The organism is Trinickia symbiotica, assembly GCF_003028655.1.
Lineage (GTDB): Bacteria > Pseudomonadota > Gammaproteobacteria > Burkholderiales > Burkholderiaceae > Trinickia > Trinickia symbiotica_A.
Genome location: NZ_PYUC01000015.1, coordinates 1 through 56877, shown reverse-complemented (window position 1 = coordinate 56877; position 56877 = coordinate 1). Strand labels below are relative to the sequence as shown.

The following is a 56877-nucleotide window of genomic DNA, read 5'->3' as shown; positions in this document are numbered from 1 at the left end:
ACTCGGCGGTCAGACGATGTGCCCGAGCTTTCAGGGCACGCGCGAGGAAAAGTATTCGACGCGCGGCAGGGCACGGCTGCTGTTCGAAATGATGCGCGGCGAGGCCATCACGGACGGATGGCGCAGTGACGCGGTGCGCGACGCGCTCGATCTATGTCTGCAATGCAAGGGCTGCAAGCATGACTGCCCGGTCTCGGTCGATATGGCGACCTACAAGGCGGAGTTTCTCTCGCATCATTACGCGGGCCGGTTGCGCCCACGCGCTGCCTACTCGATGGGACTCATCGACGTTTGGTCGCGCGTCGCGATGCTCGCGCCCGGCTGGGTGAACGCGTTGTTGCGAACCCCGGGGATCGGCGCGCTGTTGAAGGCCGCCACCGGCTTCACGAGTCAACGTGAGACGCCCGCCTACGCAGCCGAATCGTTCCAGCAGTGGTGGCAGCAGCGCGAACGCGAACACGTGCGCAGCGGCGATCCGACGCTGCCCGAAGTGATCCTTTGGCCGGACACCTTCAATAACTTCTTCTTGCCTGGTACGGCAAAAGCAGCCGTGCGCGTGCTCGAAGCGGCCGGCTACCGGGTAGCGGTGCCGGCCGCGCCGCTTTGCTGCGGCCGGCCGCTCTACGACTACGGCTTCCTCGATCTCGCAAAGCGCCGGCTGCGTCGGATACTCGACGAACTGCGGCCCGCGATCCGCGCCGGCATTCCGATGGTCGTGCTCGAGCCAAGCTGCGCGTCCGTGTTCCGCGACGAAATGCCGAACCTGCTCGCGACCGACCGCGACGCCGAGCGGCTCGCGCGACAGACGAAGACACTGTCGGAGCTGCTCGCGCAGACGAACGGCTGGTCGCCGCCGCGGCTCGAGGCGCGTGCGCTACTGCAGTCGCATTGCCATCAGCGCGCGGTACTGAACGCGGATGCGCAGCGGGAGCTACTGGTCGCGATGGGCATCGAGCTGCAGCCGCTGCGCAGCGGCTGCTGCGGACACGCCGGATCGTTCGGCTACGAACGCGAGCACTACGACGTTTCGCAAACAATCGCGGAGCAAGTGTTGCTGCCGGCCGTCCGCAAGGCGGCGCCCGATACGCTCGTCATCGCAGACGGCTTCAGTTGCCGGCAGCAGATCCGCGACGGCACCGGGCGCTGGCCGATGCATCCTGCCGAAGCGGTCGCGCTTGCGCTCGAGCGGCAGGCCGATCGATCGATCGAGCTCGCCGAGCGGCGCTATCTCGAGCCGGCCGCGCGTGTGAAGCCGGAGCAGGCCGCGATCGCCGCCGCCGCGCTGCTCGCCGTCGGCGTGATCGGCACAGTTGCGCTGCGCCGGCAGCGTACCTCTTGATGCGGAAAATGCAGCAATGAAATCGGGCGCCGTCACGCTTGTCAACGTGACGGCGCCCGCATGATGTCGAACACCGGGCGATACCGAAGCGTTGCTGCTACTACGCCCCGAAGTATCGATCAGTGGCCGAAATACAGTCCCTGGTTGCCCGACTGCGTCGGCACGCTGTCCGACCGCGAATGCGCACCGCCCGATTGCGACTGCGATGAATCGACGGTACCGCCCACGCCACTCGTCGTGTCGTCACGAGCAACGGTCGCCGCATTGTATTGTTCGGCTGCGAGCGTTTGCGCGCTGATCCCACGCTGCGACGACGGCGCACCGACGTCAGGGCGATAGAACGGCGCCGGACCGTAGCCGCTCGCAAAAGCGGGAGCAGCGATCGAGGCAGACGTTGCAAGCAACAACGCGGCGATGAATTTGGTCTTCATGGTGTCCTCCGGTAACTTCAATCGATGTATGCAGGATCGCGCCTGGGAGCAGATTGATTCGCTTGCGGCGCACTCAATTCAACGTTGACAGTTCCAAGCTTAAAGCTGCGGCGCGATCGGACAAAGAGGGTTGATCGAACAACTCATTTCCCGAAATTCGAACAATGCGTGTCTCGGTTTTGCGTGTGATGCGCAGAATCAATCAGCGCGATAGGCTCGCCTTATCCGATGCCCAGACGAATCGGGCGCCATCGCGTTCATCACGCGACGGCGCCCGAGCGGCGCTAAAGCTAAGTGCTGTCGCTTCAGGGCATCACTGCAGTACGCCCTTCGCCTCGCAATCAACGACCGAAGTACGTGTCGTTGATAGGGCTATCCGCCTGAACGCGGGCGTGGCCCGACTGCGCTACCGAGATCGAGCCGCCAACGTCGCTTTGCGCAGCAGCGGTATTGCCTTGCTCCGCCGCGAGCGTTTGCGCGCTGATGCCGCGTTGCGACGACGACGCACCGACGTCAGGGCGATAGGACGGTGCGGGACCATAACCGCTAGCGAAAGCGGGCGCGGCGATCGACCCGGATGCAGCGAGAACAAGAGCAGCGATAAACTTCGTCTTCATGATGACCTCCGGTACGTTTTAACTGACTGGGAACCGCGTGGACCGAGTCCGTTGCGGTGCGCTGTGTTGATGTCTTGCAGTGTAGGGATGTCGAGCACTCAGACAAAGAGGGCTTGCCGAACATCACATTTCCTGAAACTCGAACAATTGGAATTCCATGGAAGCAGGACGGATTTCACTCCGCGAAGCCGATGCGGAGGACCGCTTCCTCTGCCGCAGCCAATAAAGAAGCGCCATCGCGTTCATCACGCGATGGCGCTTCTCGAGCGGCGCGTAAAGCTAGTACTGTCGCTTCAGGGCGTTACTGCAGCACGCCCTTCGCCTGCAATCAATGACCGAAGAACGTGTCGTTGATATGACCGCCCGCCTGAACGCGGGTGCCGCCCGACTGCGCTACCGAGACCGAGCCGCCAACGTCGCTTTGCGCAGCAGCGGTATTGCCTTGCTCCGCCGCGAGCGTTTGCGCGCTGATGCCACGTTGCGACGACGGCGCACCGACGTCAGGGCGATAGGACGGTGCGGGACCATAACCGCTAGCGAAAGCGGGCGCGGCGATCGACGCGGATGCAGCGAGAACAAGAGCAGCGATAAACTTCGTCTTCATGATGACCTCCGGTACGTTTTAACTGACTGGGAACCGCGTGGACTGAGTCCGTTGCGGCGCGCTGTGTTGATGGCTTGCAGTGTAGGGATGTGAAGCGCTCAGACAAAGAGGGCTTGCCCAACATCACATTTCCTGAAACTCGAACAATTGAGATTCCATGGAAGCAGTACGGATTTCACTTCGCGAGGCATCCGATGGAACAACGATGGCAATACCAAGTGCGAATCGACGTCGCGCCCGGGCTAGCCGAGGCCTTGCGGGCGGGGGCGCCGCATCCATGCCGTGATCCGATCGAATCGATCCTGCGTCGGAGCAACGCAACGCTAGTGTGTCAATTCGACGCGTTCGCGGATTACGTCGCAGAGGCGGAACGCGCGGGCCCCGAGCGGTACCCGCTGTATCGATGGACGAAGGAGACGATCGGGAATCCGGAAAAGAAGGAGAAATACCTGAGGTCATTCACCGTCTATGTAGGCGGCGAGCAGGTCTATGAGAGGGACGTTGCGGACCAGCTTCATGCGGGGTTGTCGGCTCTTGTCGCTAAAGAGGGCATCGAACGCGTGCTGAAATTTGATACGAACCCGGCGAACAATCCGCAACCACCCGCGCAGCAGTGAGCGGCGGATCGACAACAAGGCCACTCACCCACTATTCGCAGTTTTCCGCGGAGCGGCGCGGTCAAACCGTTTCGTTGAGGGCCCGCGGGTTTCCGCTTTTCGCGTTGCGCGCGTCAGCACGAGCTGCGGCGGCACCCCATCGTTGCGCGAGCGCGGCGCAGACCATCAGCTGTATTTGATGGAAGAGCATGAGCGGAAGCACCGCCGCGCCGACAGCGTTGGAGGCGAAGATGACCTTCGCCATCGGAATGCCCGACGCGAGGCTCTTTTTGGAGCCGCAGAAAATGATCGTGACGCGGTCCTCGCGTTCGAAGCCGAGCCACTTGCTCGCCGTCGCGGTAACGATGAGGGCGGCGGCCAGTAAGACGGCGCTCACGACGAGCAATCCGGCCAGCGCCGAGACCGGCACGCGATGCCAGAGCCCCTCGTTGATAGCCTCGCTGAACGCAGAGTAGACGACCAGCAGAATCGATCCTTGATCGACGAAGCGAACGAGGCCGCGATGGCGGTCGATCCATCCGCCGAGCACCGGCCGCAGCAATTGTCCGCACACGAACGGCACGAGCAACTGCAGCACGATGTTGCCGACCGTATGCCAGCCGGAGCCCGATGTCGCGTGACTCGAAATGAGCACGCCCGCCAGCGCGGGCGTGATGAAGATGCCGAGCAGGCTCGAGGCCGACGCACTGCAAACCGCAGCGGACACATTTCCTTTCGCCATCGACGTGAACGCGATCGACGATTGCACGGTCGACGGCAGCGTGCAGAGGAACAGGATGCCGCCATACATCGCCGGGGTGACGAGCGGTGAGAGGACCGGCTTAAAGGCAAGGCCGAGCAGCGGAAACAGCACGAAGGTACTCAGCAGCACGAGGGCGTGCAGGCGCCAATTCGTGGCGCCCGACACGATCGCTTCACGCGGCAGCTTCGCGCCGTGCAAAAAGAAGAGCAGGGCGATGGCGAAGTCGGTCGACCAATCGACCGCCACCGCCGTTTCACCGCGGCACGGCAGCAGACTTGCGAAGACGACGGTTCCGACAAGGGCCAGCGTGAAATTGTCGGGAAGGTACTTGGGGCGGGACACGATGCAGGATTTCCGTAACTTACTTCCGCGCTGCGTTGCAGCACAGTAAGTAAGAGGATACTGCAAAACCGGTTTCACTGCTGGAGAGCGCTCGCTCCTTCGGCAGTCCGACGTTCGGTTCGCGGCCAGCGCCGCCGCCAGCGGCGCATTGGGGCTGGATCAGTCCTTGGTCCGGGCGGCGGCCGCGCGCGCGACGCGACACGCCGCGAGATCCCACGCGCCACTGCCGACGGTCTTGAAGACAATCGGCTGATCTTTCCGAACTTCGCCGCCGACGATCGAACCGAGCGAACGGACAACAGTCCAGTCGACTCCCGCTTGCAGCAGATCGCCCGCTTCCTCTTTTGCGGCGGCGAAATCATCGACGAAGACGCGGCTCGCGCGGACAGTTTCGGCGGCGATCTCGGCCGCGTCGGGCGTGAACGCGCCGACACCGATCACGAGGCGGCTCGCTTTCGCGCCATCGGTGTAGACGGGAACCTTGCTCGTCGTAGCCGCAACGACCGTGTCGATGTCGTCGGGAATCGGTCCGCCCGCGGACACCTGCGCAAGAGCGGCAACGGCGATGCCTTCGCGCGCCATCTGCTCGCAGAACGCTTGCTCGGATGAGGGCGTGCGGCCCTTGACGAAGATCTTCGCGCCCTGATGGAGCGCGCCGATCGCGGCCGCATGGAAGCGCGCTTGTTGTCCCGTGCCGATCAGAAGGAAGGTGCGCGGCGCTGAAGGGTGCAGCAGCTTGACGCCGAGCATCGAGAGCGCCGCCGTCCGGCGTCCCGTGACCGTTGGGCCGTCTAGAATGAACTCCGGCTTGCCCGTCGTGGCGTCGCAGACGGTTACCGCCCCGAAGATCGTCGGCATGTCGCGCGCCGCGTTGCGCGGGCAGACACTGACGAGTTTGTGAATGGCGATATCGTGCGCGCTTGCCGGCATCGACAGGAGCACGCCGCCTTCGTTGAGCGGCAATGCGGTGCGCACGGGCGAGCGGATCTGCCCGGCGTCATGCTCCTGGGCGGCGACGGAGAGGGCATCGACAAGTGCTTCGAAGTCGAGAAGGGCCGCCGTTGCGGTGGCATCGAATGTGGGAAGTGTCGGCATGTTTCAGTCGCGCGGCGTAGGTGGATCGAATCAGGCAGGGCGCTTGAGCAGCGAAGGGGTCGCGGCGCCGGCATCGAAGGCGGCGATATGGCCCTCGTCGATGATCCATAGCACCTCGGCGTCGTCCTTGCTCGTCGAGACCGCCGCGTGCCCGGTGCGGCTGTCGAAATAGATGCTGTCGCCCGCTTCCAGATGCGTCGGCGCATAGAGTTCGGAGTACAGACAAACGCTGCCGCTCAACACATAGAGAAATTCTTCGCCCTCATGACGTCCCCATTCGGTGAAATCGTCGAGAGAATGCGCGGTGATCCGTATCCGAAACGGATGCATCGCCTTTTGCGAGAGATCGGTGGCGAGCAGCTCCATGAGATAGCAGCCCGCCGCGTGCATTTGCCCGCCGCCCTTGCGCGTCAACGCACGCCGCCCGCTCGCGGCGGGTTTCGGACTCGAGCCGAACAATTCGCCTAGGTCGATGTTCAGGCCATGGACGATCTTCTGAAGCACGTCGAAAGTCGGCGACATGATGCCGTTTTCGATCTTCGAGAGGGTCGAGCGCGATACGCCGCATACGCGGCTCGCGACCTCGAGGGTGTAATCGTGCCGCAACCGGGCGGCCTTCACTCGCTTGCCAAGCTCAGATGAGCCCTGCTCAACTGGCTTCAGTAAAGTTTTTTCCATATGCGGGGAAAGATCGCAGTCCTAACGATCGGCATTGCAAGTTTCCTATCATAACAAAGACGACCGCCGGGAAACCAATGGTCCGGCGGGGTGGAGCGCCGCTCCTTGCTTCGAGGTTTCTTTTGTGAAACGTATGGCGATGCGCGTAATAGCCATGCGGCTCACAGGGGGGCTGCTAGCGGCCGGGAGAGGCCCGCAGACGCGATGTTGCCGATGTGAAACAGCGTTGAATCGAGACGGATCTTGCTTACTGAGTGGCCATGTTAAGCGTCCACTTGCTCGCGCCGGCGCGCAGGCCAGAGCGTCGTAGGCAGACGTTGTAGCCGTGACGGCACGAGTGTATAGTTCCCCGATGTACTCAAGTTTCGTATCGGAAATTTTACGAGGGATCAAATGAAAGCATCGACCATCCTCTCCGAACTCGGCATCTCCCATCTGGCGGAAGCTGGCGACATCGCCGTGCATTCGCCCATCGACGGCGAGCTTATCGGCCGCGTCGCAAGCAAGACCGTCGCGGAAGTCGATGCAGCGCTCGCAAAAGCGCAGGATGCCTTCAAGGTCTGGCGCAACGTTCCGGCGCCGCGTCGAGGAGAGTTGGTGCGCCTCCTCGGCAACAAGCTGCGCGAGCGCAAGCGTGCGCTCGGCAGCATCATCACGCTCGAGACGGGCAAGATTCTGCAGGAAGGCCTCGGCGAAGTGCAGGAAATGATCGACATCTGCGATTTCGCGGTCGGCCTCTCTCGCCAGCTCTACGGCCTGACGATCGCGTCGGAGCGCCCGGGCCATCGCATGGCGGAAACGTGGCATCCGTTGGGCGTATGCACGGTGATTTCGGCGTTCAATTTTCCGGCGGCCGTATGGTCGTGGAACGCCGCGCTGGCTTTGGTATGCGGCAATGCGGTCATCTGGAAGCCTTCGGAAAAGGCTCCGCTGACCGCACTGGCCGTCGACAGGATTCTGCAGGATGCGCTGAAGGAGTTCGGCGATGCCCCCGAAGGACTGACGTGCGTCGTCAATGGGGGCCGCGACGTCGGCGCGAAGCTGGTGTCGGACCGTCGTTCGAGCATCGTGAGCGCAACGGGCAGCACGGAGATGGGGCGTGCGGTCGGTGTCGAAGTCGCGCGCCGCTTTGGCCGCTCGATTCTCGAACTCGGCGGCAACAACGCCGGCATCGTCTCGCAAACGGCAGACATGGAACTGGCGCTGCGCGGCATCCTGTTCTCGGCGGTCGGCACGGCCGGTCAACGCTGTACGAGCTTGCGGCGCCTGTTCGTTCATGAAAGCGTCTACGACAAAACGGTCGAGCGTCTGAAAACCCTGTACGGCAAGGTCGCGATCGGCAATCCGCTCGAGCAGGGCACGCTGATGGGCCCGCTCATCGACGAATCCGCGTTCAACCGCATGCAGGCGGCTTTGGAGCAGGCAAAGCGCGAAGGCGGCAAGGTGTTCGGCGGTGAGCGCCATGTCGTAGCCGGCAATGAAAACGGCTTCTACGTGCGCCCGGCCATCGTCGAAATGCCGTCGCAGACGGAAATCGTGCTGAAGGAGACGTTCGCGCCGATTCTGTACGTTCTCAAGTACAGCGACTTCAACGAAGCGATCGAAGCGAACAACGCCGCGGCGCATGGGCTCTCGTCCTGCGTGTTCACGACGGACCTGCGCGAGAGCGAGCGCTTCCTGTCGGCGTCGGGCAGCGATTGCGGCATCGCGAACGTCAACATTGGCCCGAGCGGCGCGGAAATCGGCGGCGCGTTCGGCGGCGAGAAAGAGACGGGCGGTGGACGCGAGTCGGGCTCGGATGCTTGGAAGGCTTATATGCGCCGCGCCACGAACACGGTCAACTTCTCATCGGCGTTGCCGCTGGCTCAAGGTATCGACTTCAACGTCGAATAAGCGGGAGCAACTCGTGAGTTCTCAAGTCGTTATCGTGGGCGGCGGCGTAATCGGCAGTTCTATCGCTTACTTTCTGCGTGCGTCGGATCCGACGGTGTCGGTGACGGTCATCGAGCGTGATCCGAGCTATGCGAGGTCGTCGTCCGCGCTATCGGCCGCATCGATCCGGCAGCAGTTTTCGACGCCGCTGTCGATTCAGATGTCACTCTTTGGCATCGACTTCCTCCGTAAGATCGGCGAGCTGCTTGAGGTGGACGGAAGCCAGCCCTCCATCGATTTGCACGAAGGCGGCTACTTGTTTCTGGCTACGCCGACGGGAGAAACGACGCTGCGCGAGAACCACGCGCTGCAACGGCGCCTTGGGGCCGATATCGATCTGCTGTCGCAAGACGCGCTAAAGGCAAAGTTCCCCTGGCTCAACGTAGAAGACATCGCTGCGGGGGCATACGGCGTCAGCGGGGAGGGCTGGTTCGACGGCTATGGCCTGGTTCAGGCGCTGCGTAAAAAAGCGCAATCGCTCGGCGCGCGCTATGTCGCAGCGGAGGTGACGGGTGTGGTCCTTGACGGTCGAAAGGTCACGCACGTCGTTGCCGGCAATGGCGAACGGTACCCGTGCGACACGCTCGTCAACGCGGCGGGCGCATGGGCGCGCAAGATCTCGGAGATGATGGGCATCGATATCCCCGTCTATGCGCGACGTCGCAGCATTTTCAATGTCTCGTCACCGGCGCGTCTGACGAACAGCCCGTTGTTGATAGACCCGACGGGCGTCTACTTCCGTCCTGAAGGCAAGACTTATATCACCGGTACGTCGCCGAGCGCGGAAAACGATCCGAACGATTTGCCGCTGGACGAAGTCGATCACGATCTCTTCGACGAGGTCATCTGGCCGACGCTCGCGCATCGCGTCCCGGAGTTCGAAGCCCTTCGCGTCGAGAACTGCTGGTCCGGGTACTACGAGTACAACGTGTTCGACCATAACGCCATCATCGGTTACCACCCCGACATCGCGAACTGCGTGTTTGCGAACGGATACAGCGGCCACGGCTTGCAGCAAGGCCCCGCGACGGGTCGGGGCGTGAGCGAGTTGATTCTCAACGGAAAGTACACGACGCTCGATCTATCCTCCCTGAGCTGGGACCGCATTCTGGAAAATCGTCCCATCGTGGAGAAGAACGTCGTCTAGTTTTGGACGCTACTCAATTCGACGAGCTGCGGCGCTCAGCATCGGCGAACATCTCCTGAAGCGTGCGCCGCTCTTCGTCCGTCAGTTGCGACGCGGCCCGCGGCATCGTGAGGACGACGCGCAGCTTCAGTTCGCCACGGTTGCCGGTGCTGTCCGAGAGCCCTTGAGTCGGCAGCCGGATCACGCTGCCATGCTGTGCGTTCGGCGTAACCGTGATCGATAAGTCGCGCCCGAGCACATTCGCGTTGAAAGGACCTCCCACTGTTGCCGTGACGAAGTCGATTTCGATGTCCACCGTCAGGTCGAGGCCGTCGCGCTGAACGCCGGCGCCGCAGAGAATCGCGATCGTGAAGATCGCGTCGCCGGGCGGGCCGCCGTGCAAGCCGGGGGCGCCGCCGCCCGTCACGACGAGCCGCTGACCATCCCATGCGCGGGGGGGCACCGCGATCGCATCGGATTTCGGCAGCAACTCGATGCCTTTGTTCTGGCAGGCCGCGCACCATAGGCTGGTTCGGACACGGCCCCGCCCGGAGCAGGCCTCGCACACCGTGCCGTCGTGCAGCCGGGCTCGCCCGTCGCATATGGGACATGGTTTGGCCATATGCGGCGCGCTTGCGCCGTTGCATTGCCGGCACGTTGCCGTCACTTGATAGCTCGCGGGCACGTCGCCGCCGTTCATGGCGACGTCCAGCGGCACGTAGAGCTGTGTGTGGCGATTCGCCCCGCGTACGGGAAGTGGACCGCCGGGCGAGGCGAAGCCGCGCCAGGGATCTGAGGCAGGGCGGTCGCGATCGGTGCGCGCGGCGTCTCCGTGTGCGCGGCTTTTCGGCCGCGAGGCGTCTTCGCGAGCGTGGCCTTTCTGCCGTGTCGTCTCTGGGGCGCGGCTGCCGGCGCTATGCGATGCGGACTGCGGCCGCGACGGTGCCTCGCGTTTGCCCGTCAGAATCTCGAACGCTTCCTGGACACGCTTGAAAGCCGGTTCGACAGACGACTCGTCGCCCTTGTTGCGGTCCGGATGGTACTTCGCCCTGAGACGGCGGTAGGCTCGCTTGACCTCGGCAGGCGACGCTGCGCTCGGCAAGCCTAATCGTTCGTAGTACTCATCAAGGCTCATTAGAATGAATCGTTCTTGCCAAGCCAAAAAATAAAAATTTCAGGTAGCTACGTTGGGTTTTGGCCCGTCTCCGCATGCGCCGTTAGGCCGCTTCTCCTCCACCGCCATCACCATGACCCGGGTAGTCCCAGGCTCAGATCGTCAACTCGGAACAGCATGCGGCAAACGTTTTCGGGCGAGGATTCGCGCGCGATTCTAACACGCGAGCCACGCGCCAGAGACGGGGCGGGGCCATGCACCCGAAGTGGAAACCGAACACCAAGGAATCCGGCCCGCGGTAGAGGTTCCGCCGCCGCCCCGGCGTGTGCGAGCGTAACACGTGGCTCGTGCAATGAATTGCACAGCCGGAGACGCGTAGAATGCTTCCGAACAAAACGGCGGGGGAAACGGGGCATGGACTTACCAGAGGCAAGAGCCAAGGCCGAAGAGTGGCTTTTAAGGACGCCGCTGTACGAGGAGATCGCGGGTAGCGATCCAAAGCATTGTTATCACGCTATCAGGGCGCTCGTTCTACGGGCGACACCGTTCGATGCCTATTGCGTTGAATGTAAGCGTGCCGCTACGTTCATACCCGAACATGATGAGACTAAGCGCAATCTGGTGCTGCGCGGGACGGAGGATGCGATCCAAACCTATTGCATGGGAAGCCCCGTGTTGGTCGTAAGCGCAGCGTGCGCTAGGAATGGAAGTCACCGCATGCAGTTCGTCTATTTGCATCGTTTCAAGAAGGGCGTATGGAAGATAGGCCAATATCCGTCGCTCGCCGACCTGTCGATTCCCGAGAGCAAGCAATTTATCAAGGTGCTAGGACAAGACCGCGTGCGCGAGTTGAACACCGCAATAGGGCTGGCCGCGCATGGAGTAGGCGTCGGTTCGTACATCTATCTACGCCGGATCTTCGAGTCACTAGTAGAAGAAGCGCACGACAAAGCGCGCAACGATGGTGCTTGGGATGACGACGCATATCAGCGGTCACGAATGAACGAACGCGTTACGATGCTTAAAGGATATCTCCCGGCTTTCTTGGTGGAGCACCCGCAGCTATACGGCATCTTGAGCAAACACGTTCATGAACTGTCGGAGGACGAGTGCTTGCGGAATTTTGAAGCCGTGAGAGAGGCAATTTTGATCATCGCGCGCGACAAACTAAAGGCTCACGAGGAGCAGGAACACCGAGAGCGCACGGCTAAATTGCTGGTAAAAATCAATTCCACCGTGAACGGGAAGACCGGTAGTTAGTGGGACGTGACAACAAGCATCGATTGATGCGTCACGCCTGTTATGATGACTTCGTCCGAGCTAACCGGGGGCAGTATGGCATGGTTTGATCAGAACGCTTCTGCGCGAAGATTCGAAGCATCACCAACCGCAGACGAGAGCCTAGGACGGTTCATCAACGTCATCGATGGTCTTACCACCAGCAAGCGGGAACGACTGCATCACATATATCTGTTCGCCACAGAAAGACCCGATGTGCGTCTTGTGATAGTGATGTACTACGATGCGGGGCGTGCTACTTACGACGTAATCGATGGTCCCGTGTTCACTGCAGCGAACATCAATCAGATTTGTAGTGTCCTGCACGTGGCCGACAACTTCGCAGATGGGAGGCCGCTAGCAGCGGGCGACAATCCGAAGGTTTTTTATTGTGGCAAACCCGCTCCACGCACGGATGACATTCATCCTTTCGACGCCGCGAAAGAGTTAGTAGATCATTTCTTGAAATCGTCTAATTGCAAAATTAACAGTCACGGGTTTTTGCGGTTGTTTGACGCTGAGTAAACTTTATGAGGCTACCAAATGGCGTCATCAATAACCGTCGCTGATGAGATAGAGGCTTTAAAAACTACCGCAAAGGCTGCGCAAACCGAGGCGGTAATGGCAATCGCTTTCCATGAGACGTGGAAGCCAACGGCCTACGATAAAGAACTCCACCGGCGAATGGGGTTTTCCTATGCTACCCAGGCGTTTCAGATAGTGCGGCTCGCGCTTCGCCGCGAGATGTTGCTGGCGCTGATAAGAATCTGGGACAAAAATAAGCAAGGCCAGTCGCTGCAAATCACCGCCGTAAGAGAAAAATTGAGGGATAAAGCGGTCTTCAATGCCATCGTCGATCATTGGGCCGGGTCAGCTAGTGACCTCTGGACAAAAGACGGTATGCGAAAGGATTTGGAACCGAAACGAGCCAGGATCATCGAGCTTATCCAGAAATACCTAGAGGGCGGCTCCGGTTTTTCCGTGGTAGAGGGGTTGCGGACTCTGCGACATGAGCGGTTAGCTCACTATCAGTTAGAGGAAACCAAGGCCGAGGCCGCAACGGCTGATACTACCGACGACGAAATAGAAGCGTTCTACGAAGACACCTTAGAGATCGTGCGTTTGCTTCTCAGCTTGGTTTGGGGAGACACGTTTTCACTTTCCGGCGACGTTGCGGGCGTGTACCGCCACTACGCAAAATTCTTTTGGGAGAACGTCAGCGGCGAGCAAGCCGAGGGGCCGCCCGCCAACTACAGACGAATGTCATAACGGAATAACAAGAGATGGCTGTTATGAAAAACCGTTGGCCAATACCATTAGTCGCGCTCGCTCTATTAGTCTTGTTCGCGGCGTTCAACGCCAAACCAATGGCTACCGCTGGCGAAGTTGCAGCATGGGTACAGGGTGTAGGGTCGCTACTCGCGGTCATCGCAGCGGTAGGAGTATATGCGAAGCAATACCAGGATAAGAAAGCCGACGACTTGGAGCAAACCTGCGCGTTCGTGCAGGCGATCAAGCATGAAATTAGTACGGTTTGGAACCGCCACATCGGGAGGATTGGGACAGCGCTAACGCACGTCCCGGACGGCAAGCACTTGGATGGTCTAGTACCGATTACTCCGAACAGCTTGGTTACCTATTCCAACGCATCCGCGAGGGTCGGCCATATCAATGATGAGGCGTTACGCACCACCATAGTGAGTGTCTACGCGATGCTGCGTGACTATTTTTCCGACCTTGACCTGAACAACCGGTTGTTGGCGAACATCGAGCATTTCCGGAATACATATCCGGGCGAGGACATCAACCAGGAGATGGACCGTAAGCGGTACGCAATGGTAATCCTCGCGCGCTCGATGAAAAAATGTCATGCCCAACTACAGCGCGACATACCCGAACTAATGGCGAACATCGATGCGTGGTTGCAGCGAAAGCAACGACCGGCGACAACAGGGGGCATCATGCGATTCGATCTAGAGACGTTTAAGACGTGGGCTGAGCTTGCGCTTACCTGTGCGTCGTTTATCGCCCTACCTGTTGGCGGTTGGTGGGTCTATCACAACTTCTCGGTCGAGGACACGCACGAAATCAATCCGAATATTAGCGTGACCGCCGAATTCAAGCCTTACGACGACGAGCGACGATTGCTGATTGTCCACGTGCGGCCCAAGAATGTCGGCAAAGTGCCGATAGAACTCGACGGCGGAAAGAATGGCGATATCGAGGTTCAGGTGAAGGTCATTCCCTCGAAAATGGCGGACGGCCCGATCAATCTCGACAAACTGCCAGTGCAGTACCGCGTCTCTAACTTCGTCTCTCGCTATCAAGGCGGGTACATAATGGAGCCGGGTATCGACTACGAAGAGGTGCTAACGTTCGTGGTGCCGAAGGACACGACGTACCTCGTTAATGCGGAGATGGCGCATTTTGAAGTGCCCGATGACGAAGTTGACGGCTCGTATGTCATCAAGGTGGATTGATTGTTGTTAAAGCTCACTACCAGCCAGAAGGAGATTACCCGATGCGTCGCGACAAAGAGCTTGCAGAAGAGATCCTGCGGACGTTAGTACTCGATGAGCATTGGCATATGGACATGAGAATGCTTGTTGAGAGGCTGAAAGACAAAGCCGCAGAGTCGGCTGTCCGTTATCATGCTGTCTTGCTTCAGGATGTCGGGTTAGTAAAAGTCGACCAGGGCGTCATCCGGCTTACTTCAGCAGGCCAGGACCGCGCAGAGAATTCCGACAAGCTTGATCCTATGGCGACGTGGGCGGCCTTGGGTAGCTAGCTGATGCTCAATTGCGCGGCGACTTCTCTTTGATCATGACTGAAAAGGCGGTGATTTGCCCCAAGTCCGGGAAGTCATCGTCTACCCGCCCCCACATCCACATTGAATCGACGTAGATCATATAAAGGAACATGTGGAATTGATGATAGAAGTCGGTCAGACTTAAGCTGTGGCGTTGCGGATTCGCGTGGCCTAGCGCGGTATTTCTGACTTTACGGAACTGGCTCGCAAACTCCTTCGGCACCTTTTCCGGGAATGCGCTGATATGATTTTCCCACGGCGGGGCCGTGCCATTCAGTATTGCCTCCCGCCGATTGTTCAATGAGCGCTGGGCAATGCCGTGGATGTACTGATCGGCCAACTCGTGCTTAATCTCCGCCGTGTCCTTGCGATCCCGTTGTGTCGCCGCGAGCAGGAATTCATACAGATGGTGAATGAACCGCGTATAGGCGTTGTATGTCTTGAATGCTAAGCGCCGGTCCTCGCCTTGCATGATCATCGTTTCGGCGACGCGCGCGAATTCTTCAAAGGCATCGCTGCATCGCAGATACTCGTGTTTCAGCGTCGCGCATAGTGCAAGATCCGTCGCATCACCTGCTATGAACTTCGTCATTTTTTTCCCCGTCGCGCAGCGTCAAAAAAGACAGGCCAACCCAAAAAGTTGAAGAATCAGCCCAAATCCTACAAACTTTCACCGCGTCAAAGGCACTCGCGGCCCACAAAGTGTAGCTGCTAATCGAAGAGGACTAGCATTCCCTCAAGGTAGATTTCCTGCTGCGGAATCCCGCTAGCGTCCACCCACTGGCATAGGTAGGCAAACCCGTCTTCGGTTTCAATCCCGTATGCGACCGTCATAGTCGGCGAGCCCGACGCCAGCCGCACACGATCACCGGTGTTCAACTCCGCCCTCATTTGAATCTCCCTTCGTTGATGCAGCCGCACAATTGCTCTGCGATGGGCGATGATCCGCGCTTGAGCGAGCAACCTCGACCGGGGATCGGGGCGAAATCTCGTTAGTTCTTAGGCCAACATATGCCTGCACCTATTAATTGATCAACAACAATTGATGCTACTGGTCTGACGCGGGAACCCCAGTTGATAGCGCGCCACGTGTCACATAGTGCGTTATCGGGTCATACTGATTCGAATTGCGACTTCTATACCACTTCGGTCGATGATGAACTACATGCACCGATGAGCAATTCCCCACGGGTGTCAAGCGCATTGAAATCTGAGCCACTTTACGCGTGAGCGCGCAATGTAAAACTGAGCCAGTCGTTACTTCTTCGATGCCGGGACGTGTCCGGCCTTCGTCACCGTTCAAGTCGCAACTGTCTCCTTTGATGTGGATGATGTGGGCATGGTGGAGGATGCGGTCGAGCGTGGCTGCGGTTAGTGTTGCATTGCCGCCGTAGGTCTCGTGCCATTGGATGAACGGCGGGTTGCTGGTCAGAATCATCGAACCGCGTTCGTACCGCTTTGCCACTATTCGTAAGAAGTGCCTGGCTTGGTCTCCGGAGAGCGGCAGGTAACCGATCTCGTCGACAATCAGCAGTCCTGGACTGATATTGCGGCGGAGCACGGCGTGGTAACGCTTTTGGCGCCGGGCCGCCGCCGTGATGGACATTGTTTTCATACCCGCCTGCGTAGCGGCGTACCCGATGGCTATCGCCAGGTGCGTTTGCCAACGCCGGACGGACCAAGCAACACGGCGCTCTTGCCGCGTTCGATGAAGCGTAGTGTCGCCAATTCGTCGATGGGTTGCGCCAGCCTTTGACAGCCAATCTTGCAATGGTCAGACTAACCAAGCTTAGTCCAATGGATCTCGTATGCGCACCGTCAATATCCACGAAGCCAAAACACAGCTCTCACGCCTGGTCGACGAGGCTGCTCGTGGCGAGCCGTTCGTCATCGCGAAAGCGGGGAGACCGCTCGTCAAAGTGGTCGCGCTCGATGCGCCGGTCGGCGCGCAAAAGCTGCGGCTCGGCTTTCTGAAGGGCGAGATCGCGGTTCCGGACGACTTCGACCGGATGGGCAGCGAATGATAGTCGCGGACTCTATCGTGGAAGGTTTTGCTGCTCACCGCGGATCCACTCGTGGCGCAATATCCGGGGCCGATCCGCGGCGTATGACGCTCAGTGCGTGGCAGTGGCTGCGCAAGCCTAAGACGGCTCTGTTCCGCGCTTGACCTATGCACGAGCGCCGACCAAATCAATCGTCGTCGCGATCGTGATGATGGTGATGCCATCCGCGATGCCAGCCTCTGTCGTGCCATTCGCGGTCGTCCCAGTATCCGCCTTGATACGGATATCCGTAGACGGGCGCCGGCGCGTAGACAACAGGCGGTGCCTGATAGACGACAGGGGGCGGCTCCTCGACGACCGGCCCCGGGATACCGAGGTAGACGCCGATATCGGCATGCGCTTGCGCGTCAACGGAGGCCAATACGGTGGCTGCCGCGGCGGCAGCCAGGATCACAGCGCGTTTCATCGTTCACCCCACTTCGAGTTTCTTAAGTTTCGTTTTGGCCATCGAGCTTGCGCCGATACTAGCCGCGGCCCGGCGGCCGAGGTGAAACGGTCTCGTCGCTTTTGTAATGGGGTGTAACAACCGAACGTTCGCTGACGAATTGCTTTCAATTCACTCTTTGCGACGTGAGTCGATGCGGTTTCGCTATCGCCTCATGCTTCATCCGGATTGTCCCGCTATCGCACCGCGACCTATAGTGCCCGCTATGGGCAAATAAACGGAGACAAGGAGACATGAATCAAATCGACTTGAACGGTCGCGTGATGGTTGTCACAGGAGGGGCGCGCGGGATCGGCTATGCGATTGCCGAGCGCGCGTTGCGATCGGGCGCCGCAGTCGCTCTTTGGGATATCGATGAGCAACGGCTCGAGCAAAGCCGGGCGAAGCTCGCCGAGCTCGGCACTGTGTCGACGAATGTCGTCGAGCTCACCGACGAACAATCTGTCTCGGCCGCCACGCAGCGAACCATCGATGCGCATGGCGCCATCCATGTCCTGATCAACTGCGCCGGCATCACGGGCGGCAATGGGACGACGTGGGAGCTCTCTCCCGAGGTCTGGCGCCGCGTCATCGACGTCAATCTCATCGGCCCGTACCTGACATGCCGGGCCATCGTGCCGCAAATGCTTCGGCAAGGCTATGGACGGATCGTCAACATCGCCTCCGTCGCGGCCAAAGAGGGCAACCCCAACGCATCGCACTACAGCGCGTCGAAGGCCGGGTTGATCGGCTTGACGAAGTCGCTCGGCAAGGAGCTGGCGACCAAGAACATTCTCGTCAACGCGGTGACGCCCGCCGCGGCTCGAACCGAGATCTTCGATTCGATGTCGCAGCAGCACATCGACTACATGCTCTCCAAAATCCCGATGAATCGCTTCCTCCTGCCCGAGGAGGCGGCATCGCTGATCGTCTGGCTGTCTTCTGAAGATTGCGCTTTCAGCACAGGCGCCGTATTCGATTTGTCGGGCGGCCGCGCCACCTATTGAACCTGAGTGAACCTGAGGGGCCGCCGCCAGCCGGCCCGATCGGTACATGTCTGCCATCGGAAGGATGAGGAAGGATCCTTTCGCGAGCGGCATCGAAGCCGGACTGGCGGCGGCGAACGAACAAGAAACATCGAAAGAGGAAGCCGGCGAACGAAGCCGGCCGTTCAAGGAGACGATCGATATGCCCAACACGCTTGCGCCTTCCGCCGACGATGCGGTGAACAAAACGATGCGCCGCCTGCTGCCATTCCTTTTACTGATGTACGTCCTCGCGTTTCTCGATCGGGCGAACATAGGCTTCGCGCAAAAGGCACTGCAGCAAGACACCGGACTTTCGAATGCCGCATTCGCGTTCGGCGCCGGCGTCTTCTTCGTCGGCTATGCGTTATTCGAGGTGCCGAGCAACTTACTGTTGCATCGCGTCGGCGCACGCATCTGGATGTGCCGCATCATGGTGACCTGGGGGCTCGTTTCCGCCGCGATGGCGGCAGCGAATACGCCTACATCGTTTTATGTCATGCGTTTCGCGCTCGGCGTGGCCGAGGCGGGGTTCTTTCCCGGCGTCATCTATTACCTGACGCACTGGTTTCCACAGTCCGCCCGCGCACGGGCCGTCGGTGTGTTCTATTTCGGCGCGCCGCTCGCATTCATCTTCGGCAGTCCGCTGTCGGGCCTCTTGCTCGATCTCGACGGGCTCCTCGGTGTGGCCGGCTGGCGCTGGCTCTTTCTCGTCGAGGGTGCGCTCGCATCGATCGTCGGCGTGTGGGCTTTCCGGTTTCTCGATGACAAGCCAGCTCACGCGCGTTGGCTAAGCGGCGACGAGCGCAGCGCGCTCGCTCGCGCGATCGAGCATGACGCGCGCGACGCGGCGGCGACCGGTCCGCACAATGTCGTGGCGGCACTCATGGATCGACGCGTGCTCTCGTATGCGCTCATCTATGCGCTCGTCCAGATCAGCGTCTATGGCGTCATCTTCTTTCTTCCTCAGCAGGTGGCTTCCTTGCTTGGCAAGAAGGTCGGCCTCGAAGTCGGTCTCGTCACCGCGGTGCCGTGGATTTGCGCGGTCGCCACGGCCTGGATCGTGCCGCGGCGCGCCGATCGTTCGAATAGCCACCGCGCCTGGGCGATGCGGCTGCTCGTGCTGGCCGGGTGCGGCATTGCGGCTTCGGGCCTCACGCATAGTCCTCTGATTGCGCTGATCGCGCTTTGCTGCGCGGCGAGCGGCTTCATCGCGGCTCAGCCGCTTTTCTGGACGTTCCCCACGCGTCGTTTGACCGGGGCGGCGGCGGCCGGCGGCATCGCGCTGATCAATTCGCTGGGCAGCCTTGGCGGTTTCGTCGCGCCATCATTGCGCGGCATTGCGGAGCGTGTTTTTGCATCGAGCGCGGCGGGACTGATCGCGCTCGGCGCCGCGAGCATCGCCGCCGCGCTGCTCATCGCGCTCGTCGTTCCCCGCCTGTCGTCACGGGATGCGCTTGCGCCCGGCTCGGTCCCGCGCGCCCGGTAATCGATCAAGACTCTACGAAACAACGGAGCTACCTACATGGCCATGCCAACCATCAAAGCGGTGCGCGCGTTCGTCGTTCGCGGCGGCGGCGCGGACTATCACGATCAATCGGACGGACATTGGATCGACGACCATATCGCGACGCCGATGGCACGCTACCCTGAGTATCGGCAAAGCCGCCGGTCGTTCGGCATCAACGTGCTCGGCACGCTCGTCGTCGAAATCGAGGCCAGCGACGGGACTGTGGGGTTCGCCGTCACGACGGGCGGGGAGATCGGTGCATTCATCGTCGAAAAACATCTTGCCCGCTTTCTCGAAGGCCAGCGCGTGACCGACATCGAGAAGATGTGGGACCAGATGTACTATGCGACGCTTTACTACGGTCGCAAGGGCATCGTGCTCAATACGATTTCCGGCGTCGACCTCGCGCTTTGGGATCTGCTCGGAAAGGTTCGGCAGGAGCCTGTCTATCAACTGCTCGGCGGTCCGGTGCGCGATGAACTCACGTTCTATGCCACGGGCGCGCGCCCCGACCTGGCGAAACAAATGGGGTTCATCGGCGGCAAGCTTCCCCTCCAACATGGCCCTGCCGAAGGCGAAGACGGGCTCAGAAAGAACATCGAGCAGCTTGCCGACATGCGCCAGCGCGTCGGCGACGATTTCTGGCTCATGTTTGATTGCTGGATGAGCCTCGATCTGCCCTACGCGACGCGGCTCGCGCAAGCGGCGCACGAGTATGGGCTCAAGTGGGTCGAGGAGTGCCTGCCGCCCGACGACTATTGGGGATACGCGGAACTGCGCCGCAACGTGCCGCGCGGCATGATGGTTTCGACGGGCGAGCACGAGGCGACGCGTTGGGGCTTTCGCATGCTGCTCGAAATGGGCTGCTGCGACTTGATTCAGCCCGACGTCGGCTGGTGCGGCGGCATCACCGAACTCATCAAGATCTCGGCGCTCGCGGATGCCCACAATGTCTTGGTCGTGCCGCACGGCTCGTCGGTCTATAGCTATCACTTCGTCGTGACGCGACATAACTCGCCATTCGCGGAGTTCCTGATGATGGCGCCGAAAGCCGATCAAGTCGTGCCGATGTTCACGCCGCTCTTGCTCGACGAGCCGGTGCCCGTCAATGGGCGCATGAAGGTGCCCGATACGCCCGGCTTCGGCGTGCGGCTCAATCCAGAATGCGCGCTCGTGCGGCCTTACTCGCATTGACGCGTCGATCACGAAGCATGGCTGAAAGGAGAGACACGTGCTGCTCAAGGACAAAGTCGTGATCGTCACCGGTGGATCGCGTGGCATCGGCCGGGCGATTGCCATCGCATCCGCGCGCGAAGGCGCCGATGTCGCGATCAACTATTGGAGCGACAATGACGCCTCATACGGACGCCGCTCGGCGATATCGGAAGTGCTCGCGGAAATAGAGAAGCTCGGCCGTCGCGCAATCGCTGTCGAAGGCAACGTCGCGGCGCCGCAAACGGGCGTCGATCTCGTGCGGCAGACCGTCGAGGCGTTCGGCAAGGTCGACGTGCTCGCCAGCAATGCGGGCATTTGCCCCTTTCATGCCTTTCTCGACATGCCGCCTTCGGTGCTGGAGCGCACGGTCGGCGTCAATTTGAACGGCGCGTTCTATGTGACGCAAGCCGCGGCGCGCCAGATGAAGGAGCAGGGTACGGGTGGCGCGATCGTGGCGACGAGCTCGATCAGCGCACTCGTCGGCGGAGGCATGCAGACGCATTACACACCGACGAAAGCCGGCGTCCACTCGCTGATGCAGTCGTGCGCGATCGCATTGGGACCGTACGGCATTCGCTGCAATTCGGTCATGCCGGGCACGATTGCCACCGATCTCAATGCCGACGATCTCGCCGACGAAAGCAAGCGCGCCTACTTCGAAAAGCGGATTCCGCTCGGCAGGCTCGGCGCCCCCGAGGACGTGGCCGAGTGCGTCGTCTTTCTGGCGTCGGATCGTGCCCGCTATGTGACGGGTGCCGCGCTGCTCGTCGATGGCGGGCTTTTCGTCAATCTTCAATAGATTGGCAGCGAGGAGGAGACATGACGGCCGGACGCCGCGTGATCGGTGGCGAGCGGTTGCGAGAAGCGGCGCAACAGCCCCACGAAATGCTCGGCGGGCTCCGCGAGCGGCTCTTCCTTGCGTGTGAGAATGCCGAATCCCGGCAAGCTCTTGCCGATTTCCAGCGGCAAAGGCACGAGCAGCTTGCCGCGCACGTGATCGCGCACGACGGATTCGGGCAGCATCGCAATGGCGTCGTATTTCTCGAGCAATTGCAGCGTGGCAAAGATCGACGCGCACTCGGTCAGATTGACGGGCGTCGCAAGCCCCGCGCGCGCAAGTTCCTCTTCGAACAGCACGCGGGCGGGACTCGTGACGGGCTGCGCGACCCACGGCCAGTCCATGAGCTCGCGCAAAGTAATGCTCGCGGCGCCGGCGAGCGGATGCCGCGTCCGCACGATGAGCATCAGCGTTTCGCGCGCGAGCGGCTCGAAGTCGAAATCGTTGTGTTGCAGCGGGGTGGTCAAGCGGCCGAGCGCGAGGTCGACTTCGCGGCGATGCAGCAGCTGCACGACCTGATCGCTCGTTTCGCCGAGCACGCGGACGTTGAGCAGCGGGCGCTCGGTCTTGAGCGTCGCGACGGCCGTGGCGAGCAGGTCGGGCGCGGCACCCATGATGGCGCCGACGGTGAGCTGGCCGTGTCCGCCCTTGCGCTTCACGTCGAGGTCTTCCGCGAAGCGCGTGAGCTCGGCCAGCGCGCGGCGCGCGTAAGCCAAGGTGACGACGCCGAGCGCCGTCGGCTGCATGCCGCGCGCGTTGCGCTCGAAAAGACGGAAGCCGAAGGCTTCTTCGATATCGCTGAGCATACGGCTCGCGCTCGGCTGCGCGACGTTGATCGTTTCGGCGGCTTGATGAACGTTGCGTGCGTCGTCGAGCGCAACGAGGAGTGCTAGATGTTTGAACTTCAGCCGGTTGACGAGTGCAACAGTGGCGGCCTGACGGTTCATGGGTCTCCCGGGCTCCTGCGATTCGGTTTCTCGATCGCCCGATCCCAACTACGGATTGGTTTGCTATCGATGCACGGATTATAGTCGCAGCAAAGTCCCGCCAAGAAGCGGGAAAACGATAAAGACGGAGACATAGGAGCAACGCGTCATGCAAGTCGTCGATCCGCATGTCCACTTCTGGGATCTCGATAGCCACCGTTACCCGTGGCTCGACGAGCCCGGCACGTCGTTCGTCGGGGACGCAAGCCGTCTCAAGCATAGCTATCTGCCGTCCGACTTCCTCGCCGATTCGGACGACATCGACGTGTTGAAGGTGGTGCACGTCGAAGCGAATCACGATCCGGCCGACCCGGTGGAAGAGACGCGTTGGCTGCAGTCGCTGGCCGATGCCGGTCAGCAGCGAGGCAACGCAAAGCACCGTCTTCCCGAGGCCATCGTGGCCGCGGCCGACCTATCGGCTCCCGACGCGGCGGACACGCTCGCGGCGCATGCCGTTTTCGCCAACATGCGAGGGATCCGGCAGATTCTGAACATCCATCCGAATCCGCTCTACAACTACGTGCAGCGTCACTATCTGCGCGATGAAACGTGGCGCGCGAACTTCGCGCTGCTCGAGCGATTCGCGCTGTCGTTCGACATGCAGCTCTATCCGTCGCAGATGGAAGAGGCGGCGGCGCTAGCGCGCGCGCATCCGGGCATTCAAATCATCGTCAATCACGCGGGCATGTTCGTCGATCGCCATAGCGTCGCCGGTTATCGCGAGTGGCGCGACGGGCTCCGTGCGCTTGCCGCCTTGCCGAACGTCACAGTCAAGATCAGCGGGCTTGCCATGTTCGATCACAGGTGGACGATCGAGAGCTTCAGGCCATACGTATTGCAGACGATCGATACGTTCGGCGTCGAGCGCGCGATGTTCGCGTCGAACTTTCCGGTCGACAGGCTCTTCGCTTCCTATTCCGATCTTTGGCATGCGTATGCGGAGATCGTGAGCGGAGCCAGCGACGACGAGAAGGCGGCGCTTTTTCGCACGAACGCGGAACGTATTTACAGAATCTGATCGGCGGGCGCGGCGGTTCGCGCCGCTCGCCGACGATGAAGGAGACGAGCTTGGAGACGAATACGGAGAGCGCACGTGTGCCGCGCCTCGAGCTGCGCCACGCGCGCAAATCGTTCGGCCGTGTGCTTGCGCTCGCGGAGGGCAACCTGACGCTTTGGCCGGGCGAGGTCCATGCGCTGCTGGGCGAGAACGGCGCGGGCAAATCGACGCTCGTCAAAATCCTGGCGGGCGTTCACCAGCCCGATAGTGGAACGCTGCGCATCGACGGCACCCAGCGGCAATTTTCCTCGCCGGCGCAGGCCCGCGATGCGGGAATCGCGGTGATCTATCAAGAGCCGACGCTGTTCTTCGACCTATCGATTGCCGAAAACATCTATATGGGCCGTCAGCCCGTCGATCGCCTTCGGCGCATCGATTACGGCACCATGTGCCGCGAAGTCAATGCGTTGCTCGCTTCGCTCGGCGTCGAACTGCGAGCCGAGCAGCCGGTGCGAGGCCTCTCGATCGCCGATCAGCAGGTGATCGAAATCGCGAAGGCGCTTTCGCTCAACGCGAATGTGCTCATCATGGACGAGCCGACAGCCGCGCTCTCACTGCCCGAGGTCGAACGGCTCTTCGCGATCGTGCGCAAGCTGCGCGAACGCGGCGTCGCGATTCTTTTCATCACGCATCGTCTGGAGGAGGTGTTTGCACTCGCGCAGCACGTCACGATCATGCGGGACGGTGCAAAGGTTTCCGACGCGCCCGTGAGCGAGCTGAACACGGCAACGATCGTCGCGAAGATGGTCGGCCGAGATTTGGAGACGTTCTATCCCAAGGCGGACGTGCAGCCCGGCGAGGTGCTGCTTTCCGTGCGCGGGCTCACGCGTACCGGCGTTTTTCATGACATTTCATTCGATGTTCGCGCGGGCGAGATCGTTGCGCTCGCGGGGCTCGTCGGCGCGGGACGCAGCGAGGTGGCGCGCGCGATTTTCGGCATCGATCCCAGCGACAGCGGACACGTGGATATCGCGGGCAAGCGGCTCGTGATGGGGCAACCGGCGGCGTCGATCCGGGCCGGCCTTGCACTCGTCCCCGAAGATCGCCGGCAACAGGGCCTGGCGCTCGAGCTCAGCATCGCGCGCAATGCGTCGATGACGGTCCTCGGCCGGCTGACTCGCTTCGGACTCCTATCGACCGCGCGCGAAGTCGCCCTTGCCAGTCGATGGGGCAAGCAACTGCAACTGAAGGCGAGCGATTTGCTCGCGCCCGTCGGCACATTGTCGGGCGGCAATCAGCAAAAAGTCGTGCTCGGCAAGTGGCTCGCCACGGGCCCGAAGGTATTGATCATCGATGAGCCGACGCGCGGCATCGACGTCGGCGCAAAGGCCGAAGTGTACGGCACGCTCGCGGGGCTCGTGCGCGAGGGCCTCGCCGTGCTGATGATCTCGAGCGAATTACCCGAAGTGATCGGCATGGCCGATCGCGTACTCGTCATGCACGAGGGAAAAATCAGCGCCGAGCTTTCGCGCGCGAAGGCGACGGAGGAGCGCATCATGGCGGCGGCGCTCGGGCAATCGAACATTCATCTTGGGCACGCGGCATGATGCGCCATTCGACCACTCACGCCGAGGCTTTGCGGCACCAGAAGGCCGACGCGGCCGGCCGTCGTGACGGCAGCCGGCGCTTCGTCGAGAAGCTTTTGCAGAGCAGGGAAAGCACACTCTTTGTCGTCTTGCTGTTGCTGATCGGCGCAACGGCGCTCGCCGAGCCGCAGTTTCTCAATCTGCAGAACTTGCGGGACGTGCTGCTCAACGTTTCGATCATCAGCCTGCTGACGGCCGGAATGACGATCGTCATCCTGATGCGCCATATCGATCTTTCCATCGGATCGACGGTCGGCATCAGCGCTTATGCGGTCGGCAGCCTTTACGTGACGTTTCCTCAGATGCCCGTCGTCGTGGCGCTGGCTTCGGGCATCGCGATCGGGCTCGTTGCCGGCGCGATCAACGGGTTGCTCGTCGCGGTCGGCCGCGTGCCATCGCTCGTCGCGACGTTGTCCACGCTCTATATATTCCGCGGGGCGGACTATGCGTGGGTGCACGGCGGCCAGATCAACGCGACAAGCCTGCCCGAAGCGTTTTCCCGCCTTGCGACAGGCTCGGTGTTCGGCGTGCCGTCGCTCGTCCTCATTGCCGCCGCGCTGCTCGTTGCGCTCTCGGTTTATCTGAAACAGTTTCGCCCCGGCCGCGAGCACTACGCGATTGGATCGAACCTCGAAGCGGCCCGGCTCGCGGGAATCGATGTCGAGCGGCGCGTGATGGCGGGCTTTCTGATTTCCGGCGCGATAGCCGGTCTTGCCGGCGCGCTCTGGCTTGCGCGTTTCGGCACCGTCGAGGCCGGAACGGCCAAGGGCATCGAGCTCCAAGTCGTCGCAGCGGCCGTCGTCGGCAGCGTGGCGATCACGGGCGGCGTCGGCACGATTCTCGGAGCCACGCTCGGCGCGCTCGTGCTCGGCGTGATCAGCATTGCACTCGTGGTGCTGCATGTCTCACCGTTCTGGGAACAGGCGATCGAAGGCGCGCTCATTGTCGCGGCGATCGCAACCGATACGTTGCTTGCCCGCTCGGTGGCCAAGCGCATGATGAGGAAACGCGAACATGGCTAAGCCCGATTCCGCGGCGCGCACGCGCACGTCCGGCATCCCGTTGCAGTGGGAGGCGCTGCTCGTCATCATCCTGCTCGCATCGCTGATTCTCGGGCGCGTGCTGTCGCCGGTTTTTCTAAGTTCGGCCAATCTCGCCAACGCGCTCGCCGAGCTCACCGAGATCGCGCTGATGGCGTTGCCGATGACGCTCATCATCGTCGCGGCCGAGATCGATCTTTCCGTGGCTTCGGTCCTCGGTGCCTCTAGCGCATTGATGGGTGTGCTCTGGCATGCGGGCTTGCCGATGCCTGTCGTCATGCTGCTCGTGCTCGTGGCCGGTGCGTTGGCCGGACTTCTCAATGGGCTTATCGTCGTGAAGCTCGAGTTGCCTTCGCTTGCCGTGACGATCGGCACGCTCGCGCTGTTTCGCGGCGTTGCGTACGTGCTGCTTGGCGATCAGGCCGTGGCCGATTTTCCGCCCGGCTATACGCTCTTCGGCATGAATACGCTCGGCTCCACGTTCATTCCATTGCCGTTCACGATCGTCATCGTGGCGGCCGTAGGCTTCACCGTTTTGCTTCAGGCAACGGCGTTCGGGCGGAGTCTCTATGCGATCGGGGCCAATGCTTCTGCGGCCGCCTTTTCGGGGATCGAAGTCGGCAAGATCAAGCTGCGGCTCTTCGTGCTGTCGGGCGCGATGAGCGCGCTCGCCGGCATCCTCTATACGCTGCGCTTCACGAGCGCACGCGGCGATAACGGCGAAGGCTTCGAGCTGTCCGTCATCGCGGCCGTGCTGTTCGGCGGCGTCAGCATCTTCGGCGGCCGCGGCTCGATGTACGGCGTCATGCTGTCGTTGCTGATCGTCGGCGTGCTGAAGAATGGATTGACGCTCGTCGACGTATCGAGCGAAACACTCACGATCGTCACCGGTGCGCTGCTGCTTGCCTCGGTGCTGATTCCCAATCTGGCCGCCCGGTGGCGCGCGGGGCGGGACAAGCGGCTCGTTGCCGAGTGATGCTTGAAGCATCACCGGCGACGGGCATTCGATGAAGGCGGGTCTTCATCATCGTGCAGTTCGATTGTGTGGCAATGACTCGGACGCGCGTCCGATTATTCGAAGAGGAGACGATTCATGTTGAACCTGTCAGGCCGTGCCGCATCCGCGGTGCTTTGTGCGATGCTTTTGGCAATCGGCACAACGGCATCCGCGGCCAGCATCAAGGAAGGGCTCAAGATCGCTTTCGTTCCGAAGCAGATCAACAATCCCTATGAAGTCATCGCCGATAACGGAGGAATGGAGGCGATCAAGGAGTTCAAGGGCGACGGCAAGGTTGTTGGCCCTTCGGATGCGGGTGCGTCGTCGCAAGTTTCGTACATCAACACGCTCACCACGCAACGACAGAATGCGATCGTCATTGCCGCCAACGATGCGAACGCTCTCGTTCCGTACCTGAAGAGAGCGATGGCGCAGGGCATCAAGGTGGTGACGTTCGATTCCGATACGGCGCCGGCGGGTAGACAACTATTCGTCAACCAGGCCAATGCCGAGAGCATCGGCCGCGGGCAGATCCAGCTCGTTTCGAAACTGGTGGGTGGCGAGGGTGAATTCGCGATTCTCTCCGCCACGCCGAATGCGACGAATCAGAACACCTGGATCAAATGGATGCAGGAGGAGCTCAAGAAGCCCGAGTACTCGAAAATGAAGCTCGTGAAGATCGCGTACGGCAACGACGACGATCAAAAGTCGTTCGTCGAGACGCAGGGCTTGCTGCAAGCGTATCCGAATCTGAGGGCGATCGTCGCGCCGACCTCGGTGGGGATTGCCGCCGCCGCCCGCTATATCGCTTCGTCGCCCTACAAAGGCAAGGTCGCGGTGACGGGGCTCGGCACGCCGAATCAAATGCGCGCGTTCGTGAAGGACGGCACCGTCAAGGCGTTCCAGCTCTGGGATCCGGGCCAGCTCGGCTACCTCGCAGCTTATGCCGCGGCGAATCTCGCGTCGGGCTCGATCACGGGCAAGGAAGGCGAATCGTTCGATGCGGGCAAGCTCGGCAAGCGGACCATCGGCAAGGACGGTGAAATCATCCTGGGGCCGCCGACGACGTTCGACGCGTCGAATATCGATAATTTCAATTTCTAAGTCGCGGGGCCAACGCCTGGGGCATTGCCATCCGTTTGCGATGGCGAGCGCCGGGCGTTCGGTGTTATCGTGGCGCCCTATACTGATTGGCAAATTCGGGATTGGTTGGCGACGACCGGTTCGGTCGAATCAATGTAACGGGGTGCTGATGATCAAAGAAGAGGCGACACCACTTGTCGTTGACCTTGCCAAAGGGCTCGTTTCTCTGGTCCGGGATGTTGCTCCGGACTGGCGAAAGGCATTTTTACGAATTTGTGTGCGTGATGCTGTATCGGAGGCGAAAGCTTCGTACGTGCATGAGAGGGGCGTCGACATTGTCGATGTCTTAAAGCACAAGGACTTTTTTCACGCTGTGACGGCGCAAGGCCGAGCGCTATTGGCCATTCTCGATAAGCCCGAAGGCCTTTTCTTGCTCGTCGTCGACTCTGCTCTTGATTATGAAATCAAGTTCGAGCACAAGGACATGAGCAAATGGGCGATTAGCAAGATGCGCGGCGGGACCGGCGTTCCAGCGGGTCTTGATCAATAGGGGACAGTCGGTCCTCCTCGACTGCGCCAACGGCAGTCACTTGCCAGCGCCTGTTACCCGCGCACAGCTCAGCACGAGCGTGTCGCCAGGCTTTGCTTCAGGAGCCAGCGCGGCGGTATGAAGCTCGGCATTTCCGCAGCGCCATTCGGCGAGGAAATCAGGGCGGCACTGTTTCATAGGCTCGCTCCCCAACCGATCCCCCAATTCGTAAGAACACGTTTCGCTCCCGTCGCATCGGCGCGTGAGGTCACGGCTTGCGTTGCCGCGGGGCAGGCCACAATTCGAGCCATAGGTGCCGGACAAGACCTCGATGCTTTGCGCAGCCGGAGCATTCGAGCCGTCCGCCGTGGCGGCGATGCCCCACATGGCGAACAAGCCAAATAGTACAGAGATGACAGACGGCGGCGATCGGAACGCGGTCGCGGAAATCCTGCCCATTCGACCTCCCTGCATCGAGATATGACTCCCACACAAAAGAGGATAGGCATCTGTGCCGGGTGCCGCAACCAACCACGAAGCCGTGGGGCTGGCTCGCGTAGGGCTGGGCTTACCGTTGTCAAGATTCGCGGATCGGTTATAATGTTTCCGATAGGCCGGAAATATTTCTCGCCGTTGGACCGGAACCTGGAGCACCACCATGCTGAGCGCTAAAAATGGAGTGTCGGCTGCCGAGATCGCCTTCATAGCGGGCTTGACGGACAAAGAGGTGAACCGGCTGGTCGACGAAAACGTTTTGCCGGCGGTTCTCTTCTTTCGGGGCGAGGGGCGTCGCTTCGCGCCGCTTACGGCGCCGATCGCCCTCTTCTACTTTAGGGCGAGCGAAGACTTGACGCGCGCTGCGCGAGTGAAGGTCATCCAAACGCTGATCGCGAGGCTATCGGAACGGCCGGATTTCGATGATTTTCTTGCGCTAAGCGAGTGGGTGCTACGAGCCGGGTTCGATTGGAGTGTCGCGAGCGAGACGTTTACCGTGTTCTTAGCTCGCTTCGTCGAGGAGGCATCGCGACGCGCGTCGCAAGTCTCGGAGGCTTCACTGCATATCGTGGAAGACCCGGAGGTATTGGGCGGTGCTCCTTGCTTCGCAGGGACGCGCGTGCCTGTCGCCAACGTGCTTGCGGCGCGTGAAAGCGGCGTAGCGCTCGCAGAGCTGCAGGCCGCGTATCCGTTTTTGACCGAGCAGTTATTGGTCGACGCGGGGATATACATGAAGGCCCATCCTCGCCCTGGGCGCCCGCGGCGGCTCGACGAAACCAATGCTCAATTGCGGTTGATTAGTAGAAAGGTGGTTCGCCGAGCACGGGGCGGTGAGTGAGATACCGCTTTCTGATCGATGAATGTTTGTGGCCGGGTCTCGTCAAGGTGGCTCGTGCCGCAGGACATTTGGAAACCACATGCGTGCGCGATCGCGGTCTGTCGGGGATGAAGGATCATCGGTTGATCCGCTTTGCAATTGATGGCGACTATACGATCGTCACGCATAACGCAGTCGATTTTCGCGGACCGGACACAAGTCTGCCGGGAGGGCTTTACTCCCGTGAAGCGATTCATGCGGGGCTAGTCTGTCTGTCTTCGGCATTTACGATGAGCCCTGATCGCCAGACCGAGCTTTTTGGCTACGCTCTACAAGAAGTGGCGACGCTGGAAGACCTCGTCAACCAGGCGCTCGAAGTGGTTGAGGACGAATGCGGTGAAGTCACGATCCTGCGCTACGGCATTCCGGACCCTGTAGAAGTGGACGACTCGCCTAAGCGCAGCGATTGCCCGATGCAGTTGTGATTTGTCGGACAACGCTCGCAACAGCGGCGATCGCCCGAGCGACGTCATCGTCATTCGTTTGCCAGTTGCAAACCGAAATCCGCATATACCGCTTCCCGCGCCACGTCGTATTGCTGAAAAGCGCTTCGCCCGTTTCGAGCACGGCTTCCGTGACGGAATCGGTCCGCGCATCGTGATCTTGCTCGGTTGCGCGCGGGCGCGGATCGAGGAAGCGAACGAGCCCTTGATTGATCTGCGGTTCTCGGACGAGCACGACGCCCGCCAGCGCCGAGATACCGTTCGCCAACGCACGCGCCGCCTCGCAGTTCCGCTCGATGAGCGATGCGACGCCGTTGCGGCCCAGTTCACGCAGCGCCGCGTAGGCGGCGAAACCACGGCCTCGCCGGGACCAGACGGGCGTCCAGTCCTTTTGCTCCCGCACCTGCTCGTTGTACGAGACATAGCTCGCATGATGCGACATCGCATTGCGATGAGCGTCGGGATGCGCGACGAACGCGAAGCCGCTGTCGTAAGGAACATTGAGCCATTTGTGCCCGTCGGTGGCCCATGAGTCCGCCTGCTCGACGCCTTCGAGCAGATGGCGGTACCGCGCGCTGGCATTGACCCAGAGCCCGAACGCTCCATCGATATGAACCCAGGCGCCATATCGATGGGCGAGCGGTATGATCTCGGAGTACGGATCAAATGCACCGATGTTGAGATCGCCCGCCTGCAGCAGCACGATCGTCGGCGTCTCGGGCGATTCTCGCAGCGCGGCTTCGAGCGTGGCCGCTTCGAGTTGACCCGCCTCGTTCGACGGCAACGGCTGGATCGCGCTCGTCCCCATTCCGAGAAGGCGCAGCGCCTGCGTCACGCTGCCGTGAAACTGGTCGCTGCTGAGCACGCGAATTTGTGGAGCGCCGAAGAGACCATCGCTCTCGACTTGCCAGCCGCGCCGCTCCAGCAGCGCATGCCGTGCGGCGGCGAGGGCGGTCAGATGCGCCATCTGGCAACCGCTCGTCAACGCAAAGCTCGCATCGTGCGGGAGCCGCAACAGATCCTTCAGCCACGCACCGCACACCTCCTCGACGACCGCTTCCGCAGGCGCGCAAGCGTATGACGCCGCGTTTTGATCCCAGGCGCTCGTGAGCCAATCGGCGCCGAGCGCCGCCGGCAGCGCTCCGCCTATCACCCAGCCGAAGAAACGGCCGCCCGCGCTGCCGACGATGCCGCCCGCCGTGTCGGCAACCAGCTCGTCGATGACCTGATCGGCCGGAATCCCGTTTTCACCGAGCGGTTTTCTCAGGCGCGCGCGCAACGATTCGAGTGTGGCTTCCGCTGCGACGGGACGGCATGACAGATTGTCGAGATAAGTTAGAGCGTGATCAAGGGCGTGTTCGAGGGCAGGGCGGAACGGCGACGATTGGCTCATGCGATTTTCGGCGAGTGTTTGATTGGGACTACTGAGCGATTGTCTTACGATCCATCCATCTTTGCGTGTGGTTGCCCCGGGATGCTGGCGTCCTGAGTCGGCTCAGGAAACGGGGCACACCTTATGGCCGTGCCCTCAGACCTTGCAGCTCGAGCCTTCGCTCGCTGCTTGCTCCCGTGCGGCCTTGGCCCCTTCCACTTGAAGCAGTGTCGGCAACGATACGCCGTTCTTTGCCGCGGTTACTTCAGCCAAAATCGAAATAGCGATTTCGGGCGGCGTCCGGCTGCCGATGTAGATCCCCACAGGCCCGTGCAGCCGCGCAAGCTCCGCGTCGGTCAGCTCGAACTCTTTCAGCCGTTCGCGCCGCGCGGCATTATTGCGGCGCGAGCCGAGGGCGCCGACGTAAAACGCGGGTGTCTTCAGCGCTTCCATCAAGGCCAGGTCGTCGAGCTTCGGATCGTGCGTCAGCGCGATGACGGCCGAGCGTTCGTCGAGCCGCATATCGAGGACGGTATCGTCGGGCATCGTCCGCACGACGGTCGTGCCGGGCACGTCCCACTCGTCGGTGTACTCTTCGCGCGGATCACATATGGTGACCTGATAGTCGAGCCCCACTGCGATGCTGGCGAGATAGCGCGATAACTGTCCCGCGCCGATCACGAGCATCCGATAGCGCGGCCCATGAATTGTCAAGAGCCGCTTACCGTCGAACTCGAGGCCGTCCGTCGCTTGCGCCGCCGCGAGCGTGGCGACGCCCGTCTCCAAATCGAGCGTCCGAGCGACGAGCCGCCCCGCCTCGACGTCGTTGCAGAGCTCGTCGACACGACTCGCCTGCGTCAGCGGCTCGAGCACTAGCTCGATCGTGCCGCCGCAGGGCAGCCCGAAGCGATGGGCTTCCTCGGCCGAAATGCCGTACTTGACCGCCTCCGGCCGCGTTTGCTCGATGCCCGCGCGGCGCACGCGGTCGATCAGATCGTCTTCGATGCATCCGCCCGAAACCGAGCCGACCACGAGGCCGTCGTCGCGCACCGCAAGCATCGCACCCTGCGGGCGCGGCGACGAGCCCCAGGTCTTCACCACCGTCACGAGCAATACACGATGGCCGTCCTCGAGCCATCGCACGCTCGACCTCAGAACTTCGAGATCCACGCTTTCCATGATTTATGTCCCTTTCCTCCAGGCGCATGCTCGGCGGCTTCGGCCGCGCGTTCCGACGGATCGGCTGCTTGCGCACTGGTATTGTCGCCGGCGCCGTCGGCGTTTTCAGACTCGACCGCCTGCGCGTCAGGCTCAGCCTCGCCCGTCATATACGCCGAGAAACGTTTGAAGAATTCACCCGCAATCTTACGCGCAGCTCCCTCGACGAGTCGCGAGCCGATTTGCGCGAGCTTTCCGCCGACCTGCGCTTTCGCCGTATACGAAAGTTTTGTCGATGTTTCACTTTCGGGTTCCAGCACGACCTGGGCCGTGCCCTTCGCGAAGCCGGCCACGCCGCCTTGCCCTTCGAAGACGACGGTATAGCTGTGCGGCGCATTGATATCCGTCAGCGACATGCGTCCCTTGAAATTCGCCTTGACGGGCCCTACCGCCGCGCGCATCGCGACCGCGTAGGTATTTTCGCCGTCCGCCTCGAAGCTTTCGCAGCCGGGAATCGTCGCACGCAGGACGGCCGTGTCGTTCAGCGCCTCCCAGGCACGCTGCTGCGGAACGGGCAGGATGTGCTGCTCGGTCAGTTCCATGACATCGCTCCTTCCGATGATGACGACGCGCTGGCTCGGAAGCGCGGGACGCGCGCGAGTGTAGCGAAGTCGTGCCCGAATGCGATCAGGCTGTCTAGGTTGTGAACGGGACGGTGTGCGTCGACATGAGGGAGGATAGCCTGAATGCCGCGCGCACGCGGTGTGAACTGCGCATATCGCAATAGCGGGTTGAGCCAGACGATTCGATGCGCGAAGCGCGCGAGCCGGGCCATCTCTGTCTCGAGCAGATCGATGGCCTCGTGATCGAGTCCGTCCGTGACGAGGAGGACAGTCGCGCGGCCCGAGAGAACCCGCCTAGCCCAACGTCGATTGAACTCGGCGAGCGCGGCGCCGATGCGCGTGCCGCCGGACCAGTCGGCTACGTGTTCGGCGAGCGCCGCTATCGCAATGTCGGGATCGCGCTCGCGCAGCGCACGCGTCGCATTCGTGAGGCGGGTGCCGAACAGAAAGACCTGAAGGCGCTCGCGCGAGTGCAGCAGCGCATGGCAAAAATACAGTACCGCCCGCGAGTAGCTGCTCATCGACCCAGAAATGTCGAGCAGTAGGACGAGCGGTGGCTTGCGCTCGCGCGCGGCGCGGTATTTCCAGACCACCCAGTCGCCGCCTTCACGCACGGCCTGGCGAGCGCTCGCGCGCAAATCGGCGTGCGTGCCATGCGAGGCAGCGTGCAAACGGCGTGTGGGTTCGGTCGCGAGCGAAACGCGCCGGCTACGGATCAGGTGGCGCAGCATGCGCCATTCGTCGGCGCTCAGCGTATCGAAGTCGCGCCGACGCAGCCGTTCCTCGGCGCTGAACGACACATGTGCATGCAGCTCGTGTTGCGTCGCCTCGCCGACATGATCAGCTGAACCGTCTCGCGCGCGACTGGCGAGCGCATCCGCGAGCCGGTTGTTGCGCGGGGCGGGCGGCACACCCGATTTTGCCTTCGGGAGCATCAGCGCACGAAGCCGGCCTTCCCAATCGGGATCGCGCCAGAATACGTCGAACGCCGAGTCGAAAAGCGCGCGTTCGTCCGGGGCCGAGACGAGCACCGCGGCGAGCGCGGCCTGCACGTCGTCGCGACGCCCTACGTCGACGAGACGCAACGCTTCCAGCGCATCGACCGCATGCGCGGGCGACATCGGCAGTCCTGCCGCGCGCAAGAGCCGCACGAAATGAACGACGTTGCGCGCGAACATCGGCGCGTCGCCGTTCTTTGTCGCGTCCTGCTCGATGCCTGCCATCGTTCACTCCGGCGCAACGAGACATTGAGCGATGCGCTCGGCATCGAGGCGGGCCAGATCGTCTTGATACTTGAGCAGCACGCCGAGCGTGTCCCGCACCGATTGCGGGTCGAGCTCCGTGACACTCAATGCGGCGAGCGCTCGGCACCAGTCGATCGTCTCTGCGATACCGGGCGCCTTGAACAGATCCATCGCGCGAAGCCGATGAACGAAACCGACCGCGCGCCGCTGCAGCTCCGCGCCCGCTTCGGGGGCTCGCGCGGCGACGATGGCCAGCTCACGCTCGCGCTCGGGATAGTCGATCCATTGATAAAGACAACGGCGCTTCAATGCATCGTGCACTTCACGCGTACGATTCGACGTCATGACGATAAGCGGGGCGCGCGCGGCGCGCACCGTGCCGTACTCGGGGATCGAAACCTGGAAATCCGAAAGGAGCTCGAGCAGAAACGCCTCGAACGGCTCGTCGGCGCGGTCGATCTCGTCGATCAGCAAGACACGCTGCGCGCCCGGATGCTGTTCGTCGGGCAAGAGCGCCTGCAGCAGGGGGCGCTTGAGCAGGAATTCGCCGCGGTAGAGCGTGTCGTTGCTCGGATGCTCGCCGGCCGCTTCCGCAAGACGCAAGGCCATGATCTGGCGCGGGTAGTCCCACTCGTAGAGCGCGCTTGCCGTGTCGAGACCTTCATAGCATTGCAGGCGCAACAACGCCGTGCCGAGCATGCCGGCCGCCGCTTTTGCGAGCTCCGTCTTGCCGACGCCGGGCTCTCCCTCCAAAAAGAGCGGCCTGTCCATGCGCAGCGCGAGAAAAAGCGCCGTCGCCAACTCGCGGCTCGCGAAGTAACCCTCTGCCGAGAGCTGAGCGAGCGTCTCATCGATCGTCATCAGTTGCATCGTCGCGTGGGCCGGAGTCGCGCCCCGGTGAGGGGCGGGACTCGTGCTCCGTGGTTACTTCGAAGTCCTTAGCATTGTTCGATAGTGCATCGCTTCCGATTCAGCGTACCCGCTCGACCGCGCGCGCCGCGAGTACGGGGATCAGATGCGCGCGGTAATCGGCGCTCGCGTGCAGATCGGTGTTGAGGTCGTCCGGTGCGATCGTCACGGAGCGCGCGGCCGCGCTCGTGAAGTCGGCGGTGAGCGCCTTCTCGAGCTCTGTCGAGCGAAAGACCGAAGAGGCGGCGCCCGTCACGGCGACCCGCACACCATCCGCATGCCGGGCTACGAATACGCCGACGAGCGCGAACTGCGAAGCGGGATTGCGGAATTTCTCGTAGGCGCACGTTTGCGGCACGGGGAACTCGACGGCCATGATCAGCTCGCTGGGCTCGAGCGCGGTCTCGTACATGTCGACGAAAAAGTCGTCGGCTGCGATTCGGCGCCTGTCGGTCACGATCGTTGCCGCGAGCCCGAGCACGGCGGCCGGATAATCGGCGGCCGGATCGTCGTTGGCGAGCGATCCGCCCAATGTGCCGCGCGCGCGTACTTGTCGATCGCCGATGTTGCCGGCGAGCTCGGCGAGCCCCGGCAATACCCGCTGGATGTCGGCATGTTCGGCGACGTCCGCATGGCAGACCGCCGCGCCGATCGTAACGGTCGCCCCGTCCACGCGAATTTCCTTCAGCGCGGCGATGCGCGTCACGTCGATGAGCTTGGCCGGTTGAGCAAGCCGCAGCCGCATCGTCGGCAACAGGCTCTGACCGCCCGCGAGGTATTTCGCGTCGCCGTCGGCCGTAAGCGAGGCGACGGCTGCCTTCGCGTCGGAGGCGCGCTCGTAGTCGAATGAATACGAATACATTGAGGACTCCTTCGCTTAGTGAGCCGATTGCCGTGCCGCGGCGATGGCGGACCAGACCCGGTGCGGGGTGGCCGGCATCTGGATATCCTTGACGCCGAGCGGCGCGAGCGCATCGAGGATGGCGTTGATGACGGCGGGCGGCGAACCGATCGCGCCGGCTTCGCCGCAGCCCTTCACGCCGAGCGGATTGTGCGTGCAGGGCGTGCCCTTCATCGTTTCGACCGTGAAGTCGGGGAGATCCGACGCGCGCGGCATGGCGTAATCCATATAGGAGCCGGACAACAACTGCCCTGTATCGTTGTCGTACTCGCAGTGCTCGAGCAGTGCCTGCCCGATCCCCTGGCCGAGTCCGCCGTGCACCTGGCCTTCGACGATCATCGGATTGATCACGTTGCCGAAGTCGTCGACGGCCGTGAATCGATCGACACGCGTTTCCCCTGTGTCCGGATCCACTTCCACCTCGCAGATGTAAGCGCCCGCCGGATAGGTGAAATTGGTGGGATCGTAGAACGCATTCTCGTCGAGGCCCGGCTCGAGCTCTTCGAGCGGATAGTTGTGCGGGACATAGGCGGCGAGCGCGACATCAGCGAACGATTTCGTGCGATCGGTACCGGCCACGCGGAACACGCCGTTCTTGAACTCGATGTCGCTCGCCGATGCTTCGAGCAGATGCGCGGCGATTTTCTTCGCCTTCGCCTCGATCTTGTCGAGTGCTCGCATGATCGCGGAGCCGCCAACGGCGATCGAGCGCGAACCGTAGGTGCCCATGCCGAAGGGAATGCGGCCCGTGTCGCCATGCACGATCTCGACGTTTTCGATCGATACGCCGAGCCGGTCGGCCACGACTTGCGCGAACGTCGTCTCGTGCCCTTGACCGTGGCTGTGCGAGCCGGTGAAGACGGTGACCGTCCCCGTTGGATGCACGCGCACTTCGCCGGCTTCGAAGAGCCCCGCGCGTGCGCCCAGCGCGCCGGCGAGCCTCGAAGGCGCAAGGCCGCACGCCTCGATGTAGCACGAATAACCGAGGCCGCGCAGTTTTCCGTTTTGCTTCGACGCGTCCCGGCGTGCCGCGAAACCGGCCACGTCCGCGCGCTCGATCGCTCTTGCGAGGCAGGCTTCGTAGTCGCCGGTGTCGTAGGTGAGGCCAACGGGCGTCGTGTAAGGGAATTCTCGAATGAAATTGCGGCGGCGGATTTCGGCCGGATCGATGCCGGTTTCGCGCGCCGCCGTTTCGACGAGCCGTTCGACGACATAGGTCGCTTCGGGGCGGCCTGCGCCGCGGTAGGCATCGACGGGCACGGTGTTCGTGAAGACGGCCTTGACTTCGGCATAGATCGCGGGCGTCGCATACTGCCCGGCGAGCAGTGTCGCATAGAGGATCGTCGGTATCGACGACGCGAACGTCGACAGATACGCGCCCATGTTCGCGATCGTATGCACGCGCATGGCGAGGAACCGGCCGTCGCCGTCGAGCGCGAGCTCGGCTTGGGTCACATGGTCTCGGCCGTGCGCGTCGGAGATGAACGATTCCGAGCGCTCCGCCGTCCACTTGACAGGGCGGCCGACACGTTTCGCAGCCCAGGTGAGCGCGACGTCCTCGCCGTAAAGAAAAATCTTCGATCCGAAGCCGCCGCCGACATCGGGTGCCACGATGCGCAGCTTCGATTCAGGCAGCGACAGCACGAATGCCGCCATCAGCAGCCGCTCGACGTGCGGATTTTGATTCGCGACATAGACCGTGTAGCTGTCGTCCTGCCTCGAGTAGCTGGCGTTGACGGCGCGCGGCTCGATCGCATTCGGCACGAGCCGGTTGTTGACGATATCGAGCGTCGTCACATGCGCGGCCTTCGCGAACGCGGCATCGGTTGCCGCTTTGTCGCCGTGGCCCCATGTGTAGCAGACATTGCCGGGCACGCTGTCATGCACGAGCGGCTGGCTGGAATCGGCCGCATGGGCCGTGTCGGTCACGGCGGGCAGCACGTCGTACTCGATTTCTATCAACTCGGCCGCGTCCTTGGCCTCTTTCGCCGATTCCGCAATGACGAGCACGACGGGATCGCCGACGTGGCGCACCTTGTCGACCGCGAGAACGGGATGGGGCGGCTCGTGCATCGGCGTGCCGTCGATGCTGTGAATGAGCCATCCGCACGGCAAGCCGCCGACGCGCTCGGCCGCGAGATCGGCGCCGGTGAAGATGGCGATCACGCCCGGCGAGCGCTTCGCGTCCTCGATATCGATGTTGCCGAGGCGCGCGTGCGCGTGCGGCGAGCGCAGAAACACGCCATAGGATTGCTGCGGAAGCACGACGTCGTCGGTGTATTGTCCGCTTCCGGTGAGGAACCGATAGTCTTCCTTGCGCTTGACGGAAGCACCGATCAAGCTCGGCTGTTCGGGTGCGTTCATCGTTCAGGTCTCCTTAACGGACTTGTCCCGCGCTGCTCTTCATCGCCGCCGCGCCTTCGAGCACGGCCTTCACGATGTTGTGGTAGCCCGTGCAGCGACAAAGATTGCCCTCGAGCTGATGGCGCACTTCATCCGCGCTCAGCTCGGGCCGTTGCGCCGCGAGCGCGGCCGCGCTCATGACCATGCCCGGTGTGCAAAAGCCGCACTGAAGCCCGTGGCAGTCGCGAAACGCCGCTTGCATCGGATGAAGTTCTCCGTCTCGCGCGAGGCCTTCTATCGTAGTGACCTCGGCGCCGTCGGCCTGCACGGCCAGCACGTTGCACGCCTTCACGGCGCGGCCGTTCAGATGCACGGTGCAGGCGCCGCATTGCGCTGTATCGCAACCGATATGTGTGCCGGTGAGGCGAAGACCGTCGCGGATGAAATGGACGAGGAGGGTGTAGGGTTCGACTTCCTCGGTCACCGGCTTACCGTTGACCGTCAGGCTGATGCTGATTGCCATGAATCGTCTCCTTGGGGATCGAGACCGGCACTTCTAGTCGAGTCGAGTGCGCTCGGTGCCGCTCGCGCCGCCAACCGTCGCTTTGACCGTGCCGCTGATCTTGACGATTAGCCAGCCGTGCTTCGTTATTCGAGATGCATCGGCAAGTAAAGCACAATTTGACGGCAGGCGCTGCGTTTTCCGCTTGCCGTTCGTCGGCTGGGGCTCACGAGGGAACGTCCGGCAAATCGTCGAATCGCGGCCGGGACGCACCGTGTCAGCCTGTATCATTGCTGCGGCCACTCGCTATCACTCGACATTCGCTATTGAGCTCCAACACGCTCGAATGAAAAAACAAGCCGACCGCTCCGCGCACGTTTGCGCATTGCACAATGGGCGCGAGTCTCATCAGCGGGGCCGTCGGCACCTACCTTCGCTAGGCATCTCATGAAATTCGACACAATCGTGCTCGGCGCCGGCATGGTCGGCGTTTGCGTCGCCACGCATCTGCAAAAGCGCGGGTGCGCCGTGGCGCTGATCGATCGCAAGCAACCCGGCAACGAGACATCGTTCGGCAATGCGGGGCTGATCCAGCGCGAGGGCGTCTACCCCTACGCCTTTCCGCGCGAGCTGGGCAAACTGCTCGACTACGCGCGCAACGAGGCGCTCGACGTACGCTACCATCCGGCGGCGATGCCGAAGCTTGCGTCGTTCCTGCTGCGCTACTGGCGCAACTCGCACCCCGAGCGCCACGCGGCGATCGCCCGCTCCTATGCGACGCTGATCGGCCATTGCGTCAGCGAACACCGCGTGCTGGCCGACGCGGCGGGCGCGAGCGGGCTCATGCGGCCGACCGGCTGGATCAAGGCATTCCGCACGGCGGCGAAGCGCGACGAAGAATTCAGGACTGCCGAGCGTTGGCAAAAGGAGTACGGCGTCGAATTCGAGGCGCTCGACGGGGCTCGGCTCCACGAGCTGCAGCCCAATCTCGCCGCCTCGCTCGTGGGCGGCGTCTGGTTCACGCAGACGTATTCGGTCGGCAACCCGAACGCGCTCGTGACTGCTTACGCGCGCCACTTCGAGCGGCTAGGGGGCCGTTTCCTGATCGGCGACGCCGATACGCTTTCCGGACAATGGCAGGTCGAGACGGACGAAGGTCGAGTCGAAGCGCGCTCGGCCGTCGTCGCGCTGGGTCCGTGGTCCGAGCGCATCGCATCGAGGCTCGGCTATCGGCTATCGCTCGGGATCAAGCGCGGATATCACATGCATTATCGGCCGCAGCCCGACGCGCCCCTGACCTATCCCGTGCTCGACGCGGAAAAGGGCTATCTGATTACGCCGATGGATCGCGGCATTCGGCTCACGACGGGCGCCGAGCTCGCCTTGCTCGATCAGCCGAAAACCCCGGATCAGCTCGATGCGGTCGAGCCGATCGCGCGCGAGCTTTTTCCCCTGGGGCCCAGAGTCGATGGGGAGCCATGGATGGGCCAGCGCCCTTGCACCGGAGACATGCTGCCGATCATCGGGCCCGCCACGCATCACAGCGATCTCTGGTTCGCTTTCGGCCATGCGCATCACGGCTTCACGCTGGGACCCGTGACGGGCCGGCTCCTCGCCGAGATGATGGCGGGCGTTGCGCCTTTCGTCGATCCCGCTCCGTTTCGCGTCGATCGCTTCTGAAGCTCCGCGCGTCACCGGAACCGGGAACCGGGCGCCGGGCGCCGGGCGGGCCGCCGGCCGGCCCCTCGACGGTGCGCTCGATCGGCCTCGTTGCACCAAACTGACTCGCGACGCTCGTGCGACGGGCGTCTGCTCGACCTCGTCCTGAAAGATCGCATGAATCAGGACGGGCAACCCGCGCCGTGGTTGCCGGCCGATGCGTGGCATGGCTATTGCGTCGATCGTGCCGCGGCAAGGTCAACGAGGGCTTCGCCGGAGGTACGAAAACGATGCTTGCCGCGGCGACGACCGCGGCCGAAAGGACAACGGGGTCCTTCATCGATCTCGCGCCGATTGGGCGACCGGTCGAGCGTTACGGATATGAAAGAACAAGTAGACAAGAAGCAGAATGCCGTCTCGGGCCAAATCATCGGCGAGCTGATCAATGTCGCGGGGCGTCAGCGGATGTTGTCGCAGCGCATCGTTCTACATGTCCTGCTTGCCGGCCAAGGCGATGCGTCGGCGCTCGCAATTGCACGTGAGAGCGTCGCGACGTTTGCCGGCGCGCATGCGGACCTGGTCGACGGCAATGCGCGGTTGCCAGGTGCTTTCTCCGAGGCGTTGCGCTCGCTTTATTTCGGCACCCACAAGGCGGACGAGCGTATCCGCCGTTTCATCGGCGATGCGAGCGCCGCGATCGAGTCGATCGGCGCGGGAGCCGCAGCGGCAGGCAGTCAATCGCCCTCGGGCAACCGCCATGGTGCCGTCGATACGCTGATCGCACAGGCGACTCCGCTGCTCGAACTGCTGCAGCAAATCACGCTCGCCTATCAGAACGAGATGCGAGGCGTCGAGCAGGCCGCTTCGAAACGTAATGCCGAGTTGGCGGAAAGGCTCAGTCACATCTCGATGCAGGCCAACATCGTCGCGATCAACGCTCGCATTTCCGCGGGCCGCGCCGGCCCTTATGGCCGCGAGTTCGCGGTCGTCACATCGTTGCTCGCCGAAATCGTCAAGGAGATGGACGGCATGATTCAGAGCGTGCTCGGCGCAAGAGAGGCGCGGCGAGCCGCGCCGCAATCGCGCTGAACGCCGAACGCGGGGCGCGCTCGGCCGAGCTCTCGGCAGATGCGAGGCGAACGGCGTAGAATGCGCCTCGTCGCGCGTTGCGCCGTCGTAGCTCCCCCGTGTCATGAGCGAATCCGTCGCGTCATCATCGTCAGTTGCATCGTCTCCGTCCCTCGCCATCCAGCCGGCTGCCCCGATCGAGGGCGGCCTCGACGCGCTCCGTGAATTCATGGAGCGGCACCGACGTCTTTTCGTGTTGACGGGTGCGGGCGCCAGCACGGCGTCCGGCATCCCGGGCTATCGCGATGCGAACGGCGAATGGATGCGCCCGCAACCAATTCAGCTGCAAGCTTTTCTCGATTCCGAGCACGCGCGGCGCCGCTATTGGGCTCGCAGCATGGTGGGCTGGCCGCTTCTCGCCGAGGCGCAGCCGAACGCGGCGCATCGGGCCCTTGCTCGGCTCGGCGCAGCGGGCCGCGTCGCGCAACTCGTCACGCAAAACGTCGACGGTCTGCATCAATGCGCCGGCAGCACGGACGTCATCGAACTCCACGGCAGCATCCGTCAGGTCGCGTGTCTCGATTGCGGCGTCGAGCATCCGCGCGCCGATATTCAGGACATACTCGCGCGCGAGAATCCGGGGCTCGCCGACACCGTCGCGGCGCCTTCCGCCGATGGCGATGCGCACCTCGAATGGGACGGACTCGATGCGTTTCGTGTACCGGCGTGCCCGCATTGCGGCGGGTTTCTGAAGCCTTCCGTCGTCTTTTTCGGTGAGAGCGTGCCGCGCGAGCGTGTGGACGCAGCATCCCATGCGCTCGAAGCGGCCGATGCGATGCTCGTCGTCGGTTCGTCACTGATGGTCTACTCGGGCTACCGCTTCTGTCTATGGGCGTCGCGTGCGGGCATGCCGATCGCCGCGCTGAACATCGGGCGAACTCGGGCCGACTCGTTGCTGTCACTCAAAGTCGAACTGCCGTGCGGCGATGCATTGGCCGCACTGGCCGGACATTTTTCATAGCGATGACGGCGCTTGGGTCGTCTCGCGGCCGCATCGGCGGCTGGCATTCTAGCGCCGCGTCGAAAATCATCTGATTCATGCTCCGCGTCGCGGCAGCACTCCTAGGAGAATTCAGCAATGGGCAAAGCAGCCATCGGCGTCATCGGTCTGGCAGTCATGGGCCGTAATCTCGCACTCAATATCGAAAGCCGCGGCCATGCCGTGGCCGTCTACAACCGCAGCCGCACGCGAACCGACGAGATGCTGGCCGAATTTCAGGGCCGCAATCTCGTGCCGGCCTATTCGTTGCAGGAGTTCGTCGACTCGCTCGAGAAGCCGCGCCGCATCCTGCTGATGGTGAAGGCGGGCGAGCCCACCGATGCGACGATCGCGGAGGTAAAGCCGCTGCTCGAACCTGGCGACGTGCTCATCGATGGCGGCAATACCCACTTCACCGATACCGTCCGGCGCAACGAAGAACTCGCGAAATCAGGCCTGCATTTCATCGGCACAGGCGTTTCGGGCGGCGAGGAGGGCGCGCTGAAAGGGCCTTCGATCATGCCTGGCGGTCCGCGCGACGCCTACGATCTCGTTGCGCCGATTCTCACCGAGATTGCGGCGAAGGCGCCCGACGGCGAGCCCTGCGTTGCCTACATGGGACCAGGCGGCGCGGGTCATTTCGTCAAGATGGTTCACAACGGCATCGAGTATGGCGACATGCAGTTGATCGCCGAAAGTTATGCGGTGCTGAAGCAGGTGGCGGGCTTGTCCAACGCGGAGCTTGGGCAGGTCTATGCGGAATGGAACGAGGGCGAGCTCGACAGCTATCTGATCGACATCACGGCGAAGATCTTCCGCAAACGCGACGAGGAAAGCGGACGAGATCTCGTCGACATGATCCTCGATCGCGCGGCGCAAAAAGGCACGGGCAAATGGACGAGCCAGAACGCGCTCGACCTCGGCGTTCCGCTGCCGCTCATCACCGAATCCGTGTTCGCCCGAGTGCTTTCGTCGCTGAAGACGCAGCGCGTGGCGGCGAGCAAAGTGCTCGTGGGGCCGCAGCCGAAGGCATTCACGGGGGACCGCGCCGCGTTCATCGAAGGGGTGCGGCGCGCGCTCTATCTGAGCAAGGTGATCTCATATGCACAGGGCTTCGCGCAACTGCGCGCCGCCTCGGAGGAGTACGACTGGGACCTGCAGTTCGGAACGATCGCGAAGATCTTCCGGGCCGGCTGCATCATCCGCGCGCGGTTCCTGCAAAAGATCACCGACGCCTACGGCAAAGAGCCGGGCCTCGCGAATTTGCTACTCGACCCGTACTTCCGCGATATTTCGGAGAACTATCAATCGGCGCTGCGTGAAGTGGTCACGGCGGCGATCGCGGCCGGCGTACCGGTGCCGGCGTTCGCCTCGGCGATCGCCTATTTCGACGGATACCGTTCGGAGCGTCTGCCGGCAAACCTGATTCAGGCGCAGCGCGACTTCTTCGGTGCTCATACGTTCGAGCGGATCGACCGCGACGGAAGCTTTCACGCGACCTGGGCGTGAGGGGGGAACGTCGGCGCAAGTCAATTGTGGTCGGTTTCATAGCCAACGGTAGTTCGGGACGACCGGATTATTGCTCTTTGGGAAACACTCTTTCATCAATTTAATGGTTTTCCCTAGGTGCTCCGGTCGTTAGACTGTGATTAACGCTTCAAACAAGAGGTGTTTGAGGCGAACACAAACACCGGAGGTGAAGTCATGAAATCGCTCATTTTTGCAGTTGCCGCAGCTTCCGCTCTCTCGCTGCCGCTCGCGTCGTTTGCTCAAGTGCAATCGAATCAACCCCTGACCCGCGCCCAGGTGAAGGCTGATCTGGTCCGCGTGGAGCAGGCGGGCTACAGCCCGGCGGTAGGCACCGACCCGTATTACCCGGCCGATATTCAAGCGGCTGAAGCGCGCGTCGCGCAACAACAGGGTGCGCCCGTTGCCGAGAACACCGGTGTCGGCGGCGCCGTGAACGGTTCGGTCCAATCGGGGGCGCCTGTGAATAGCCGCCCGACGAACGCCGACGGCGTACACCCGCTCTTCTTCGGTCGCTGATCGGACGAACGCGCACCGGACTTTCGCATAAGTCAACCTATCAAAAGAAGCGGCGCGCGATAGTAAGCATTCCGAAAGACTGGCTCGCTGCCACCGTGCAAACGGGGCGCGGGCCAGTTTCGTTTTTGCCCTCGGATGGCAAGATGTGCGATCCTCGTGCCGCGAAACCGTGAATCGATATCGCCAACAAGTAAGACACTCGTTTCATTGCATTCGATCGAGGGCCATCTTGACGACAACAATTTCGACTCCTGCTAATCAAAAGCGCGTGCTCTCGCACGCGGCGTTGTTCGCGCTGTGCGCGCTGCTCGTGAGCGGCTGCGAGACGACGGACCGGTGGTTGAACGGGCCGACGGCAACGACGGAAGCGCGCCCCTACGCGCAACAGGCCGGCGTACAGCCCGGCTACTATCGCGTCAACCTGGGCGACACGCTCGCCAGCGTTGCGGCCGGCTTCGGCCAACGGCCGCAGGACATCGCGGAATGGAACCGGCTGCCGCTCAACGCTGCGCTCGCTCCCGGGCAGGTGTTGCGCGTGGTTCCGCCCGTGGCGGCGAACGCGAATGTGGCCGGCGCGCCTGCGATTCGCCTGGCTTGGCCCGCTTATGGCCAAGTACTCAGATCGCAGTCGGCGGCGAACGCCAAGGGAATCGTGATCGCCGGGCAGGCCGACGAACTCGTCAAGGCGGCGGCCGATGGCCAGGTCATCTACATCGGCAGTCCCACCGCGGGCGACCAGTACGCGTCGCTCATCGTCGTGAAGCACAGCGACGCGCTCGTGACCGGCTACTCCGTGAGCGGCCCCGTCTCAGTCAAGGAAGGCGATGTGGTCAGGAAAGGCCAGCCGCTCGCGACGATGGGCATCGACAAGAGCGGGCGAAGCACGCTCGAGTTCGAGATTCGCCGCGAGGGCGCGCCGATCGACCCGCTCGCCTATTTGCCGCGGTAGCGCTGCCGAGCGCTCCGAACGGGCTCGCGGCTAGCGCAGCGAGGCGAGCCGAATCGACAGCTTCCTGATATGCGTCTTGTACGCTTCGATCGTCTCGCGCTCGCTGTCCGCGCTCAAATGCGGCAACTCGGCGAGTTCCGCCTGTGCTTGGAACTCATCCACGATTTGTCGCCTCATATCAGGCGGTAGGGCGCGAATCAGCGAAACGGTCAACAGTTCCTGGGCGTGGATCATTCCGAGGACCGAGTGCATCGTCACGTGCGAGGCCATGTCGAACTCCGTTAGGACTGCCGACGGTTTCCATAGTAGGCGGCGCGCATTGATCCGCCAATCCCGAGGCCCATGCAGCCATCGGGGCGAGGATGCGTTACGTCGGATGGGATGGTCCCGCGGCGCGGCAAAAAGGCGTAACCTGTGCGCTTCGCGGCACCCGCGTTTCTCGCGATCCGCCCGGGCGATAGCAAAGCGTGTGCCGCTGCGCTAACCAGGAGGATTCATGACAGCCGTCGACCTCGAGTTCGATCAGCTGAACAGCACCGCCGATGCGCTGCGGCGCTCCATCTCGAACCGTCTGATATACGGCGTCGGCAAGGATGCCGTCGCCGCGCGGCCGCAGGACTGGCTCCATGCCGCGGCGCTGGCCGTGCGCGACAGGCTCGTCGCGCGCTGGATGAAGACGACGCGCCAGCAGTATGAGCAGGACGTGAAACGTGTCTACTACCTGTCGATGGAGTTCCTGATCGGCCGGACGTTCACGAACGCGCTGCTCGCGCTTGGCATCTATGACCAGATGAACGAAGCGCTTGCGAGCCTCGGCGTCGATATGGCGTCCATCGCGGAGTTCGAGCCTGACGCCGCGCTCGGCAATGGCGGCTTGGGGCGGCTCGCCGCCTGTTTCCTCGACTCGATGGCGACGCTCGCAATCCCGGGCTTCGGCTATGGCATCCGTTACGACTACGGCATGTTTCGCCAGCAGATCGTCGATGGGGCGCAGATCGAAACGCCCGACTATTGGCTGCGTGGCGGCAATGCGTGGGAGTTCCCGCGTCCGGAGGTTCAGTACATCGTCCATTTCGGCGGTCATACGATTCAGCGCGACAGCGGGGTCGAATGGGTCGAGACCGAGCACGTCAACGCGATGGCGTACGACACGGTGATACCGGGATATGGCACGAGCGCGACGAATACGCTGCGGCTATGGTCGGCGCGCGCGACCGAGGAGCTCGATCTGTCCGCGTTCAACCAAGGCGACTATCGCCGCGCCGTGGAAGCAAAGGAACATTCCGAGAACGTCTCGCGGCTGCTCTATCCCGACGATTCGACGCAGGCGGGCCGCGAGCTGCGCTTGCGCCAGGAGTACTTCTTCGTCTCCGCGACGATGCAGGATCTCATTCGCCGCTATCAGCGCACGCACAGCACGTTCGGTCGCTTCGCCGAGAAAGTCGCGGTCCATCTCAACGATACACACCCGGTGCTCGCGATTCCCGAGCTGATGCGGCTGCTCGTGGACGTTCATCACGTTCCGTGGGACCGCGCGTGGAAGATGGTTCAGCAAGTGTTCTCGTACACGAACCATACGCTGATGCCCGAGGCGCTCGAGACCTGGGACGTCGATATGCTCGCGCGGCTGCTCCCGCGGCACCTCGAGATCATCTTCGAAATCAATGCGGGTTTTCTGAAGGAGGCAAGCGAGCGCTTCGGACACGACGTCGACGTCATCCGGCGAATCTCGCTCGTCGACGAGTTCGGTCAACGCCGCGTGAGGATGGCGCATCTCGCGATCGTAACGAGCCAGAAGGTCAACGGCGTATCGAAGCTCCATTCGCAATTGATGGAGCGCGAATTCTTCAGCGACTTCGCGCGCATGTTTCCCGACCGGTTCACCAACGTGACGAACGGCATCACGCCGCGCCGATGGCTGGCGCAGGCGAGCCGGCCTTTGTCGTCGCTGATCGACTCGCATATCGGCACGGGTTGGCGTACCGACCTTTTCGAGCTCGGCAAGCTGCGCGCATTGAAGGACGATCCGACGTTCGCGGCCGAGTTTCGCGCCGCGAAGCGCCGCAGCAAGATCCGGCTCGCGAACCGGCTTTTGCACGACATGGGCGCTTCGATCCATCCCGATGCGCTCTTCGATATGCAGGTGAAGCGCATTCACGAGTACAAGCGGCAGTTGTTGAACGTGTTGCACGTGATCGTCCGCTACAACCGCATTCGCGCGAATCCCAATCACGACTGGGTGCCGCGCGCCGTCATCTTCGCGGGGAAAGCGGCGTCGGCGTACAAGATGGCGAAGACGATCATCAAGCTGATCGGCGATGTGTCCGCGATCGTCAACAACGATCCGCTCGTCGGCGATCGACTCAAGGTTGTCTTCGTGCCGAACTACGGCGTCAGCGTCGCCGAGCTGCTGATTCCAGCGGCGGATCTTTCCGAGCAGATTTCGATGGCGGGAACGGAAGCGTCGGGCACCGGCAACATGAAGCTCGCGCTGAACGGCGCGCTGACGGTCGGGACCATGGATGGTGCCAACATCGAGATTTGCGAGGCGGTGGGCCGAGAGAACATGTTCATCTTCGGGCTCGAGGCAAATGAAGTGACGGAGCTGCGCTCGTCAGGCTACCGGCCCCGCCAGATATACGAGGAGAATGCCGAGCTGCGCCAAGCCCTCGACCAGATCCGCACAGGCTTCTTCTCTGACGGCGACTCGCATCGCTTTTCCGACATCTTTCACACGCTCGTCGATTGGGGCGATCACTACATGGTGCTGGCCGACTTCGCGGCCTTCGCGGCCGCGCAAGATGCAGTCGATGCGCGCTTTCGCGACCCGCGTGCGTGGACGGCGAGTGCCATTGAGAACGTGGCGGGAATGGGGCAATTCTCGTCGGATCGGACCATTGCCGAATACGCGCGTGACATCTGGCGCGTGAAGGCGCTTGAAACGGAGTAATGCGGCGGCGCCTCGATGCGCGAAGCTCAGGCGTCAGGGTGATTCATTCTTGCGCGATGACGGCGAGCGCTGTGCAGAGGCAGCGTGCGCATTCGCCAAGGCACCGCGCACCGCTTGTTCGACGCGCGCGAGGAATTCGAGGTCCGGGCTCGAGACCGCCTCTCGCTCGCCGTTGGCCGTCTTGACGACGAGCCGGTGTATCACGTCCTGCCAAAGCCAGGCCAGCCAGCCGACGACGACGAGCATCACGCCGAGCGCGAGCGCGGCACCCGATCGATAGATCGGGGCGCCTACGGCCGCGAGAACGACGCCGATGATCGAGATCGCAAGGGGAAATACCTTGTTCTTGCGCGTCTCGACGACCCGAACATCTTCGATCTCGCGCAGCGAAAATACCTGGCCGCCCGCGCTGAGCGTATTGCGCGTGATCATGACACCGCGTTCGTTGAACGTGTTTTCCATCGAAAAGAAATCGGTGCGCGTTGCACGATGAAGGTTCGCAAGCGTAGCAGAGAACGCTCGCGGAGCAAATCGGGCGGGCGAAATGCCGCGCGGCTGGAGGGGTTCCGTCGAACGACCGTGTGAGGGCGGCGCCCTTCGTGGCTTAGTGAGTTTCAGCGAACTTCGTCGACAAAGATGCGGCCGGGGATGTGAGAAGCGACGTGGCGTGCGATTTCCGTATCGCTGAGTTCCGCCGGCACCACGCAACGGTGTGAAGGAGCGTCATGGGCCATCGTCCATTCGACGAGCCGATAAGTACGGCCCCAGGGGCGTTGCACGGGCGCCGATACCCGGCAACTCTGCACGGGGAGCGCGTGGTCGCGCTTTAGTATGCTCTGCAGATCCTTGAAGACGGTATCTTCGATCATCGCCTTTCCGTTTCCCGCGTCGCTACGCGATGAGGACGCCGGAGAAAGAGAGAACCCATAGGCAAAAAGATGCCGCCGATGCTCCGGCGGCTCAACAGGGGTGGTATGGGTGCCATCGTGACAGCCAACAATTAAGCCAAACTTAAGAGCACCACCGCGAGTCTTACAGATCAACAAAAAAAGGCCCCGCGCATGGCGGAGCCCTTCATCGAGAGAAACGCCGCCTTGCGGCGGCGCGTTCACATTGATCAGCTAGCGGACTTCGGCGCCACGTCGAAGTCGAAATACTTGCTCTCGAGCTTCTTGTAGGTACCGTCCTTCATCATGCCGTCGATGGCCTTGTCGACTGCGGCCTTGAGGTCCGCGTCTTCCTTACGCATACCCATGGCGGCTGCGCCGCTCGGGATCGGATTTCCCGCTTCCGCGAATCCAGCGCCGCGCGATTGCTTCAGAAAGCCGAGGTCTGCCTGCACCTTGTCTTGCAAGGCGGCGTCGAGCCGGCCCGAGAGCAAGTCTTGATAGACCTGGTCCTGGTTCTGATAGGGGACGACCTTCACGCCGGCCGGCTCCCAATTCTTCTTCGCGTAGGCTTCCTGCGTCGTGCCTTGCTCGACGCCGATCGACTTGCCCTTCAGCGAAGCGGCCGTGGGCAGCAGGCCCGAGCCCTTCTTCGCGACGAGCGCCGTCGGCGTGTCGAACAGCGGCTTCGAGAACGCGATCTGCTGCTCACGCTCCGGCGTGATCGTCATCGACGACAGCACGCCGTCGAACTTGCGCGCCTTCAGGCCCGGAATCAAGCCGTCGAAGTCGTTCTCGACCCAGACGCATTTCGCGTGCACACGCTTGCAGATTTCGTTGCCGAGGTCGATGTCGAAGCCGACGAGCTTGCCGTCCGGCGCTTTCGATTCGAACGGAGCGTAGCTCGCGTCGACGCCGATGCGAATCTCCTTCCATTCTTTTGCTTGCGCAGCGCCGGCACAAGCGAATGCAGCAATGGCTACTGCGGCAAATAGTTTTTTCACGTTGACTCCTCGAAGCGGTTCGTCGAACCCCTCACGGTTGTGCCGCGAAGGGGCGTGGTTATTGAGGCCGACGGCGTTGGCCGGCGGCGCGGCGCACATCATACCAAGTCAAAATGATGAAGGTGCCCGACAGCGGAACGCGGCGGCGCCTGTTACAAAAAATTTCTAAAGATCGGCCTCGGCATGCCGATATTCGGCACGTGTGTGGTCGGAAACTATCGGCACCGCTAACCGTACATAGAGACGGGAACCGCAGCCGGTTTTTGCGGCAATGCCATTCATCAAGACTAAAAATTTCGAGTTCCGGGGCTGAACATGTCACAAGCATTCGGGGTCATTGGGCAGTCGACGACGAGAGGCGTCGAGCATGCTGACTATATTGGCAACAACGTCACAGAAGCCATCACGACGTTGCCCTTCCATCGAGTTTCGGGCGCTTCAGAAGCGCGCCGATTGAGCTAGCTGCTTTCGCACTGCTTTCTCGACAAGGTTTTCTCGAACACCGTTTGACGACGGCGATACCGACGCTTCGCAATTGCCTTCGTTGGTTGCCCGCTCGGAGCGGGCCGCATAGATCGCTCCCAACGCATTGTTTCACGCTTCTATCGAAGCGTGAGCGGGCAATCGTTTGGCACTGAAGTGACTACGGTACCCGTCGCGGATTTCCTTTGTCGATCTATCTGAGAGCGACGGCATCGGCCATCGTGAAGCCTGACAGCCATGTTGCCCGCTTTTGCTTTTGCTTGAAGCACGTCGCTCGCATTGGCATTCGATCGTGCCGGCGAGCGACTGATAAGAAGAACCCATAGAGAGAATGAAAAAACGAGGTAGCAAGCCTGCAATCGACAGGCTCTCGGGTTGGCCGACGACAACGAAGCGTGGCCCGTGGAGCGCCCGCTTACGCGCGGTCCTGCCGCTATGCGGTGCGCTTGCCGCAATGAGTTGGTCATGCACGTCGCACGCGCAAGACATCGATATTCGTGCAGCCGGCGATGTGTCGAATAGCGGCAGCGATGACATCGGGTGCCCAACTGGCGAAGGAGCTTGATCTTGCGCCCGGCATGGGGCTCTCGGCCGAGCAGGTCTCAAAGCTCACGAGCAACGTCGTCATCATGCAGACGGAGGTCGTGGATGGCCAGTCGGTGCTCGTGCCCGTCGTATATCTGGCGAAGGCGAGCCAGCAGAACATGGGCAACGGACCGACGATTGCCGCGACCGACATCGACCTGCAGAACACGCAGTTGTTCACGAACAGCGGCACCGTCAGCGCGACGAACAGCCTGACGATCACGGGTCAAAGCATCGACAACAAGTACGGCACGCTCACGAGCGGCGGCCAGATGGCGCTGGCGACGACGGGCGACGTCGATCTGACTTCCGCCACCGTGAAGGCGGGAAGCCTTGCGCTGCAAGCGGGCGGCAATCTCATTCTCGATACGGCCGCGAAGACGGTCAATCAGGTCAGCGCGACCGGCGCAACGAGGACGACGACTACGCTCGCACCGCTGGCGAGCCTGGATGTGGCGGGCGATGCGGCGATCGTGACCGGAGGCAACTTCGAGCAGAACGCCGGCAGTCTTTCGGTGGGCGGCAATCTTGCGATGAGCGTTGGCGGGAACTGGACGATGGGTGCCCAGCAAACGGGCGAAAAGAAGGTCGTCGCGGGAGCCGGCGGCGCATCGGATACCAGCATCTGGAGCCTGACCGGCAGCAGCTTGAGCGTGGGCGGTGCGTCGTCGCTATTGATCGGCGGCGATTTGACGGCTCGCGGAGCGCAGATGAATCTTGGCGGAGGCGGGACGATCATGGCGGGCGGCGATGTCTCATTGCTGGCCGCGACGGCGACTTCGACGATTCACGGCACGAGTTCGGTCGATTATCACGGACGGCATAACGCCGAGGACATTTATACGTCGGATGACAAAGTCACCGGCACGACCCTGCAAAGCGGACAGAACCTCAATGTCGTATCAGGCAAGGATATTACGCTGACGGGCAGCACGCTCGATCTGACGCAGGGCAACGCGCTGCTGATGGCGGCAGGCAATGTCAACATTGGCGCGGCGAAGGAAACTCACGTTTCAAACGTCAATCAATCGTACAGCCATGGCGGATTCGCCAGCAGTACCAGTGGCGTCGATCGTGTCGACCAGACGACGACGCTCGCGGATGGCAGTACCGTGTCCGCCGATGGCGTGTCGATCGTCAGCGGCAAGGATATCAACGTCACCGGCAGCAATATCGTCGGGATGAACAACGTTGCGCTTGCCGCAAAGGGCAATGTCAACATCACTGCTGCGACGAATACTTATCAGGACTCCGAATATCACGATCTGAAGCACTCGGGTTTCTCGGGCACGGGCGGGCTCGGCATCAGTTATGGATCGAGCGAGCGGACGGACCAATACAACGGCACGTCGGTGACGGAAAGCCAGTCGCGCAGCACCGTCGGCAGCGTCGCGGGTAATGTGTCCATTTCGGCAGGGAAGGACGTGCACATCGGGGGCAGTGATGTGGTGGCCGGCAAGGCCGCGGCCGACACAACTGGCGCGACCGGCAATATTGCGATTCAGGCGCAGAACATCGCGATCGATCCTGGTCAGGATGAGAGCCAGTCCCACGATCACCAAACGTCGCATTCGAGCGGCATTTCCATGGCGATCACGGGCACCCCGCTCGATACCGTGCGCAACCTGCGCGACGCAAACTCGTCGGGTACGGGATTCCAGCGCGGCGAGGGCGTGCTGAACGAGTTGGCGGCTAGCGGGCAGGATTTGCCCTCCGTTTCCGTTTCGTTCGGACGCAGCAGCAGTTCGAGCACGACCGACATGTCGAGCACCACTAACGCCGGCAGTACTATTCGCGGCGGCGGGAACGTCTCGTTGGTGGCGACAGGCGGTGCGCTCAAGGATGCCAACGGCAACTCCGTTGACGGCGATATCACGGTGACCGGCTCGACAGTGACAGCGGGCGGCATTGCCTCGTTCAGCGCGAACCGCGATGTGATCTTCCAGGCGTCCACCGATCAGTTGCGGCAAAGCATGGATGCGAGTAGCTCGAGTATGGGAATCCAATTGGCGGCGCCGACCCCGGGCGATTTCTCTCGCTGGGTGAGCGGTGGGCCGAATAACGGAGGGGTGAGCTCATCGCCCTATAACGCGAGTAGCAGCAACTCGAACGGCAACTCCTCTTCGACGCAGCAGACGGCCACGGTCGTGACTGGCAATAGCGTCGTGGTCAAGAGCAAGACCGGAGATATCGACGTCGTCGGCTCCGGGATCAGCGGCACGCAAGGCGTCGATTTGATTGCGACCCAGGGCGCGATCAACGTGCTCGCGGGGACGGACACGAGCACCAGCCATCAGGAACCCAGCAGCCACCAGGTCGGCAGCCTCGGCAGCAACGGTACGGGAACAGGGTTCACCATCGGTGTGGCGAGCAGCCATTCGGTGCAGGATTCGGCCGCTCAAACGCAAAGCACGATCCGTAGCCAGATTGCAAGCCAGAACGGCAACGTGACGCTCGACGCCAACCAAGACTTGACGGTTCAAGGCTCCGATGTGTCCGCGGGCAAGGACCTCACGCTCATCGGCAAGAACGTGAACCTCGATGCGGGTACCGACGCGTTGCAGAACAGCATGAGTCAGAGCTCGAGCCAATTCGGGGTCTCACTCGCGCTCGGTGGTGCGATCGGCAACGCGGTCGCAACGGTGAATCAAGCCATGGCGCAGGCGAGCAAGACCGATAACAAGCGCTTGGCGGCGCTCGATGTGGCGCAGGCGGGGCTGGCAGTATATGGAGCAGAGCAGGCGGCTACGAGTACAAATTGGGCGCAAGCCACGCAATCGCTCTTTAGCCCGTCGAACGGTACGTCGCAAGGGACACAGGCGGCCATCAAGGTGACGGTCAGCATTGGGGGCGGGTCGAGCCATAGCGAGTCGCAAAGCAGTTCGGTAACGAACGACGGCAGTACGCTGAAGGCTGGCGGCAACGTGACGCTGATTGCCACGGGCAGTGGGGCGCAAGATGCAAACGGGAATGCGCTCGATGGCGATATCAATTCGCGCGGCACGCAGATAACGGGGCAGAACGTTACATTGAACGCGGCGCGGGATATCAATTTGCTGAGCGCGCTCGATACGACGCAGCAAAAGAGTAGCAACAGCAGCAGCGGCGGAAGCATCGGCGTTGGTGCGGCCTTCGGCGGACAGCAGAACGGCTTTACGGTCGAGATCGGTGCGAGTGTGTCGAAGGGCAATGCCAACGGCAACAGTGCGACAAACCGCGACACGGAGATTACGGCCAGCAATACGCTGTCGCTGACGAGCGGCCGTGACACGAACCTGCGTGGGGCCGAGGTATCGGGCAATACCGTCGATGCGAACGTCGGGCGGGATCTGAATATCCAGAGTCCGCAGGACACGAACACGTATCAGAGCAGCCAGTCGAGCGCCGGCGTGCAGTTGAGCTTGTGCATTCCGCCGATCTGCTATGGGCAGACCGTGAGCGGCACTGCAAGCGCCAGCGACGAGACGATCAAGGACAACTATCAGTCCGTCAACAAGCAAAGCGGCATCTACGCGGGCAACGGCGGGTTCAACGTGCAGGTCGGCAACCATACGCAGTTGGATGGCGGCGTGATCGCGAGTACGGCGAGCGCGGACAAGAATACGCTGTCAACGGAGACGTTCGGCTACTCGAATCTGCAAAACACGGCGAGCTACTCGGGTACGAGCATGGGCTTCAGCGTGAGCGGCGCGGCCGGCAAGAGCACGCCGAACGGTGTGGCATTCACGACGCCGGTGCAAACGGGCAGCAGTATGTCCGGCGCGACGAATTCGGCGGGGCTGGGGCCAAGCGGCTTCGGCATGGCGGGCACGAGCGGCGATGCGTCGGGAACGACGTACGCGGCGATCAGTCCCGGCACGATCACCGTGCGTGGGGATGCGGGCACGGGGCATGACAGCACGGCGGGATTGAGCCGCGATCCGGCGAGCGCGAACGGCTCGGTGCAGAACACATTCAGTGCTCAAAATGTGCAGGACGATCTGTCGATTCAGCAACTCACGGGGCAGGTCGGGATGCAGGTGGCCGGTGACGTCGCGCAGGGATTGAAGAAGAAGGCCAGTGACCAGGCGAAGAAGGACTATTTGGCGTTGACCGCTGCTCAGGCGTCGGGCGATTCGAATGCAATTGCCCAAGCGCAGGCGAATTACGATGCCTCGTTATTGCAAGCGGCGCTGTGGAGCAACGATGGTGCGGCGCGTGTCGGCCTGCATGGTTTGGTGGCGGGTCTGGGGGCGGCGATGGGAGGCGGCAATATCGCCGCCC

The 56877-nt window shown here is 62.1% G+C and carries 52 protein-coding genes and 2 pseudogenes (1 of these 54 only partly in view); 30 read left to right on the top strand and 24 right to left on the bottom strand.

Annotated features, from left to right (window positions below; genetic code table 11):
• A protein-coding gene (locus C9I57_RS25495) for an FAD-binding and (Fe-S)-binding domain-containing protein (RefSeq protein ID WP_107153372.1) crosses the window boundary here: on the top strand, positions 1-1339 show its 3' portion. 1757 nt of this gene lie to the left of the window's left edge; only the last 1339 of its 3096 coding nucleotides appear in the window; its start codon lies beyond the left edge, outside the window; it ends in the stop codon at positions 1337-1339.
• 119 nt (positions 1340-1458) lie between these two features.
• Here the strand turns inward: C9I57_RS25495 and C9I57_RS25490 are convergent, their stop codons facing one another.
• The 3 genes from C9I57_RS25490 to C9I57_RS25480 form a co-directional block, all read right to left on the bottom strand.
• On the bottom strand, positions 1459-1770 hold the full coding sequence (locus C9I57_RS25490; protein WP_107153371.1) for a hypothetical protein: 312 nt from the start codon (positions 1768-1770) through the stop codon (positions 1459-1461).
• Positions 1771-2111: 341 nt separating this feature from the next.
• Positions 2112-2387: a hypothetical protein gene (locus tag C9I57_RS25485; RefSeq protein ID WP_107153370.1), complete on the bottom strand. Its 276-nt coding sequence runs from the start codon at positions 2385-2387 to the stop codon at positions 2112-2114.
• 328 nt (positions 2388-2715) lie between these two features.
• Positions 2716-2991 (bottom strand): hypothetical protein, encoded by a 276-nt coding sequence (locus C9I57_RS25480; RefSeq protein WP_107153369.1) that lies wholly within the window; start codon positions 2989-2991, stop codon positions 2716-2718.
• 194 nt (positions 2992-3185) lie between these two features.
• Between C9I57_RS25480 and C9I57_RS25475 the strand changes: the two genes are divergently transcribed.
• Positions 3186-3608, top strand: coding sequence for a hypothetical protein (locus C9I57_RS25475; RefSeq protein WP_107153368.1), 423 nt, complete (start codon positions 3186-3188; stop codon positions 3606-3608).
• Between the two features lie 61 nt (positions 3609-3669).
• On the opposite strand, the gene C9I57_RS25470 is transcribed toward C9I57_RS25475, so the two are convergent.
• From C9I57_RS25470 to C9I57_RS25460, 3 genes are all read right to left on the bottom strand, one after another.
• The gene (locus C9I57_RS25470; RefSeq protein ID WP_107153367.1) at positions 3670-4692 is read right to left on the bottom strand and encodes a bile acid:sodium symporter family protein; all 1023 of its coding nucleotides are present in this window, start codon (positions 4690-4692) and stop codon (positions 3670-3672) included.
• Between the two features lie 159 nt (positions 4693-4851).
• The gene (gene lhpI / locus C9I57_RS25465; protein WP_107153366.1) at positions 4852-5787 is read right to left on the bottom strand and encodes a bifunctional Delta(1)-pyrroline-2-carboxylate/Delta(1)-piperideine-2-carboxylate reductase; all 936 of its coding nucleotides are present in this window, start codon (positions 5785-5787) and stop codon (positions 4852-4854) included.
• Between the two features lie 30 nt (positions 5788-5817).
• Complete coding sequence (locus tag C9I57_RS25460; protein WP_107153365.1) at positions 5818-6465, bottom strand: helix-turn-helix domain-containing protein; 648 nt, start codon at positions 6463-6465, stop codon at positions 5818-5820.
• 393 nt (positions 6466-6858) lie between these two features.
• Here C9I57_RS25460 and amaB point away from each other — a divergent pair, with 393 nt between their 5' ends.
• Together amaB and C9I57_RS25450 are read left to right on the top strand one after the other, a co-directional pair.
• Complete coding sequence (amaB, locus tag C9I57_RS25455) at positions 6859-8358, top strand: L-piperidine-6-carboxylate dehydrogenase (protein WP_107153364.1); 1500 nt, start codon at positions 6859-6861, stop codon at positions 8356-8358.
• A gap of 13 nt (positions 8359-8371) precedes the next feature.
• Entirely contained in the window at positions 8372-9544 is a 1173-nt protein-coding gene (locus tag C9I57_RS25450) for an NAD(P)/FAD-dependent oxidoreductase (protein ID WP_107153363.1), read from the top strand.
• A 13-nt stretch (positions 9545-9557) separates the two neighbouring features.
• Here C9I57_RS25450 and C9I57_RS25445 read toward each other — a convergent pair whose 3' ends face one another.
• On the bottom strand, positions 9558-10658 hold the full coding sequence (locus C9I57_RS25445; RefSeq protein WP_107153362.1) for a DnaJ C-terminal domain-containing protein: 1101 nt from the start codon (positions 10656-10658) through the stop codon (positions 9558-9560).
• Positions 10659-11051: 393 nt separating this feature from the next.
• Here C9I57_RS25445 and C9I57_RS25440 point away from each other — a divergent pair, with 393 nt between their 5' ends.
• The 5 genes from C9I57_RS25440 to C9I57_RS25420 all read left to right on the top strand — a co-directional run bounded on the left by C9I57_RS25440 (position 11052) and on the right by C9I57_RS25420 (position 14703).
• Positions 11052-11897, top strand: coding sequence for a hypothetical protein (locus C9I57_RS25440; RefSeq protein ID WP_107153361.1), 846 nt, complete (start codon positions 11052-11054; stop codon positions 11895-11897).
• Positions 11898-11972: 75 nt separating this feature from the next.
• A complete protein-coding gene (locus tag C9I57_RS25435; RefSeq protein WP_146166262.1) occupies positions 11973-12440 on the top strand; it encodes a hypothetical protein in 468 nt (155 codons plus the stop codon).
• 18 nt (positions 12441-12458) lie between these two features.
• Positions 12459-13184: an AbiU2 domain-containing protein gene (locus C9I57_RS25430; RefSeq protein WP_107153359.1), complete on the top strand. Its 726-nt coding sequence runs from the start codon at positions 12459-12461 to the stop codon at positions 13182-13184.
• 14 nt (positions 13185-13198) lie between these two features.
• Positions 13199-14395: a hypothetical protein gene (locus C9I57_RS25425; protein ID WP_107153358.1), complete on the top strand. Its 1197-nt coding sequence runs from the start codon at positions 13199-13201 to the stop codon at positions 14393-14395.
• A 41-nt stretch (positions 14396-14436) separates the two neighbouring features.
• Positions 14437-14703, top strand: coding sequence for a hypothetical protein (locus C9I57_RS25420; RefSeq protein WP_107153357.1), 267 nt, complete (start codon positions 14437-14439; stop codon positions 14701-14703).
• Positions 14704-14710: 7 nt separating this feature from the next.
• On the opposite strand, the gene C9I57_RS25415 is transcribed toward C9I57_RS25420, so the two are convergent.
• The 3 genes and pseudogenes from C9I57_RS25415 to C9I57_RS25405 all read right to left on the bottom strand — a co-directional run.
• The gene (locus tag C9I57_RS25415) at positions 14711-15316 is read right to left on the bottom strand and encodes a hypothetical protein (RefSeq protein WP_107153356.1); all 606 of its coding nucleotides are present in this window, start codon (positions 15314-15316) and stop codon (positions 14711-14713) included.
• Positions 15317-15435: 119 nt separating this feature from the next.
• The gene (locus tag C9I57_RS25410) at positions 15436-15615 is read right to left on the bottom strand and encodes a DUF2158 domain-containing protein (RefSeq protein WP_107153355.1); all 180 of its coding nucleotides are present in this window, start codon (positions 15613-15615) and stop codon (positions 15436-15438) included.
• A 366-nt stretch (positions 15616-15981) separates the two neighbouring features.
• Positions 15982-16467 (bottom strand): annotated as a pseudogene (locus tag C9I57_RS25405) (ATP-binding protein); the annotation flags it as partial.
• Positions 16468-16532: 65 nt separating this feature from the next.
• Between C9I57_RS25405 and C9I57_RS25400 the strand changes: the two are divergent.
• Positions 16533-16748, top strand: a complete 216-nt coding sequence (locus tag C9I57_RS25400) for a type II toxin-antitoxin system Phd/YefM family antitoxin (protein WP_107153354.1) — start codon at positions 16533-16535, stop codon at positions 16746-16748.
• Positions 16749-16914: 166 nt separating this feature from the next.
• Here C9I57_RS25400 and C9I57_RS25395 read toward each other — a convergent pair whose 3' ends face one another.
• Positions 16915-17193 carry a hypothetical protein gene (locus C9I57_RS25395; RefSeq protein ID WP_107153353.1) on the bottom strand — a complete coding sequence of 93 codons (279 nt, stop codon included), beginning with the start codon at positions 17191-17193 and terminating at the stop codon, positions 16915-16917.
• A gap of 272 nt (positions 17194-17465) precedes the next feature.
• Between C9I57_RS25395 and C9I57_RS25390 the strand changes: the two genes are divergently transcribed.
• The 4 genes from C9I57_RS25390 to C9I57_RS25375 all read left to right on the top strand — a co-directional run bounded on the left by C9I57_RS25390 (position 17466) and on the right by C9I57_RS25375 (position 21760).
• Entirely contained in the window at positions 17466-18218 is a 753-nt protein-coding gene (locus tag C9I57_RS25390; RefSeq protein WP_107153352.1) for an SDR family NAD(P)-dependent oxidoreductase, read from the top strand.
• A gap of 181 nt (positions 18219-18399) precedes the next feature.
• Positions 18400-19725: an MFS transporter gene (locus C9I57_RS25385; protein ID WP_107153475.1), complete on the top strand. Its 1326-nt coding sequence runs from the start codon at positions 18400-18402 to the stop codon at positions 19723-19725.
• A 36-nt stretch (positions 19726-19761) separates the two neighbouring features.
• Positions 19762-20940, top strand: coding sequence for an L-rhamnonate dehydratase (rhmD, locus tag C9I57_RS25380; RefSeq protein ID WP_107153351.1), 1179 nt, complete (start codon positions 19762-19764; stop codon positions 20938-20940).
• A 37-nt stretch (positions 20941-20977) separates the two neighbouring features.
• Positions 20978-21760, top strand: a complete 783-nt coding sequence (locus tag C9I57_RS25375; RefSeq protein ID WP_107153350.1) for an SDR family NAD(P)-dependent oxidoreductase — start codon at positions 20978-20980, stop codon at positions 21758-21760.
• Here the strand turns inward: C9I57_RS25375 and C9I57_RS25370 are convergent.
• On the bottom strand, positions 21754-22746 hold the full coding sequence (locus tag C9I57_RS25370; protein ID WP_107153349.1) for a LysR family transcriptional regulator: 993 nt from the start codon (positions 22744-22746) through the stop codon (positions 21754-21756). The genes C9I57_RS25375 and C9I57_RS25370 overlap by 7 nt on opposite strands.
• A gap of 148 nt (positions 22747-22894) precedes the next feature.
• Between C9I57_RS25370 and C9I57_RS25365 the strand changes: the two genes are divergently transcribed.
• The 8 genes from C9I57_RS25365 (at position 22895) to C9I57_RS25325 (ending at position 30874) form a co-directional block, all read left to right on the top strand.
• Positions 22895-23803: an amidohydrolase family protein gene (locus C9I57_RS25365; protein ID WP_107153348.1), complete on the top strand. Its 909-nt coding sequence runs from the start codon at positions 22895-22897 to the stop codon at positions 23801-23803.
• A 35-nt stretch (positions 23804-23838) separates the two neighbouring features.
• Positions 23839-25389 (top strand): sugar ABC transporter ATP-binding protein, encoded by a 1551-nt coding sequence (locus C9I57_RS25360; RefSeq protein ID WP_107153347.1) that lies wholly within the window; start codon positions 23839-23841, stop codon positions 25387-25389.
• Positions 25386-26450 (top strand): ABC transporter permease, encoded by a 1065-nt coding sequence (locus C9I57_RS25355; RefSeq protein WP_107153346.1) that lies wholly within the window; start codon positions 25386-25388, stop codon positions 26448-26450. The genes C9I57_RS25360 and C9I57_RS25355 overlap by 4 nt, the downstream gene beginning before the upstream one ends.
• The gene (locus C9I57_RS25350) at positions 26443-27444 is read left to right on the top strand and encodes an ABC transporter permease (protein ID WP_107153345.1); all 1002 of its coding nucleotides are present in this window, start codon (positions 26443-26445) and stop codon (positions 27442-27444) included. The genes C9I57_RS25355 and C9I57_RS25350 overlap by 8 nt, the downstream gene beginning before the upstream one ends.
• Positions 27445-27561: 117 nt before the next feature.
• On the top strand, positions 27562-28569 hold the full coding sequence (gene rhaS / locus C9I57_RS25345) for a rhamnose ABC transporter substrate-binding protein (RefSeq protein ID WP_181321952.1): 1008 nt from the start codon (positions 27562-27564) through the stop codon (positions 28567-28569).
• Between the two features lie 148 nt (positions 28570-28717).
• On the top strand, positions 28718-29098 hold the full coding sequence (locus C9I57_RS25340; protein ID WP_107153344.1) for a hypothetical protein: 381 nt from the start codon (positions 28718-28720) through the stop codon (positions 29096-29098).
• A 637-nt stretch (positions 29099-29735) separates the two neighbouring features.
• Positions 29736-30410, top strand: coding sequence for a DUF433 domain-containing protein (locus C9I57_RS25330; protein ID WP_107153342.1), 675 nt, complete (start codon positions 29736-29738; stop codon positions 30408-30410).
• Positions 30407-30874 (top strand): DUF5615 family PIN-like protein, encoded by a 468-nt coding sequence (locus C9I57_RS25325; RefSeq protein WP_107153341.1) that lies wholly within the window; start codon positions 30407-30409, stop codon positions 30872-30874. Before C9I57_RS25330 ends, C9I57_RS25325 begins: the two co-directional genes overlap by 4 nt.
• Here the strand turns inward: C9I57_RS25325 and C9I57_RS25320 are convergent.
• From C9I57_RS25320 to C9I57_RS25285, 8 genes are all read right to left on the bottom strand, one after another.
• The gene (locus tag C9I57_RS25320; protein ID WP_107153340.1) at positions 30843-32285 is read right to left on the bottom strand and encodes a pyridoxal phosphate-dependent decarboxylase family protein; all 1443 of its coding nucleotides are present in this window, start codon (positions 32283-32285) and stop codon (positions 30843-30845) included. The two genes, C9I57_RS25325 and C9I57_RS25320, sit on opposite strands and share 32 nt — an antisense overlap.
• A gap of 135 nt (positions 32286-32420) precedes the next feature.
• Positions 32421-33443, bottom strand: coding sequence for an XdhC family protein (locus C9I57_RS25315; protein ID WP_107153339.1), 1023 nt, complete (start codon positions 33441-33443; stop codon positions 32421-32423).
• Positions 33416-34024 carry a CoxG family protein gene (locus C9I57_RS25310; RefSeq protein WP_107153338.1) on the bottom strand — a complete coding sequence of 203 codons (609 nt, stop codon included), beginning with the start codon at positions 34022-34024 and terminating at the stop codon, positions 33416-33418. The genes C9I57_RS25315 and C9I57_RS25310 overlap by 28 nt, the downstream gene beginning before the upstream one ends.
• Positions 34015-35268, bottom strand: coding sequence for a vWA domain-containing protein (locus C9I57_RS25305; RefSeq protein ID WP_107153337.1), 1254 nt, complete (start codon positions 35266-35268; stop codon positions 34015-34017). Before C9I57_RS25305 ends, C9I57_RS25310 begins: the two co-directional genes overlap by 10 nt.
• Before the next feature lie 3 nt (positions 35269-35271).
• Positions 35272-36159, bottom strand: a complete 888-nt coding sequence (locus C9I57_RS25300) for an AAA family ATPase (protein WP_107153336.1) — start codon at positions 36157-36159, stop codon at positions 35272-35274.
• Positions 36160-36259: 100 nt separating this feature from the next.
• On the bottom strand, positions 36260-37060 hold the full coding sequence (locus C9I57_RS25295) for an FAD binding domain-containing protein (RefSeq protein WP_107153335.1): 801 nt from the start codon (positions 37058-37060) through the stop codon (positions 36260-36262).
• A gap of 15 nt (positions 37061-37075) precedes the next feature.
• Complete coding sequence (locus C9I57_RS25290; protein WP_107153334.1) at positions 37076-39463, bottom strand: xanthine dehydrogenase family protein molybdopterin-binding subunit; 2388 nt, start codon at positions 39461-39463, stop codon at positions 37076-37078.
• 13 nt (positions 39464-39476) lie between these two features.
• Positions 39477-39965 (bottom strand): (2Fe-2S)-binding protein, encoded by a 489-nt coding sequence (locus C9I57_RS25285; RefSeq protein WP_107153333.1) that lies wholly within the window; start codon positions 39963-39965, stop codon positions 39477-39479.
• A 426-nt stretch (positions 39966-40391) separates the two neighbouring features.
• On the opposite strand from C9I57_RS25285, the gene C9I57_RS25275 reads away from it, so the two are divergent.
• The 6 genes from C9I57_RS25275 (at position 40392) to C9I57_RS25250 (ending at position 46705) form a co-directional block, all read left to right on the top strand.
• Positions 40392-41624, top strand: coding sequence for an NAD(P)/FAD-dependent oxidoreductase (locus C9I57_RS25275; RefSeq protein WP_107153331.1), 1233 nt, complete (start codon positions 40392-40394; stop codon positions 41622-41624).
• Between the two features lie 360 nt (positions 41625-41984).
• Entirely contained in the window at positions 41985-42692 is a 708-nt protein-coding gene (locus C9I57_RS25270) for a type IV pili methyl-accepting chemotaxis transducer N-terminal domain-containing protein (RefSeq protein WP_107153330.1), read from the top strand.
• Positions 42693-42795: 103 nt separating this feature from the next.
• Positions 42796-43692 (top strand): NAD-dependent protein deacetylase, encoded by an 897-nt coding sequence (locus C9I57_RS25265; RefSeq protein ID WP_107153329.1) that lies wholly within the window; start codon positions 42796-42798, stop codon positions 43690-43692.
• A gap of 117 nt (positions 43693-43809) precedes the next feature.
• Positions 43810-45219, top strand: a complete 1410-nt coding sequence (gndA, locus tag C9I57_RS25260; protein WP_107153328.1) for an NADP-dependent phosphogluconate dehydrogenase — start codon at positions 43810-43812, stop codon at positions 45217-45219.
• A 195-nt stretch (positions 45220-45414) separates the two neighbouring features.
• A complete protein-coding gene (locus tag C9I57_RS25255) occupies positions 45415-45756 on the top strand; it encodes a DUF4148 domain-containing protein (RefSeq protein ID WP_107153327.1) in 342 nt (113 codons plus the stop codon).
• A gap of 229 nt (positions 45757-45985) precedes the next feature.
• Positions 45986-46705 (top strand): murein hydrolase activator EnvC family protein, encoded by a 720-nt coding sequence (locus tag C9I57_RS25250; protein WP_107153326.1) that lies wholly within the window; start codon positions 45986-45988, stop codon positions 46703-46705.
• A gap of 30 nt (positions 46706-46735) precedes the next feature.
• Here C9I57_RS25250 and C9I57_RS25245 read toward each other — a convergent pair whose 3' ends face one another.
• On the bottom strand, positions 46736-46963 hold the full coding sequence (locus tag C9I57_RS25245) for a hypothetical protein (RefSeq protein ID WP_107153473.1): 228 nt from the start codon (positions 46961-46963) through the stop codon (positions 46736-46738).
• Positions 46964-47201: 238 nt separating this feature from the next.
• Here C9I57_RS25245 and C9I57_RS25240 point away from each other — a divergent pair, with 238 nt between their 5' ends.
• Positions 47202-49655 (top strand): glycogen/starch/alpha-glucan phosphorylase, encoded by a 2454-nt coding sequence (locus tag C9I57_RS25240; RefSeq protein ID WP_107153325.1) that lies wholly within the window; start codon positions 47202-47204, stop codon positions 49653-49655.
• A 33-nt stretch (positions 49656-49688) separates the two neighbouring features.
• On the opposite strand, the gene C9I57_RS25235 is transcribed toward C9I57_RS25240, so the two are convergent.
• From C9I57_RS25235 to C9I57_RS25225, 3 genes are all read right to left on the bottom strand, one after another.
• The gene (locus C9I57_RS25235) at positions 49689-50117 is read right to left on the bottom strand and encodes a DUF6232 family protein (protein WP_107153324.1); all 429 of its coding nucleotides are present in this window, start codon (positions 50115-50117) and stop codon (positions 49689-49691) included.
• A gap of 152 nt (positions 50118-50269) precedes the next feature.
• Positions 50270-50524 carry a DUF2866 domain-containing protein gene (locus C9I57_RS25230; protein ID WP_107153323.1) on the bottom strand — a complete coding sequence of 85 codons (255 nt, stop codon included), beginning with the start codon at positions 50522-50524 and terminating at the stop codon, positions 50270-50272.
• 248 nt (positions 50525-50772) lie between these two features.
• Positions 50773-51546: an ABC transporter substrate-binding protein gene (locus tag C9I57_RS25225; protein ID WP_107153472.1), complete on the bottom strand. Its 774-nt coding sequence runs from the start codon at positions 51544-51546 to the stop codon at positions 50773-50775.
• 1013 nt (positions 51547-52559) lie between these two features.
• On the opposite strand from C9I57_RS25225, the pseudogene C9I57_RS25220 reads away from it, so the two are divergent.
• Positions 52560-56877, top strand: a pseudogene (locus C9I57_RS25220) (hemagglutinin repeat-containing protein); the annotation flags it as partial.

Bases quoted from the DNA above. Each gene is read 5' to 3' on its own strand.
- C9I57_RS25355 (WP_107153346.1), top strand. From the start codon at position 25,386: ATGATGCGCCATTCGACCACTCACGCCGAGGCTTTGCGGCACCAGAAG.
- C9I57_RS25330 (WP_107153342.1), top strand. From the start codon at position 29,736: ATGCTGAGCGCTAAAAATGGAGTGTCGGCTGCCGAGATCGCCTTCATA.
- C9I57_RS25365 (WP_107153348.1), top strand. From the start codon at position 22,895: ATGCAAGTCGTCGATCCGCATGTCCACTTCTGGGATCTCGATAGCCAC.
- C9I57_RS25410 (WP_107153355.1), bottom strand. From the start codon at position 15,615: ATGAGGGCGGAGTTGAACACCGGTGATCGTGTGCGGCTGGCGTCGGGC.
- rhmD (WP_107153351.1), top strand. From the start codon at position 19,762: ATGGCCATGCCAACCATCAAAGCGGTGCGCGCGTTCGTCGTTCGCGGC.
- C9I57_RS25310 (WP_107153338.1), bottom strand. From the start codon at position 34,024: ATGGAACTGACCGAGCAGCACATCCTGCCCGTTCCGCAGCAGCGTGCC.
- C9I57_RS25390 (WP_107153352.1), top strand. From the start codon at position 17,466: ATGAATCAAATCGACTTGAACGGTCGCGTGATGGTTGTCACAGGAGGG.
- C9I57_RS25415 (WP_107153356.1), bottom strand. From the start codon at position 15,316: ATGACGAAGTTCATAGCAGGTGATGCGACGGATCTTGCACTATGCGCG.
- C9I57_RS25490 (WP_107153371.1), bottom strand. From the start codon at position 1,770: ATGAAGACCAAATTCATCGCCGCGTTGTTGCTTGCAACGTCTGCCTCG.
- C9I57_RS25295 (WP_107153335.1), bottom strand. From the start codon at position 37,060: ATGTATTCGTATTCATTCGACTACGAGCGCGCCTCCGACGCGAAGGCA.
- amaB (WP_107153364.1), top strand. From the start codon at position 6,859: ATGAAAGCATCGACCATCCTCTCCGAACTCGGCATCTCCCATCTGGCG.
- lhpI (WP_107153366.1), bottom strand. From the start codon at position 5,787: ATGCCGACACTTCCCACATTCGATGCCACCGCAACGGCGGCCCTTCTC.
- C9I57_RS25315 (WP_107153339.1), bottom strand. From the start codon at position 33,443: ATGGAAAGCGTGGATCTCGAAGTTCTGAGGTCGAGCGTGCGATGGCTC.
- C9I57_RS25430 (WP_107153359.1), top strand. From the start codon at position 12,459: ATGGCGTCATCAATAACCGTCGCTGATGAGATAGAGGCTTTAAAAACT.
- gndA (WP_107153328.1), top strand. From the start codon at position 43,810: ATGGGCAAAGCAGCCATCGGCGTCATCGGTCTGGCAGTCATGGGCCGT.
- C9I57_RS25285 (WP_107153333.1), bottom strand. From the start codon at position 39,965: ATGGCAATCAGCATCAGCCTGACGGTCAACGGTAAGCCGGTGACCGAG.
- C9I57_RS25350 (WP_107153345.1), top strand. From the start codon at position 26,443: ATGGCTAAGCCCGATTCCGCGGCGCGCACGCGCACGTCCGGCATCCCG.
- C9I57_RS25300 (WP_107153336.1), bottom strand. From the start codon at position 36,159: ATGCAACTGATGACGATCGATGAGACGCTCGCTCAGCTCTCGGCAGAG.
- C9I57_RS25480 (WP_107153369.1), bottom strand. From the start codon at position 2,991: ATGAAGACGAAGTTTATCGCTGCTCTTGTTCTCGCTGCATCCGCGTCG.
- C9I57_RS25235 (WP_107153324.1), bottom strand. From the start codon at position 50,117: ATGGAAAACACGTTCAACGAACGCGGTGTCATGATCACGCGCAATACG.
- C9I57_RS25340 (WP_107153344.1), top strand. From the start codon at position 28,718: ATGATCAAAGAAGAGGCGACACCACTTGTCGTTGACCTTGCCAAAGGG.
- C9I57_RS25485 (WP_107153370.1), bottom strand. From the start codon at position 2,387: ATGAAGACGAAGTTTATCGCTGCTCTTGTTCTCGCTGCATCCGGGTCG.
- C9I57_RS25440 (WP_107153361.1), top strand. From the start codon at position 11,052: ATGGACTTACCAGAGGCAAGAGCCAAGGCCGAAGAGTGGCTTTTAAGG.
- C9I57_RS25435 (WP_146166262.1), top strand. From the start codon at position 11,973: ATGGCATGGTTTGATCAGAACGCTTCTGCGCGAAGATTCGAAGCATCA.
- rhaS (WP_181321952.1), top strand. From the start codon at position 27,562: ATGTTGAACCTGTCAGGCCGTGCCGCATCCGCGGTGCTTTGTGCGATG.
- C9I57_RS25360 (WP_107153347.1), top strand. From the start codon at position 23,839: ATGAAGGAGACGAGCTTGGAGACGAATACGGAGAGCGCACGTGTGCCG.
- C9I57_RS25290 (WP_107153334.1), bottom strand. From the start codon at position 39,463: ATGAACGCACCCGAACAGCCGAGCTTGATCGGTGCTTCCGTCAAGCGC.
- C9I57_RS25270 (WP_107153330.1), top strand. From the start codon at position 41,985: ATGAAAGAACAAGTAGACAAGAAGCAGAATGCCGTCTCGGGCCAAATC.
- C9I57_RS25255 (WP_107153327.1), top strand. From the start codon at position 45,415: ATGAAATCGCTCATTTTTGCAGTTGCCGCAGCTTCCGCTCTCTCGCTG.
- C9I57_RS25305 (WP_107153337.1), bottom strand. From the start codon at position 35,268: ATGGCAGGCATCGAGCAGGACGCGACAAAGAACGGCGACGCGCCGATG.
- C9I57_RS25320 (WP_107153340.1), bottom strand. From the start codon at position 32,285: ATGAGCCAATCGTCGCCGTTCCGCCCTGCCCTCGAACACGCCCTTGAT.
- C9I57_RS25265 (WP_107153329.1), top strand. From the start codon at position 42,796: ATGAGCGAATCCGTCGCGTCATCATCGTCAGTTGCATCGTCTCCGTCC.
- C9I57_RS25395 (WP_107153353.1), bottom strand. From the start codon at position 17,193: ATGAAACGCGCTGTGATCCTGGCTGCCGCCGCGGCAGCCACCGTATTG.
- C9I57_RS25460 (WP_107153365.1), bottom strand. From the start codon at position 6,465: ATGGAAAAAACTTTACTGAAGCCAGTTGAGCAGGGCTCATCTGAGCTT.
- C9I57_RS25370 (WP_107153349.1), bottom strand. From the start codon at position 22,746: ATGAACCGTCAGGCCGCCACTGTTGCACTCGTCAACCGGCTGAAGTTC.
- C9I57_RS25385 (WP_107153475.1), top strand. From the start codon at position 18,400: ATGCCCAACACGCTTGCGCCTTCCGCCGACGATGCGGTGAACAAAACG.
- C9I57_RS25420 (WP_107153357.1), top strand. From the start codon at position 14,437: ATGCGTCGCGACAAAGAGCTTGCAGAAGAGATCCTGCGGACGTTAGTA.
- C9I57_RS25425 (WP_107153358.1), top strand. From the start codon at position 13,199: ATGGCTGTTATGAAAAACCGTTGGCCAATACCATTAGTCGCGCTCGCT.
- C9I57_RS25275 (WP_107153331.1), top strand. From the start codon at position 40,392: ATGAAATTCGACACAATCGTGCTCGGCGCCGGCATGGTCGGCGTTTGC.
- C9I57_RS25400 (WP_107153354.1), top strand. From the start codon at position 16,533: ATGCGCACCGTCAATATCCACGAAGCCAAAACACAGCTCTCACGCCTG.
- C9I57_RS25475 (WP_107153368.1), top strand. From the start codon at position 3,186: ATGGAACAACGATGGCAATACCAAGTGCGAATCGACGTCGCGCCCGGG.
- C9I57_RS25240 (WP_107153325.1), top strand. From the start codon at position 47,202: ATGACAGCCGTCGACCTCGAGTTCGATCAGCTGAACAGCACCGCCGAT.
- C9I57_RS25445 (WP_107153362.1), bottom strand. From the start codon at position 10,658: ATGAGCCTTGATGAGTACTACGAACGATTAGGCTTGCCGAGCGCAGCG.
- C9I57_RS25230 (WP_107153323.1), bottom strand. From the start codon at position 50,524: ATGATCGAAGATACCGTCTTCAAGGATCTGCAGAGCATACTAAAGCGC.